The sequence below is a fragment of the Kitasatospora sp. YST-16 genome (genome assembly GCF_026802215.1).
GTDB classification, from domain to species: Bacteria; Actinomycetota; Actinomycetes; order Streptomycetales; family Streptomycetaceae; genus Kitasatospora; species Kitasatospora cineracea.
In genome coordinates this window covers 6,941,582-6,994,552 of sequence record NZ_CP113837.1, presented here as the reverse complement: position 1 = coordinate 6,994,552, position 52,971 = coordinate 6,941,582, and the positions used below count along the sequence as shown (strand labels likewise).

Annotated in this window: 60 protein-coding genes and 2 pseudogenes (2 of these 62 only partly in view); 32 read left to right on the top strand and 30 right to left on the bottom strand. The window is 75.1% G+C overall.

What is annotated here, in order from left to right:
• A protein-coding gene (gene mptB / locus OU787_RS31500) for a polyprenol phosphomannose-dependent alpha 1,6 mannosyltransferase MptB (RefSeq protein ID WP_268661393.1) crosses the window boundary here: on the bottom strand, positions 1-1,130 show its 5' portion. Its footprint begins 505 nt before the window's first position; only the first 1,130 of its 1,635 coding nucleotides appear in the window; the start codon lies at positions 1,128-1,130; its stop codon lies beyond the left edge, outside the window.
• Between the two features lie 333 nt (positions 1,131-1,463).
• Between mptB and OU787_RS31495 the strand changes: the two genes are divergently transcribed.
• The 3 genes from OU787_RS31495 (at position 1,464) to OU787_RS31485 (ending at position 3,702) form a co-directional block, all read left to right on the top strand.
• The gene (locus tag OU787_RS31495; RefSeq protein WP_035956151.1) at positions 1,464-2,375 is read left to right on the top strand and encodes a GNAT family N-acetyltransferase; all 912 of its coding nucleotides are present in this window, start codon (positions 1,464-1,466) and stop codon (positions 2,373-2,375) included.
• Between the two features lie 67 nt (positions 2,376-2,442).
• Entirely contained in the window at positions 2,443-3,309 is an 867-nt protein-coding gene (locus OU787_RS31490) for a lysophospholipid acyltransferase family protein (RefSeq protein WP_268661392.1), read from the top strand.
• 126 nt (positions 3,310-3,435) lie between these two features.
• Positions 3,436-3,702, top strand: a complete 267-nt coding sequence (locus OU787_RS31485; RefSeq protein WP_030461630.1) for a metal-sensitive transcriptional regulator — start codon at positions 3,436-3,438, stop codon at positions 3,700-3,702.
• 228 nt (positions 3,703-3,930) lie between these two features.
• On the opposite strand, the gene OU787_RS31480 is transcribed toward OU787_RS31485, so the two are convergent.
• Positions 3,931-4,197 (bottom strand): metal-sensitive transcriptional regulator, encoded by a 267-nt coding sequence (locus tag OU787_RS31480; protein WP_030461631.1) that lies wholly within the window; start codon positions 4,195-4,197, stop codon positions 3,931-3,933.
• Positions 4,198-4,400: 203 nt separating this feature from the next.
• Entirely contained in the window at positions 4,401-5,771 is a 1,371-nt protein-coding gene (locus OU787_RS31475) for an MBL fold metallo-hydrolase (protein WP_268661391.1), read from the bottom strand.
• A gap of 236 nt (positions 5,772-6,007) precedes the next feature.
• Here OU787_RS31475 and OU787_RS31470 point away from each other — a divergent pair, with 236 nt between their 5' ends.
• The 4 genes and pseudogenes from OU787_RS31470 to OU787_RS31460 all read left to right on the top strand — a co-directional run bounded on the left by OU787_RS31470 (position 6,008) and on the right by OU787_RS31460 (position 8,255).
• Positions 6,008-6,463 (top strand): rhodanese-like domain-containing protein, encoded by a 456-nt coding sequence (locus tag OU787_RS31470; RefSeq protein WP_268661390.1) that lies wholly within the window; start codon positions 6,008-6,010, stop codon positions 6,461-6,463.
• A pseudogene (locus OU787_RS34690) lies at positions 6,460-6,861 on the top strand (TSUP family transporter); the annotation flags it as partial. The gene OU787_RS31470 and the pseudogene OU787_RS34690, both read left to right, overlap by 4 nt.
• Positions 6,862-7,158: 297 nt before the next feature.
• Positions 7,159-7,530, top strand: a pseudogene (locus tag OU787_RS34685) (TSUP family transporter); the annotation flags it as partial.
• Positions 7,531-7,679: 149 nt separating this feature from the next.
• Positions 7,680-8,255, top strand: coding sequence for a rhodanese-like domain-containing protein (locus OU787_RS31460; protein ID WP_268661388.1), 576 nt, complete (start codon positions 7,680-7,682; stop codon positions 8,253-8,255).
• Positions 8,256-8,449: 194 nt separating this feature from the next.
• Here OU787_RS31460 and OU787_RS31455 read toward each other — a convergent pair whose 3' ends face one another.
• Together OU787_RS31455 and OU787_RS31450 are read right to left on the bottom strand one after the other, a co-directional pair.
• Positions 8,450-8,695: a hypothetical protein gene (locus OU787_RS31455; RefSeq protein ID WP_123820881.1), complete on the bottom strand. Its 246-nt coding sequence runs from the start codon at positions 8,693-8,695 to the stop codon at positions 8,450-8,452.
• A 134-nt stretch (positions 8,696-8,829) separates the two neighbouring features.
• Positions 8,830-9,660, bottom strand: coding sequence for a pentapeptide repeat-containing protein (locus OU787_RS31450; protein WP_268661387.1), 831 nt, complete (start codon positions 9,658-9,660; stop codon positions 8,830-8,832).
• Positions 9,661-10,013: 353 nt separating this feature from the next.
• On the opposite strand from OU787_RS31450, the gene OU787_RS31445 reads away from it, so the two are divergent.
• Positions 10,014-11,726, top strand: a complete 1,713-nt coding sequence (locus tag OU787_RS31445; RefSeq protein WP_268661386.1) for a SpoIIE family protein phosphatase — start codon at positions 10,014-10,016, stop codon at positions 11,724-11,726.
• Positions 11,727-12,278: 552 nt separating this feature from the next.
• Here OU787_RS31445 and OU787_RS31440 read toward each other — a convergent pair.
• Together OU787_RS31440 and OU787_RS31435 are read right to left on the bottom strand one after the other, a co-directional pair.
• Positions 12,279-13,010, bottom strand: coding sequence for a nucleotidyltransferase domain-containing protein (locus OU787_RS31440; protein WP_268661385.1), 732 nt, complete (start codon positions 13,008-13,010; stop codon positions 12,279-12,281).
• A gap of 103 nt (positions 13,011-13,113) precedes the next feature.
• Positions 13,114-14,355, bottom strand: coding sequence for a hypothetical protein (locus tag OU787_RS31435; protein WP_268661384.1), 1,242 nt, complete (start codon positions 14,353-14,355; stop codon positions 13,114-13,116).
• Positions 14,356-14,540: 185 nt separating this feature from the next.
• Here OU787_RS31435 and OU787_RS31430 point away from each other — a divergent pair, with 185 nt between their 5' ends.
• The 3 genes from OU787_RS31430 to OU787_RS31420 all read left to right on the top strand — a co-directional run bounded on the left by OU787_RS31430 (position 14,541) and on the right by OU787_RS31420 (position 18,059).
• Positions 14,541-15,836: a glycosyltransferase family 4 protein gene (locus OU787_RS31430; RefSeq protein ID WP_268661383.1), complete on the top strand. Its 1,296-nt coding sequence runs from the start codon at positions 14,541-14,543 to the stop codon at positions 15,834-15,836.
• Positions 15,833-17,071, top strand: coding sequence for a glycosyltransferase (locus OU787_RS31425; RefSeq protein ID WP_268661382.1), 1,239 nt, complete (start codon positions 15,833-15,835; stop codon positions 17,069-17,071). Before OU787_RS31430 ends, OU787_RS31425 begins: the two co-directional genes overlap by 4 nt.
• 64 nt (positions 17,072-17,135) lie before the next feature.
• Positions 17,136-18,059 (top strand): SGNH/GDSL hydrolase family protein, encoded by a 924-nt coding sequence (locus OU787_RS31420; RefSeq protein WP_268661381.1) that lies wholly within the window; start codon positions 17,136-17,138, stop codon positions 18,057-18,059.
• 37 nt (positions 18,060-18,096) lie between these two features.
• Here OU787_RS31420 and OU787_RS31415 read toward each other — a convergent pair whose 3' ends face one another.
• Both OU787_RS31415 and OU787_RS31410 read right to left on the bottom strand, forming a co-directional pair.
• Entirely contained in the window at positions 18,097-18,624 is a 528-nt protein-coding gene (locus OU787_RS31415; protein ID WP_268661380.1) for a GNAT family N-acetyltransferase, read from the bottom strand.
• Positions 18,625-18,633: 9 nt separating this feature from the next.
• Positions 18,634-18,891, bottom strand: coding sequence for a hypothetical protein (locus OU787_RS31410; protein ID WP_268661379.1), 258 nt, complete (start codon positions 18,889-18,891; stop codon positions 18,634-18,636).
• A gap of 59 nt (positions 18,892-18,950) precedes the next feature.
• Between OU787_RS31410 and OU787_RS31405 the strand changes: the two genes are divergently transcribed.
• A complete protein-coding gene (locus tag OU787_RS31405; RefSeq protein WP_268661378.1) occupies positions 18,951-19,118 on the top strand; it encodes a hypothetical protein in 168 nt (55 codons plus the stop codon).
• Positions 19,115-19,252, top strand: coding sequence for an alpha/beta fold hydrolase (locus OU787_RS31400; protein WP_268661377.1), 138 nt, complete (start codon positions 19,115-19,117; stop codon positions 19,250-19,252). The genes OU787_RS31405 and OU787_RS31400 overlap by 4 nt, the downstream gene beginning before the upstream one ends.
• A gap of 51 nt (positions 19,253-19,303) precedes the next feature.
• On the opposite strand, the gene OU787_RS31395 is transcribed toward OU787_RS31400, so the two are convergent.
• The gene (locus OU787_RS31395) at positions 19,304-19,840 is read right to left on the bottom strand and encodes a GNAT family N-acetyltransferase (protein WP_268661376.1); all 537 of its coding nucleotides are present in this window, start codon (positions 19,838-19,840) and stop codon (positions 19,304-19,306) included.
• Between the two features lie 199 nt (positions 19,841-20,039).
• Between OU787_RS31395 and OU787_RS31390 the strand changes: the two genes are divergently transcribed.
• Complete coding sequence (locus OU787_RS31390) at positions 20,040-20,909, top strand: NAD(P)-dependent oxidoreductase (RefSeq protein ID WP_268661375.1); 870 nt, start codon at positions 20,040-20,042, stop codon at positions 20,907-20,909.
• A 53-nt stretch (positions 20,910-20,962) separates the two neighbouring features.
• Here OU787_RS31390 and OU787_RS31385 read toward each other — a convergent pair whose 3' ends face one another.
• Together OU787_RS31385 and OU787_RS31380 are read right to left on the bottom strand one after the other, a co-directional pair.
• Positions 20,963-21,943 (bottom strand): serine hydrolase, encoded by a 981-nt coding sequence (locus OU787_RS31385; protein WP_268661374.1) that lies wholly within the window; start codon positions 21,941-21,943, stop codon positions 20,963-20,965.
• Positions 21,944-21,976: 33 nt separating this feature from the next.
• On the bottom strand, positions 21,977-22,894 hold the full coding sequence (locus OU787_RS31380; protein WP_268661373.1) for an NHL repeat-containing protein: 918 nt from the start codon (positions 22,892-22,894) through the stop codon (positions 21,977-21,979).
• A 485-nt stretch (positions 22,895-23,379) separates the two neighbouring features.
• On the opposite strand from OU787_RS31380, the gene OU787_RS31375 reads away from it, so the two are divergent.
• The 3 genes from OU787_RS31375 (at position 23,380) to OU787_RS31365 (ending at position 25,698) form a co-directional block, all read left to right on the top strand.
• Positions 23,380-24,432, top strand: coding sequence for an SPFH domain-containing protein (locus OU787_RS31375; RefSeq protein ID WP_030461604.1), 1,053 nt, complete (start codon positions 23,380-23,382; stop codon positions 24,430-24,432).
• Entirely contained in the window at positions 24,429-25,328 is a 900-nt protein-coding gene (locus OU787_RS31370) for a hypothetical protein (protein ID WP_268661372.1), read from the top strand. Before OU787_RS31375 ends, OU787_RS31370 begins: the two co-directional genes overlap by 4 nt.
• A gap of 139 nt (positions 25,329-25,467) precedes the next feature.
• Positions 25,468-25,698 carry a DUF6296 family protein gene (locus tag OU787_RS31365; protein WP_030461602.1) on the top strand — a complete coding sequence of 77 codons (231 nt, stop codon included), beginning with the start codon at positions 25,468-25,470 and terminating at the stop codon, positions 25,696-25,698.
• A 110-nt stretch (positions 25,699-25,808) separates the two neighbouring features.
• On the opposite strand, the gene OU787_RS31360 is transcribed toward OU787_RS31365, so the two are convergent.
• Positions 25,809-26,804 carry an aldo/keto reductase gene (locus OU787_RS31360; RefSeq protein ID WP_268661371.1) on the bottom strand — a complete coding sequence of 332 codons (996 nt, stop codon included), beginning with the start codon at positions 26,802-26,804 and terminating at the stop codon, positions 25,809-25,811.
• 186 nt (positions 26,805-26,990) lie between these two features.
• Positions 26,991-27,566, bottom strand: coding sequence for a TerD family protein (locus OU787_RS31355; RefSeq protein WP_030461600.1), 576 nt, complete (start codon positions 27,564-27,566; stop codon positions 26,991-26,993).
• A gap of 268 nt (positions 27,567-27,834) precedes the next feature.
• Here OU787_RS31355 and OU787_RS31350 point away from each other — a divergent pair, with 268 nt between their 5' ends.
• Complete coding sequence (locus OU787_RS31350) at positions 27,835-28,197, top strand: UBP-type zinc finger domain-containing protein (RefSeq protein ID WP_030461599.1); 363 nt, start codon at positions 27,835-27,837, stop codon at positions 28,195-28,197.
• A gap of 117 nt (positions 28,198-28,314) precedes the next feature.
• A complete protein-coding gene (locus OU787_RS31345; protein ID WP_030461598.1) occupies positions 28,315-28,635 on the top strand; it encodes a MazG-like family protein in 321 nt (106 codons plus the stop codon).
• A 63-nt stretch (positions 28,636-28,698) separates the two neighbouring features.
• Here the strand turns inward: OU787_RS31345 and OU787_RS31340 are convergent, their stop codons facing one another.
• Positions 28,699-28,866 carry a DUF6126 family protein gene (locus OU787_RS31340; RefSeq protein WP_157852431.1) on the bottom strand — a complete coding sequence of 56 codons (168 nt, stop codon included), beginning with the start codon at positions 28,864-28,866 and terminating at the stop codon, positions 28,699-28,701.
• 150 nt (positions 28,867-29,016) lie between these two features.
• Here OU787_RS31340 and OU787_RS31335 point away from each other — a divergent pair, with 150 nt between their 5' ends.
• Positions 29,017-29,799 (top strand): SGNH/GDSL hydrolase family protein, encoded by a 783-nt coding sequence (locus OU787_RS31335; RefSeq protein WP_268661370.1) that lies wholly within the window; start codon positions 29,017-29,019, stop codon positions 29,797-29,799.
• Positions 29,800-29,938: 139 nt separating this feature from the next.
• On the opposite strand, the gene OU787_RS31330 is transcribed toward OU787_RS31335, so the two are convergent.
• Positions 29,939-30,349 (bottom strand): organic hydroperoxide resistance protein, encoded by a 411-nt coding sequence (locus tag OU787_RS31330; RefSeq protein WP_268661369.1) that lies wholly within the window; start codon positions 30,347-30,349, stop codon positions 29,939-29,941.
• 203 nt (positions 30,350-30,552) lie between these two features.
• Between OU787_RS31330 and OU787_RS31325 the strand changes: the two genes are divergently transcribed.
• The gene (locus OU787_RS31325) at positions 30,553-31,032 is read left to right on the top strand and encodes a MarR family winged helix-turn-helix transcriptional regulator (protein WP_030461595.1); all 480 of its coding nucleotides are present in this window, start codon (positions 30,553-30,555) and stop codon (positions 31,030-31,032) included.
• Positions 31,033-31,069: 37 nt separating this feature from the next.
• On the opposite strand, the gene OU787_RS31320 is transcribed toward OU787_RS31325, so the two are convergent.
• Complete coding sequence (locus tag OU787_RS31320; protein WP_030461594.1) at positions 31,070-31,339, bottom strand: DUF2630 family protein; 270 nt, start codon at positions 31,337-31,339, stop codon at positions 31,070-31,072.
• 181 nt (positions 31,340-31,520) lie between these two features.
• Here OU787_RS31320 and OU787_RS31315 point away from each other — a divergent pair, with 181 nt between their 5' ends.
• Positions 31,521-31,910, top strand: a complete 390-nt coding sequence (locus OU787_RS31315; protein WP_030461593.1) for an SCO5389 family protein — start codon at positions 31,521-31,523, stop codon at positions 31,908-31,910.
• A 191-nt stretch (positions 31,911-32,101) separates the two neighbouring features.
• Positions 32,102-33,688, top strand: coding sequence for a glycoside hydrolase family 53 protein (locus OU787_RS31310; RefSeq protein ID WP_051817206.1), 1,587 nt, complete (start codon positions 32,102-32,104; stop codon positions 33,686-33,688).
• 195 nt (positions 33,689-33,883) lie between these two features.
• Here the strand turns inward: OU787_RS31310 and OU787_RS31305 are convergent, their stop codons facing one another.
• Positions 33,884-35,335: an MFS transporter gene (locus tag OU787_RS31305; protein ID WP_030461591.1), complete on the bottom strand. Its 1,452-nt coding sequence runs from the start codon at positions 35,333-35,335 to the stop codon at positions 33,884-33,886.
• Positions 35,336-35,776: 441 nt separating this feature from the next.
• On the opposite strand from OU787_RS31305, the gene OU787_RS31300 reads away from it, so the two are divergent.
• The gene (locus tag OU787_RS31300) at positions 35,777-36,355 is read left to right on the top strand and encodes a TetR/AcrR family transcriptional regulator (protein ID WP_030461590.1); all 579 of its coding nucleotides are present in this window, start codon (positions 35,777-35,779) and stop codon (positions 36,353-36,355) included.
• A gap of 11 nt (positions 36,356-36,366) precedes the next feature.
• On the opposite strand, the gene OU787_RS31295 is transcribed toward OU787_RS31300, so the two are convergent.
• Positions 36,367-36,966 carry a TIGR03086 family metal-binding protein gene (locus OU787_RS31295; protein WP_030461589.1) on the bottom strand — a complete coding sequence of 200 codons (600 nt, stop codon included), beginning with the start codon at positions 36,964-36,966 and terminating at the stop codon, positions 36,367-36,369.
• A 53-nt stretch (positions 36,967-37,019) separates the two neighbouring features.
• Positions 37,020-37,586: a DJ-1/PfpI family protein gene (locus OU787_RS31290; protein ID WP_030461588.1), complete on the bottom strand. Its 567-nt coding sequence runs from the start codon at positions 37,584-37,586 to the stop codon at positions 37,020-37,022.
• Positions 37,587-37,839: 253 nt separating this feature from the next.
• Here OU787_RS31290 and OU787_RS31285 point away from each other — a divergent pair, with 253 nt between their 5' ends.
• Positions 37,840-38,640 carry a tyrosine-protein phosphatase gene (locus tag OU787_RS31285; protein WP_030461587.1) on the top strand — a complete coding sequence of 267 codons (801 nt, stop codon included), beginning with the start codon at positions 37,840-37,842 and terminating at the stop codon, positions 38,638-38,640.
• Between the two features lie 7 nt (positions 38,641-38,647).
• Here OU787_RS31285 and OU787_RS31280 read toward each other — a convergent pair whose 3' ends face one another.
• Complete coding sequence (locus OU787_RS31280; protein ID WP_030461586.1) at positions 38,648-39,322, bottom strand: VOC family protein; 675 nt, start codon at positions 39,320-39,322, stop codon at positions 38,648-38,650.
• 33 nt (positions 39,323-39,355) lie between these two features.
• Positions 39,356-40,360 carry a PHP domain-containing protein gene (locus OU787_RS31275; protein ID WP_030461585.1) on the bottom strand — a complete coding sequence of 335 codons (1,005 nt, stop codon included), beginning with the start codon at positions 40,358-40,360 and terminating at the stop codon, positions 39,356-39,358.
• 144 nt (positions 40,361-40,504) lie between these two features.
• Here OU787_RS31275 and OU787_RS31270 point away from each other — a divergent pair, with 144 nt between their 5' ends.
• Together OU787_RS31270 and OU787_RS31265 are read left to right on the top strand one after the other, a co-directional pair.
• Positions 40,505-41,449, top strand: a complete 945-nt coding sequence (locus tag OU787_RS31270; RefSeq protein WP_081967057.1) for an AurF N-oxygenase family protein — start codon at positions 40,505-40,507, stop codon at positions 41,447-41,449.
• Positions 41,450-41,527: 78 nt separating this feature from the next.
• Positions 41,528-43,015 (top strand): MFS transporter, encoded by a 1,488-nt coding sequence (locus tag OU787_RS31265; RefSeq protein WP_051817205.1) that lies wholly within the window; start codon positions 41,528-41,530, stop codon positions 43,013-43,015.
• A 70-nt stretch (positions 43,016-43,085) separates the two neighbouring features.
• Here OU787_RS31265 and OU787_RS31260 read toward each other — a convergent pair whose 3' ends face one another.
• Together OU787_RS31260 and purB are read right to left on the bottom strand one after the other, a co-directional pair.
• A complete protein-coding gene (locus OU787_RS31260; RefSeq protein ID WP_030461582.1) occupies positions 43,086-43,379 on the bottom strand; it encodes a hypothetical protein in 294 nt (97 codons plus the stop codon).
• Positions 43,380-43,599: 220 nt separating this feature from the next.
• Complete coding sequence (purB, locus tag OU787_RS31255) at positions 43,600-45,030, bottom strand: adenylosuccinate lyase (RefSeq protein ID WP_030461581.1); 1,431 nt, start codon at positions 45,028-45,030, stop codon at positions 43,600-43,602.
• A 93-nt stretch (positions 45,031-45,123) separates the two neighbouring features.
• Between purB and OU787_RS31250 the strand changes: the two genes are divergently transcribed.
• Positions 45,124-45,480, top strand: a complete 357-nt coding sequence (locus OU787_RS31250; RefSeq protein WP_030461579.1) for a DUF6204 family protein — start codon at positions 45,124-45,126, stop codon at positions 45,478-45,480.
• A 24-nt stretch (positions 45,481-45,504) separates the two neighbouring features.
• Here OU787_RS31250 and OU787_RS31245 read toward each other — a convergent pair whose 3' ends face one another.
• The 4 genes from OU787_RS31245 to OU787_RS31230 form a co-directional block, all read right to left on the bottom strand.
• Positions 45,505-46,428, bottom strand: a complete 924-nt coding sequence (locus OU787_RS31245) for a DUF2797 domain-containing protein (protein ID WP_268661368.1) — start codon at positions 46,426-46,428, stop codon at positions 45,505-45,507.
• 29 nt (positions 46,429-46,457) lie between these two features.
• Complete coding sequence (locus OU787_RS31240) at positions 46,458-46,934, bottom strand: MarR family winged helix-turn-helix transcriptional regulator (protein WP_268661367.1); 477 nt, start codon at positions 46,932-46,934, stop codon at positions 46,458-46,460.
• Positions 46,935-47,032: 98 nt separating this feature from the next.
• Positions 47,033-47,422, bottom strand: coding sequence for a DUF3037 domain-containing protein (locus OU787_RS31235; protein WP_030461576.1), 390 nt, complete (start codon positions 47,420-47,422; stop codon positions 47,033-47,035).
• On the bottom strand, positions 47,422-48,177 hold the full coding sequence (locus tag OU787_RS31230; RefSeq protein ID WP_030461575.1) for a HipA family kinase: 756 nt from the start codon (positions 48,175-48,177) through the stop codon (positions 47,422-47,424). The genes OU787_RS31235 and OU787_RS31230 overlap by 1 nt, the downstream gene beginning before the upstream one ends.
• 153 nt (positions 48,178-48,330) lie before the next feature.
• Between OU787_RS31230 and OU787_RS31225 the strand changes: the two genes are divergently transcribed.
• The gene (locus OU787_RS31225; RefSeq protein WP_123564325.1) at positions 48,331-49,689 is read left to right on the top strand and encodes an NAD(P)/FAD-dependent oxidoreductase; all 1,359 of its coding nucleotides are present in this window, start codon (positions 48,331-48,333) and stop codon (positions 49,687-49,689) included.
• Positions 49,690-49,748: 59 nt separating this feature from the next.
• Here the strand turns inward: OU787_RS31225 and ykgO are convergent, their stop codons facing one another.
• Complete coding sequence (ykgO, locus tag OU787_RS31220; protein ID WP_030918741.1) at positions 49,749-49,871, bottom strand: type B 50S ribosomal protein L36; 123 nt, start codon at positions 49,869-49,871, stop codon at positions 49,749-49,751.
• A gap of 102 nt (positions 49,872-49,973) precedes the next feature.
• Positions 49,974-51,293 (bottom strand): aminotransferase class I/II-fold pyridoxal phosphate-dependent enzyme, encoded by a 1,320-nt coding sequence (locus tag OU787_RS31215; RefSeq protein WP_268661366.1) that lies wholly within the window; start codon positions 51,291-51,293, stop codon positions 49,974-49,976.
• 34 nt (positions 51,294-51,327) lie between these two features.
• Here OU787_RS31215 and OU787_RS31210 point away from each other — a divergent pair, with 34 nt between their 5' ends.
• From OU787_RS31210 to OU787_RS31200, 3 genes are all read left to right on the top strand, one after another.
• On the top strand, positions 51,328-51,993 hold the full coding sequence (locus OU787_RS31210; RefSeq protein WP_030461571.1) for a pyridoxamine 5'-phosphate oxidase family protein: 666 nt from the start codon (positions 51,328-51,330) through the stop codon (positions 51,991-51,993).
• On the top strand, positions 51,987-52,634 hold the full coding sequence (locus OU787_RS31205; RefSeq protein WP_030461570.1) for an FMN-binding negative transcriptional regulator: 648 nt from the start codon (positions 51,987-51,989) through the stop codon (positions 52,632-52,634). The genes OU787_RS31210 and OU787_RS31205 overlap by 7 nt, the downstream gene beginning before the upstream one ends.
• A 153-nt stretch (positions 52,635-52,787) precedes the next feature.
• Positions 52,788-52,971 carry the start of a sugar porter family MFS transporter gene (locus tag OU787_RS31200; protein WP_327059437.1) on the top strand. Its footprint extends 1,178 nt past the window's final position, so only the first 184 of its 1,362 coding nucleotides appear in the window; the start codon lies at positions 52,788-52,790; its stop codon lies off the right edge, out of view.

Below are 52,971 nucleotides of genomic sequence, written 5' to 3'. Positions count from 1 at the left end.
GCGGCGGCGCAGCGCAGCCGGTGGCCGCGGTCGGGGGCCGCGCCCGGACGGGGCGCAGCGGCCCGACCGGGCCCGGCGCGGAAGACGCGGAAGGCGCGGGTCGGGGTTCCGGCCCACCGGGTCCCGACCGCAGCCGGGTGGGGGCCGCGGCGGAGCGCGGTGGTCGGACGGGGCGGGCCGTCCGGGGGCGGGACGGCGGTGGCGAGCCACCAGGCGGCGGGGAGGGCGAGGGCGGCGGGGGCCTTGGTCAGGGCCGCCAGGGTGATCAGGGCGGCGGCCGGCAGGGGCCGGCGGCGGGTGGCGGCGAGCAGGCCGGCGAGCATCAGGGCGAGCGGGACGGCGTCATTGTGGGCCCCTGCGACCAGGTGCAGCAGGACCAGCGGGTTGAGCGCGCCCAGCCGCAGCGCGGTCGCCGGGTCGGTGCCCAGGGCGCGGGCGAGGGCCGGGAGCAGGGCGGCCAGGGCGGCGACGGCCAGGACGGCGGTCAGCCGCAGCAGCAGGACCCCGGCGTACGGGTGGTCGGCGAGCGGGGCGGCGGCCCGGGCCAGCAGCAGGAAGGCGGGCCCGTAGGGGGCCGGGGTGTGCTGCCAGACCTGGGGTATCTGCTGGGCGATCGGGCCGCCGAGCGCGGCGGGCCCGTCCGCGTAGACGTCGAACCCGCCCGCCAGCATGGCCCCTTGGGCGAGGTAGCTGTAGGCGTCGCGGCTGAACAGCGGCGGCAGGAGCAGCAGCGGGGCGGCCCACCAGGCCAGGGTGGCCGTCAGCCAACGGGTGCGGGCGGCGGAACGGCCGGCCGCGGGAAGGCCGTTGCCGGACGGCGCGCCGGCGGACAGGGCTTCGGCAGGTAGGGCGTTGGCGGGCAGGGCTTCGGCGGGCAGGGCGTTGGCGGGCAGCGCGTCGGCAGGTGGGGCGCCGGCGGAGCGGCCGAGCAGGAGCCAGGCGGCGGTGAGGACGGTCAGGCCCGCGAAGACCAGGACGGTGCCCGCGCCGCCGGAGGCGCGCAGGGTGGGGCCGGTCGCGGCGGCGGGCAGAGCGCCGGAGGTGAGTGCGCCGGCCGCGAGGGCGAGCGAGCCCAGCAGTCCGAGCCACCGGTACCGGCTCGGGTAGGCGTTCGCGCCCGTGTTCGGCATGTCGGGAACGCTGGCAGAGCGCCGTGGCCCCCGGGGGAAGAGTCGGCGTCCGGCGGGTGGCCGCGGGGCGTCCGGCTCATGCTGTCCGCAGGCCGGGGCGGGTGCGGGGGTCAGGGCGCCCCGGAGGGGCCGTACCTGGCATTCAGCATGTGCACATCTGGTCTCCCTCGGCCGTCCACCTCAGTGCCAGGCGGGTCGGGGAGACATACGGGAGCCGCCCGCGGCCGGTACCGCCCGACCGGTGGTCCGGGTGCGAGCGCCCGTGTCGTTGCGTGTCGTCCCGTGCCGTCCGTCGCCACCCTATCGCGCCCCGAGATCCCGGAGAGTCCCGCCATGACCACCGCCCCCGCCCGTCCCGGACAGCTCCCCGCCGCCGCCCCGGCCGCCGCCCGGCTCGCCCCGAGCCGGCTCCCGGAGCCCCAACAGCCCTCGTACCAGCTGGTGTTCGCCCGCACCGCGGAGGACGTGCGGGCCGCCCAGCGGCTGCGCCACCAGGTGTTCGCGGACGAGATGGGCGCGGTGCTCGACTCGCCGCTGCCCGGCCTGGACGCCGACCCGTTCGACGAGTTCTGCGACCACCTGCTGGTGCGCGAGCAGCCCACCGGCGAGGTGGTCGGCACCTACCGGCTGCTGCGGCCCGAACAGGCGCGCCGCGCGGGCCGGTTGTACTCCGACACCGAGTTCGACCTGGCCCGGCTGGGCGGGCTGCGGGACGGCATGGTGGAGGTCGGGCGGTCCTGCATCGCCGCGGCGCACCGCGGCAACGGCGCGGTGATCAACCTGATGTGGGGCGGCATCGCCCGCTACATGACCGCCACCGGCAACGCCTGGCTGGCCGGCTGCTGCTCGATCCCGCTGGCCGACGGCGGCGCGACCGCCGCCGGGGTGTGGGACGCCGTCTCCGCCAAGCACCTGGCCCCGCAGCAGTACCGGGTCGCCCCGCTGCGCCCGTGGTCGGCCGAGGGCGTGGCCCGGGCGGGCCGCACCCCGGTCCCCGCCCTGCTGCGCGGCTACCTGCGGCTGGGCGCCTGGGTGTGCGGCGAGCCCGCGTACGACCCGGACTTCAACGTGGCCGACCTGTACGTGCTGCTGTCGCTGGAGCGCACCGACCCGCGCTACCTGCGGCACTTCCTGGCCGCGGCGGCGGACCTGCCGCTCTCCGCGATCACCGGCGGGGACACCCGTCCCGCCGCCGACCCGGTTGCCGGCGACGGCACTTCGCGCGGAACGGCGACGGCGGCATGAGCGCCTGGCTGCCGACCGCGCCGTGCACGCCCGGCGACTGCGTGACGGTCGCCGGGCCCCGCGCGGGGTGGCGCACCGGGTGCTGCGGCTGGCCGGGTGCCTGGCGGTGCTGGTCGCCGGGGTGCTGGTGGCGCCGCTGGTGCGCGCGCTGGCCTGGCTGCCGGCGGAGCGGCTGGTGCGCTGGTGGTCGCGGCTGCTGCTGGCCTCGCTGGGCGTGCGGGTGCGGCCGATCGCCGCGCCGGGCCGGCAGGCCGGCGGGTCGCTGCTGGTGTCCAACCACGTCTCGTGGCTGGACGTCCTGCTGGTCGCGGCCGTCCGGCCGGGCCGGATGCTGGCCAAGACCGAGGTCGGCCGCTGGCCGGTGCTCGGCCCGCTGACCTCCTGGGGCGGCACCATCTTCATCGACCGGGACCGGCTGCGGGCACTGCCCGGCACGGTCGAGGAGATCGCCGCGGCGCTGCGCCGCGGCGAGCGGGTGGTGGTCTTCCCGGAGGGCAGCACCTGGTGCGGACGCGGCGGCGGCCGGTTCCGCCCGGCGCTGTTCGAGGCGGCGGTGCGGGCCGACGTGCCGGTGCAGCCGCTGACGCTGCGCTACCGCACCGCGGACGGGCGGCCGAGCACCGCACCGGCGTTCGTCGGCGAGGACGGGCTGCTGGCCTCGATGTGGCGGGTGGTGTCGGTGCGCGGCCTGAGCGCGGAGGTCGAGTTCCTGCCGCAGCTGCCGCCCGCGCTGTTCCCCGGCCGCCGACAGCTCGCGGCGGCCGCCCAGCGGGTGGTCGACCGGCGCCGCCTCCCGGACGGCGCCCCGTCCGACGCCCCCGGCTGCGCGGCCTGCGCCCACCCCGTCGAACGTCCGGTCCGCGGCCCGGAGGCGCCCGGGCCACGGACCGGCACGGGGGTCGCGGCGGGCGTGGCGGCGGAGGCCGGGCGGTAACCGGGCAGGTCGGGGGGCGGCTCGGGCGGTTCGTGTGCCCGCGGTGCCCGAACGGTGGCCGGGACGGAACGGCGGGGTGTCTCCCGTATGATCGGGCGAGTTCGGAAAAGGGCGAGGAGGTGCTCGATGCAGGTGGACGAAGAGGCCGTCGGCGCTGTGCTGAACCGGCTGCGCCGGGCACAGGGCCAGCTGAACGGCGTGATTGCGATGATCGAAGCCGGCCGCGACTGCAAGGACGTGGTCACGCAACTCGCCGCCGTCTCGCGCGCGTTGGACCGCGCCGGGTTCAAGATCCTGGCGAGCGGGATGCGGCAGTGCCTGGCCGAGGCCGAGGAGGGCGCCGCGCCGATGAGCGAGGCGGAGCTCGAGAAGATGTTCCTGACCCTGGCCTGACCGGCCTGACCGGTCTGACCGGCTTGCCCAGCCGTCCGCCCGTCTGCCTGCCTGTCCGCCTGTCTGCGCACGCTGCTGTCGTGCCGCTCTGCGGCCTCTCGTGGCAGCGTGCTCCTCCGGGCAGCGCGTTCTCCGCCGTACGCTGCCCCGTCACGCACCGCGCCGGAGCGCGCGGTGCGTCGTCGTTGTCGTTGTCGTCGTTGCCGTCGTCGTCGTACGGTCGTCGGCTCAGGCCAGGGCCAGGAAGAGCTTCTCCAGTTCGGCCTCGCTCATCGGGGCGGTGCCTTCCTCGGCCTCGGCCATGCACTGGCGCATGCCGCTGGCCACGATCTTGAACCCGGCGCGGTCCAGGGCCCGGGACACGGCGGCGAGCTGGGTCACCACGTCCTTGCAGTCGCGGCCGGCCTCGATCATCGCGATCACGCCGGCCAGCTGGCCCTGTGCCCGGCGCAGCCGGTTCAGTACCGCGCCGACGGCCTCGTCGCCCACCTGCATCGGGTCTCCTCCTCGTGCTCGGCGGGCGGCCTCTGCCGCCCGCCCCCGTGTTCCGTGCCGCGTATCAGCCTGTCCTGGTACACCGTGGCACGCGTCGTGACGTTCTGCTCATACCCCCACCCGTATCAACCCGTCCGGCGGACGGCGCATTCCCCCGCCCGCCGGACGTCCCCGCTCCGCTGCTGCCCTGCCGGTCGGCCGGTTCAGGCCGCGGCGGCCCAGGCGCCGTAGCCGCCGAGCAGGTCGGAGGTCTGCGGGTGGCCGTGGTGGCGCAGCAGGCTGGCCGCGATGGAGGAGCGGTGGCCGCCGGCGCAGTGCACCACGACGGCGCGGTCCTGCGGTATCTCGCCGAGGCGGTGCGGGAGTTCGGCCAGCGGGAGGTGGACGGAGCCGGGGATGCTGCCCTCGGCGCGCTCGCCCTCGCCGCGGACGTCGACGACCAGCGGCGGTTCGGCGCCGGCGAGTTCGGTGCGCAGGTCGGCGACGGTGCGGCGGGGGGCCTGGCGCATCTGTTCGGGGACGGTGCGGAAGGCGGTCTCGGGGTCGGCGAGGTACCCGGCGACGCGGTCGAAGCCGATCCGGGCGAGCCGGGTGACGGTCTCCTGCTCGCGGCCTTCGGGGGCGATCACCAGTAGCGGCCAGGCCGGGTCGAGGACGGTGCCGGACTGCTCGGCGAAGCGCCCGTCGGCGGGGACGTTGACGGCTCCGGCGAGGTGTCCGGCGGCGAACTCCAGCGGGTCGCGGGCGTCGACCACGACGACGCCGTCGGCGCGCCGGGCGAGGAAGGCGTCGGCGTCCAGCGGGACGGCGAGGGCGGCGGTGTCGAACAGTTCGCGGTCGCGGCGGTTGAGGTCGGCGTCGTAGCCGAAGTAGCCGGGGGCGGTGGGCTGTCCGGCGGTGACGATGCCCACGAACTCGTCCTCGGTCATCGGCGCGCAGGCGTAGTTGGTGGCACGCTGCTGCCCGATGGTGGACTGCCGCTCGGTGGACAGGTTCTTGCCGCAGGCCGAGCCGGCGCCGTGCGCGGGGAAGACCCGGACCTCGTCGGGCAGCGCCATCAGCTTGTGCTGGACGCTGTCGTAGAGCATCCGGCCGAGCCGGTCGGCGGTGACGCCCGCGGAGGCCAGCAGGTCGGGGCGGCCGACGTCGCCGACGAACAGCGCGTCGCCGGTGAGCACCCCGTACGGGACGGGGTCGGCGGCCCGCTCGCGGACCAGGACGCTGATCGACTCGGGGGTGTGGCCCGGCGTCTCCATGATCTCCAGGACGACCTCGCCGAGGCTGATCCGCTCGCCCTCGGCGAGCTTGCGGATCGGGTACTCGGTCTCGGCGCGCCGCCCGTAGCCGATCCAGGCGCCGGTGCGGGCGGCGAGTTCGAGGTGGCCGGAGAGGAAGTCGGCGTGGAAGTGGGTGTTGATGACGCCCTCGACCGTGAAGCCGCGGGCCTCGGCCTCCGCGAGGTACTCGTCCACGTCCCGGCGCGGGTCGACCACCACGGCGCGGCCGGTGGTCTCGTCCGCGATCAGGTACGAGGCCTGGGAGAGGCAGTCGAGGTAGTACTGGGCGAAGAACACGAGGGTCCTCTTCTCTGCATCGGGCGGGCGCCGGGCACGGCCCGGTCGGTTTCGATACCCCCATGGGTATTATTGCAGGCAGTTCACTGCCAGGAGGGCTGACCGGTTGATACCAGCGGGGGTATATGCTCGAGACCAACGATATACCCCCGCCGGTATCTTCCCGGAGGACGGCCCCGCCGCCCGGAGAGCCGCCGGAACCCTCACGTACCGCCCCGCCACCCCTGGAGGACACCGTGGCCTGGACCCCCAAGCCGCCCGCGCCCGCACAGATCGACCCCGCCGCGGCGCACCGCCTGGCCGCCACCGGCGAGGCGCTGCTGCTCGACGTCCGCGAGCCCGAGGAGCACGCCGAGGTGCACGCGCCCGGCTCGTTCCTCGTCCCGCTCGGCACCCTCGGCACCCTCGGCACCCTCGGCACCCTCGGCGACGGCGGCGACGGCGGCGCTGGTGACGGTGGCGGTGACGGTGGCCTGGGTGCTGTGCGGGCCGCGGCCGGTGGGCGGCTGGTGCTGGCGGTGTGCCGGTCCGGCACCCGCTCGCAGACGGCCACCGAGCTGCTGAACGCGCACGGGGTGCCGACGGTGAACGTGGTCGGCGGGATGCGCGCCTGGCTCCGGGACGGGCTGCCCGCGCACCGGAACGACCTGCCCGCACATCGGGACGAGTGTCACTGCGGCGGCGCGATATGAGCAGCGTCGTCCTGCTGGCGCTGGTCGCCGGCGCGGTGGTCGGCCTGGCGCTGGGCGGACTCGGTGGCGGCGGCAGCATGCTGGCCGTCCCCGCGCTGATCTACCTGATCGGGCTGACGCCCGGCACCGCGACCACCGCCAGCCTGCTGATCGTCGCCGTGACCTCGCTCACCGGCCTGCTCGCCCACGCCCGGGCCGGACGCGTCCGCTGGCGCGAAGGACTGCTGTTCGGCGCAGCCGGACTCCCGCTCGCCGCCCTCGGCGGCGCCCTCTCCCGCCACCTGCCCGGCCCGGCCCTGACCGCCGCGTTCGCCCTGCTGGCCGGCCTGGCCGCCTGGCGGATGCTGGCGGGCGGACGACGGACGGACTCCGCCCCCGGCGCGGACGGCGGCGGAGGTGGCGGCGGCAACGCAGATGGCGGCCCGGAGTCGGTGCAGCTACGGCACCCTGCTCACGGATCGGCAGCGGTCGAGAGGCCCGGATCCGGGCCCGCACGCGTTTCCGTTCCGACGCCCGCTCCTGCTCCTACTCCCGGCGGCGCGGTTGTCGCCACCTCGGCAGTGACGATGACAGTGACGGCGGCGACGGCAACCGCGTCCGTCTCCGCGGAGATGGTCCCTGCAGGGATGAACCCCGAACCGTGCCCCCTCCCGGAGCCTCTCGGCCCGGCGGCCCCGCTCCCGGCCCCTGCCCGGGTTCCGGCTTCGGCGCGGCGCTCTGCGCTGGCGGGGGCGGGGCTGGGGGCGGCGACCGGGGTGCTGGGTGTCGGCGGCGGGTTCCTCGCGGTGCCCGCGCTGGTGTCCTTCCTGGCGTTCCCGATGGCCGAGGCGATCGGGACCAGCCTGCTGGTGATCACCCTCAACTCGCTGGCGGCGCTGCTGCCCCGGCTCGGCGGGGCCGCCGAGATCCCGTGGTCGACGGTCGGCCCGTTCGCGGCCGCCGCGATCCTCGGCGCCTGGGACGGCAAACGGCTCGCCGCCAAACTGTCCGGCCGCACGCTGCAGCGGCTGTTCGCCGGTGCGCTGCTCGCCGTCGCCGCCCTGATGCTGGTGGACGCCGTGCTCTGACCCCCGCCCCGTGCGCGCCCCCTCCGCTCCCCCACCAGCACCCACCGCACGGATGCCTCCCCCGATTTTCCCTTCCCGCTTCCCCCTCCCCTTCCCGCCCCTCGGCCGTCCGTACACGCCGGGTCCCCCCGAAAGGTTCACCCGCTCCGATGACCACCCCCCTGACCGTCGACCAGCTCCAGCCCCGCCTGCACCAGCTGATCGTCATCGACGTCCGTTCGCCCGGCGAGTTCGCCGGCGGCCACATCCCCGGTGCCCACAACGTGCCGCTCGACCAGCTGTCGCAGGCCCTGCCCGCGCTGCGGGCCGCCGCCGAGCGCGGCGAGCTGGCCGTCACCTGCGCGTCCGGCGCCCGTGCGCTGAACGCCTGCGAGCAGTTGGCGGCGGCCGGTGTGCGGGCGCTGCTCGTCGACGGCGGCACCGCCGCCTGGACGGCCAACGGCGGGGCGCTGAACCGGGTGCCGGGCCAGAAGGTCCGCTGGGCGATGGACCGGCAGGTCCGGCTGGTGGCCGGTTCGCTGGTGCTGGCGGGTGTCGTCGTCGACCTCGCCGTCCCGGGCGTGCGCTGGGTGTCGGCCGCGGTCGGCGGCGGCCTGCTGTTCTCGGCCGTCAGCAACACCTGCGCGATGGGCTCGCTGCTGGGCAAGCTCCCGTACAACCGCCCGCGCAACTCCGGTGCCGCGCTCGACGCGACGCTCACCGCGCTGCGCGACGGCGGCAAGTGACACGCGCGAACTGACGCCTCGTCAGTCGAGTTCCCGCCTCGGCGGGTTCGGCCCCCGGCGCCCTCTCCCCTGGCCGGGAGGGTACCGGGGGCCTTCTCACGACCGCGCACGTCCCCACCCACGCCCCGCACATGCCCCGCGCACACCCCGCCATCGCCCCCGCGGGCTCCGACTCGGCGTTGCCGAACGGGTGTTCAGCGCCCGGCGGCCTCGCCCTGGGGGGCGGGTGCGGACGTGGCCGTGGTGGCGGTCGGGGTGCAGGAAGCGGCGGGGGCGGCGGTGTTGTAGTGGCTGGCCAGCCAGAAGCCGACCAGCAGGCCCGCCACGCCGAGTGTCTTGTGGCGGTTGCGCTTCCACCACGAGGGCGTGCCGGCTGCCATGAAACGCAGTTGGGTGAAGTCCGGATGCTCGCTGGGCGGTGCGTCCTTGAACATTCCCATCGCGGATGATCCTCCTCTCGCGTCGGGGAGTTCATGACCATACGCCCGGTTCCGCCCTGACCGCAGGCAATTAATCCCGATTCACGGGTCTGCGCGCGCCCCCGCGCGCCCCCCTTCCGCGCCCCCGCGTGCTCTCACCAGTGCGCGGGGCGGGCCAGCACGGCGCCGAGGAGGGTGGTGGAATCGCCCTTGGCGGCGTTGAGTTGGGCCTGGGTGAGGAACAGCGCCCCGGTCAGGTCGGCGCCCCGCAGGTCGGCGTCGCGCAGGTCCGCGCCGATCAGGTCGGCGTCGCGCAGGTCGGCGCCGGAGAGGTCGGCCGCGATCAGGTAGGCGCCGCGCAGGTTGGCCCCGCGCAGGTCCGCACCGCGCAGGCGGGCCCCGATCAGGTCGGCTCCCCGGTGGTTGCGCTTCTTCCCGGGCAGCGCGTTCCTGGTCAACTCGCTGGCCTTGAGCAGGAGTTCGCTGGTCTCGGCGCGGATCGCGGGCACGTCGGCGGCGAGCAGCGCGGCGGCGTCCCGGCGGGTCAGCTGTTCGATCCCGTCCAGCGCCCGGCGGAGTTCGGCGTGCACCGGCCTGGCCTTCGGCAGCTCCAGTGCTTCGGCCAAGTACCAGAGCAGTTCGTGGAGTTGGCGCATCACCGGGAAGGTCTCGAACATCTGCCGGGCGGTCTCCCGGTCCTCGCGCCAGCTGCGCCCCTCGAAGGTGTGCTGGGAGACCTTCTGCCCGGCGCCGAAGCAGTCGAACACCGTGCAGCCCTGGTAGCCGCGTTCGCGCAGCGCGGGGTGGATCCCGCAGCGGTAGTCGGCCTGGAGGTTGCGGCAGGGCGTGCCCGCACTCTTGTTCGCCGCGAAGTCCGCGGACTTGGCGAAGGGCAGGGCGACGCAGCACAGCCCGAAGCAGGCGGAGCAGTCGGCGAGCAGGTCGAGTCGACGGCCGGTCGGGACGGGGTGCTGCTGGTCGGTCACGGTGCGGGTTCTCCTGCGGCGGGGGCGGGTGGATCGGTCCATTCTCTCCCGGACCGCCCCCGCCCGGTCCCCGGGCCACCTGCTGACCCGCCCACCCGTCCGCCCGCCTATCCGCCCACCGTCCGTCCGTGCCGTCCGGCACCGGTCCGGTCGGCGGCGAGGCAAAGCTTGGCAAAAACCTCGCTCCGACCGGTGTACGCACCGTGTCGGGTTCGGGTCCGGGCGGGTTGGCCGAGTATGGTGCGGTCCCCGGGTGCGGATCATCCGGGCGACGGACACCGAGCTGTGCGGTACGGCGACGCGCCGGGCCCGTCGACGGCTCCACGGGGGACGTGGTGAGGGAGGAGTCACGGGTGCGGCCCGAATCGGCGGGCGACAGCTCGACGGATTCGCTGCTCACGGCTGTCTCCGCGGCCCTGCGGGTGGACCGCGACGCGCTGGCCGACGCCCTGCTCGGCCAGTTGCCCGTCGCGGTCGCGGTGCTCGACGCCGACCTGCGCTGGCGCTACCTGAACCCGCCCTTCCAGCAGGTCACCGGCGTGTCGCCGACGGCCGTGCTGGGGCGGGCCGCCGCGGATCCGGACCCGGCCGTCCCGCACGTCCTGGCCGACGGGCGGCCGCGCTCCGGGACGTTCGCCGGGCGGGCCGCCGACTTCCGCCGGCTGGAGGTCGCCGGCGCGCCGACCGGGGTGCTGGTCGTGCTGCCCGGCGGCGCCGACACCCACCGGGCCGAACTCGAACGCACCCGGGCCCGGTTCGCCCTGCTGGAGGCCGGTTCGGAGCGGATCGGCACCACCCTCGACCCGGACACCACCTGCGCGGAACTCGCCGCGTTCGCCGTCCCCGACTTCGCCGCCCTCGCCCTCGTCGACGTCCTGCCGCTCGACACACCCGACACCGCCGCACACCCCGCCCCCGGCACCGACCGGGAGCGGGACCGGCCGCGGCTGCGCTGGCGGCGGGCCGCCGTGGCCCGCGAGCAGGCCCCGCCCGGCGCCGCGCCGTCGTCCGCCGTCCCACCGTCCGCGCCTGCCGCCGGGACGGTGCGCCACCGCCCCGGCTCGGTGACCGCCCGGGCGCTCGCCGAGGGCCGTCCGGTGGTCGCCAACCTGGTGTCCGCCGACGAGCTGGCGGCGCTGCTCCCGGACGAGGCCGCGCTGTCCGCGGGCCGCGGCGCCGGGGTGGACTGCCTGCTCGCCGTCCCGCTGACCGCCCGCGGCCGTCCGATCGGCGTGCTCACCCTGGCGCGGGCGCACGGCAGTTCGCTCGGGTTCACCGCCGAGGACACCGAGCTGCTCGCCGCGATCGCCGGGCGCGCCGCGCTCACCCTCGACCACGCCCGGCGCTACGCCCGCTCGCAGAACACCGCCCTGGAACTCCAGCGGGCCCTGCTCGCCGAACCCGGCAGCCCGCACCCCAACCTCGAACTCGCCTCCCGCTACCTGCCGTCCGGGATCACCTCGGTGGTCGGCGGCGACTGGTACGAGACGGTGCGGCTGCCGTTCGGCCGGACGCTGCTCGCCATGGGCGACGTGATGGGGCACGGGGTCGAGGCCGCCGTCGACATGAGCAACTACCGCTCCACGCTGCGCTACGTCGCCGCCATGGACCTGCCGCCGCACCGGATCCTGCGCCAGCTGGACGCGCTGATCGCCGAGCAGGAGAACGCCCGCCCCGCGACCTGCGTCCTGGCCCTCGCCGACCCGGCCCGGGCCCGCTGGACCCTCGCCAGTGCCGGGCACCTGCCGCCCGCGCTGCTCACCTCGCACACCACCGAACTGGTCGAGGTCCCGACCGGCCCCCCGCTGGGCACCGGCGTCGGCGGCTACGAGCAGACCGTGACAGAGCTGCGCGCCGACCACGCCCTGCTGCTGTACACCGACGGCCTGGTCGAACGGCGCGGCGAGGACATCGACGTCTCGCTCGCCCGCCTCTCCGCGCTCCGGCTCCCCGCCGACGGCCCGCTCGACTCCCTGCTGGACGGCACTCTCGCCGCACTGGCCCCGGAGGACGCCGAGGACGACATCGCCCTGCTCGCGGCCCGGGTCCGCCACCGGCCGTCCTGACCGGTGATCGACTCCGACCCGAACTGACGATCCGTCAATTACCTTTCCCTCCAAATGCCTTGGACTCAACGCCAGCGGCTCTGAGGGTCGTTCGCCGCCAGGTTCCAGCCCGGGCGGGCTTTCCCCCGGCACACCCGCCAGGGCACTCACCCGCCCCTGACCGGAATCACCGAACGCCTGCTGCTCCGAACGCGTCGGCGATCGGCGCGACGAGCGAGGCGAAGCGCTGGGCACCTGCGTTGCCGATCGGTGCCCACAACCTGGCCCGCCGCTGGTCGGCGCACCGCAACCCCGACCGGAACGGCGCCGAGGAACACCGCAGGCTGGAGGAGGCGACACTGGCCCGCAACGCCGACGCCGACGCCGCAGCCGCGATCCTGGTCCGACACCTCACCTTGACCGCTGCGGCTCTGACCGACGATTCAGGCCGGGCCGCCCGGGCTCAGCCGAGTCACCGGCATCGGACTCAGCCCCCTGGTCCCGCCATGACCCGGCTCATCACTTCGTCGCGCTCCTCGGCGCGGCGCACCGTCGCGCTCGGCGCGCTACTCCTCACCGTTTACCGTCGGCGGCCGGGGGCCAGTCGCGGCGGTAGCCCGCCGAGAGCGGGCCGCCGGCCAGGCCGAGCGCGGCGCCGGCGGCCGCCAGCAGCGCGGCGGGGTCGCCGGTCTCGCCCAGGGTGCGATGGGCCGCCAGGAGGCGGGCGCCGAGGTCGGGGTCGGCGGCGAGCAGGCGGCGCGGGAACCACTTGCCCGTTCCGGTCCAGGCCCGGCGGTGGTCGCTGAGCAGGTCGGCGGCGGTACGGAGGACCTCGGCGCCGACGGCCAGCGCCTCCAGGCGGTCCGGCACGTCGGCCAGGTCGTCCAGCAGGTCGGTCAGCGCGTAGCGCAGGTTCTCGCGCTGCTCGGCCGGGAGCGGGGGTGGTCCGGCCAGCAGTTCGGCCCGGCAGTCCTCGGCGATCCGGGCGGCGTGGCCGTCGCGGTCCAGCAGGACCAGCCCGGTCGCGTACAGCTGCTGGACCACTCCTCGGCGGGAGGCGGCGTCGAAGGCCCGCAGCTCGTCGAGCCCGGCCCGGGTGTGCGCGAACACCTCGGCCACCCGGCCCTCGTGGCGCAGCGTCTCGCGGTGGGTGCTGCGGCCGTCGGGCAGCAGGACGGCCAGGTCGAGGTCGCTGCCCGCTCGGGCCCGCCCCGCCGCCACGGATCCGGCCAGCACCACGGCCGACGCGTCGGGGTGGAGTTCGGCGACGAGCCTCCTGGCCTGGTCGATCAGCGTCTCTCGCATGCGCACAGCCTGTCACACGGCCGGTCCCGCACCTCGCCCGCCCGGGGCGCGAACGGGAGCGCCCACGCCCGCCCACCGATTCGGGAGCCGCCCTGACGAATCGTCAGCCCGCGGCTCCCCCACGCCCGCCACCCGAGGCCCGGGAGCCGCGAGGACCGCGCGGACTGCGCGGACTGCGCGCACCGCGGGCGCGGCGGGCCCGGTCGGCGGCGTAGGCCGCACCGGCGGCGAGGGCGATCAGGAGCGCGGTGGCAAGGTGTCCGCCGGCCAGGTCGAGGCCGAGGAAGAGCACGAACAGGAAGGCCGCGACCGGGAGCAGCAGGGCGAGCAGGGTCTGGCCGAGGACGGCGATGGTCGCGGTGCGGGCGTACGCCTCCTCGCCCTGTGCACCGGCGCCGGTACCGGTGCCGTCGGCGGCCCCGGCGGCGCGTGCCTCCTCGGGCCAGTAGAAGGCGGTGGCGCGCCGGGCGAGGGCGGTGGTGGCGCGGACGTTGGCGCGCCCCATGACGGGGATCCACACCACGGGGAAGGCGAGTCCGACGACCACCAGGAGGCCGGTGCCGACCCAGCCCGCAATCCGGCGGACCGGGCCGCGGTGGTCCTCGCCGATGGCGACCAGGCCGAGCAGGTAGACCATCCGCCGGATCATGTCCAGCCGGGACGGGCGGGTCGGCGGCCCGCCCTCGGGCTCGGCCTCGGCCGCGGCGTCCGCCTCGGCGGTGGCGGCCAGCGCGGCGCGGGCGTCCGGGACGGTGGGGTACACGCCTTGCAGGACGAGGAGTTCGGCGCTGCGCTCGGTGCGGTCGCCGTCCGCTCCGGCGAGGGCTGCGAGTTCGAGGACCATCCGGGCCTGGGCGAGCATCCCGGCGCAGAACGCCACCGGGACGAGGAGGATGAGCGGCCCGCCGACCACGCAGCCCTCGACCAGGGTCAGCCGGATGCCGTGGGTGATCACGGCCGTGCGCCGCTCGGCGACCGATCCGGCTCCGCCCCCGGCCTCCGCACCCTCCGCACCCTCCCCAACCTTCACTCCCGCTTCCGCCCCGGCCCCGGCCCCGGTCTCCGTCCCGACCCCCGCGCCCGCTCCCGTTTCCGCGCCCGCTCCCGTCCCGGACAGTCCGGCCACCGCTTTCGCCGCCGGCCCCGCCTCCTGCTGCACCGCCAGTACGGCCAGGTGCTCGGGCAGCCGCGCGGCGTCGTGCCGGACGGCCCGCCACAGCTCACCGGCCGCCCCACCGCCCCGCCCGTCCCCCACGGGGGCAGCGGCTCCGTCCGCGGCGTTCGAACCGCCGGACGCGGCCGGATCGCCGTCGGGTGGTGCCGCTCCCCCTCCCGTGTGTTCCATTCCGCCAGCCTACTCGGACAAATCACCGCAAACCTCTCACCGACCGGCACTTTGCCCGGCGCAACGGCTCCCGCTCCCCCGCCGACTCCGCGATTCACACACCCGTGCGGAAATGGCGGCAGACGTTCGTCTGCGCGAAAGATCCCTTTGGCTGGCCGCACGCCCGGGTTGGCCACAACGTTGGCATGCGAGTCGCCATCGTCACCGAGTCCTTCCCGCCCGAGGTCAACGGCGTGGCCCACAGCGTGCTGAGGGCTGCCGAGCACCTCGTCCGGCGGGGCCACCAGCCCCTGGTGATCACCCCCGCCCCGGCCCGGGGTGCGCACTGCCCGCCGCAGTCCTTCGGCCCGGACCTGGAGCCGCTGCCGGTGGTGCGCGTCCCGTCCGTCCCGTTGCCCCGCTACCCGCAGGTGCGCATCGCCCTGCCCAGCCGCAAGCTGGCCGCCGCGCTGACGGCCCACCAGCCGGACGTGGTGCACCTGGCCAGCCCGTTCGTCCTCGGCGCGCGGGCCGCCCGGCTCACCGAGCGGCTGGACCTGCCGACCGTGGCGGTGTACCAGACCGACCTGGCCGGGTACGCGCAGGCGTACCGGATGGGCCGGGGCGCCGGTTCGGCGATCGCCTGGGCGCGGATCCGCTCGGTGCACCGCGCCGCCGCGCGGACGCTGGCGCCGTCCACCCCGGCCGCGCAGGACCTGACCGCGCACGGGGTGCGGCAGGTTCGGATCTGGGCGCGCGGCGTCGACTCGGTGCGCTTCCACCCGGAGCACCGCGACGAGGCGCTGCACCGTTCGCTGGCGCCCGGCGGCGAGGTGCTGGTGGGGTACGTCGGACGGCTCGCCCCGGAGAAGCGGGTCGACCTGCTGGCGGAGGCGTCCCGGCTGCCCGGCGTGCGGGTGGTGGTGATCGGGGACGGTCCGAGCGCGCCCGCGCTGAAGGCCGCGATGCCCGGCGCGGTGTTCCTGGGACGCCGCACGGGGGCCGAACTCGCCCGCTGCTTCGCCTCGTTGGACCTGTTCGTGCACACCGGCCCGCTGGAGACCTTCTGCCAGACCATCCAGGAGGCGATGGCCAGCGGCGTACCGGTGGTCGCCCCGGCGGTCGGCGGCCCGCTCGACCTGGTCGGCCACCGGCGCACCGGGCTGCTGGTCGCCCCGCGGGACGCGGGCGCCGTGGCCCGCGCCGTGGCCGACCTCGCCGCCTCCGCCGAACTGCGCGCCCAGTACGGCGCGGCGGGCCGGGCCGAGGTCACCGGCCGCACCTGGGAGGCGGTCGGCGACCAGCTGATCCGGCACTACGAGGAGGTGCTCGCCGAGCACCGCCAACGCACCCGGAACACCGCCACCGTCACCACCCCCGCCTTCCCCACCGTTCCCACCCCTGCTCCCGTTGCTCCCGTTGCTCCCGTTGCTCCCGTTGCTCCCGTTGCTCCCGTCGCCGCCGCCGTCCTCCCGCTCTCGGTCGAGGAGCAGCCCGCGTGAACCGTGAAACGGCCCGCACGGACGGCGGGTTGAGCATCGTCCGGGTGGCGAACTTCGTCACTCCCGTCTCGGGCGGCCTGCGGACCGCGCTGCGGCACCTCGGAGCCGGGTACCTGGCGGCGGGGCACCGGCCCGTGCTGGTGGTGCCGGGGCCGACCCGCACCGACGAGTGGACCGAGCAGGGGCGGGTGATCACGCTGCCGGGGCCGCGCGTACCGGGCACCGGCGGCTACCGGCTGCTCCGCGACCGGAATCAACTTGCCTCGCTGCTGGAGGAGTTGGCCCCGGACCGGCTGGAGGTATCGGACCGCACCACGCTGCGCTGGACGGGCGCCTGGGCGCGAACGCACGGGGTGCGGTCGATGATGGTCTCGCACGAGAGCGCCACCGGGGTGCTCGGCGCATGGGGCGTGCCGCCCGGCACCGCGCGGCAGGTCGCGGACCGGCTCAACTCCCGTACCGCGCAGAGCTATGACACGGTGCTGTGCACGACGGCGTGGGCGGCCGAGGAGTTCGAGCGGATCGGCGCCGGCAACGTCGAACGGGCGCCGCTGGGGGTGGACCTGGAGGTGATGCGGCCGGAGTGCCACGATCCTTCGCTGCGCGCCGAGTTGGCAGATCCGCAGCAGGTGCTGCTGGTGATGTGCTCGCGGCTGTCGGGGGAGAAGAAGCCCGAACGGGCCCTGGAGGCCCTGGCCGAGCTGCGCCGCCGCCACCGCGTCCCGGCCGTGCTCGCGGTCGCGGGCACGGGCCCGCTGCGCGGCCGGCTGGAGCGCCGGGCGGCCGAACTCCGGCTCCCGGTAAGGTTCCTGGGCCACCTGGCGGAGCGTTCCGCAGTGGCGGCCCTGCTGGCCACGGCGGACGCGGTGATCGCGCCGGGCCCGGTGGAGACCTTCGGCCTGGCCGCCCTGGAGACGCTGGCCTGCGGCACCCCCGTCGCGGTCAGCCTCTCCTCCGCGCTCCCCCAGGTGGTCGGCCGGGCCGGCCTCGCGGCTGCCGACACCGGAGCCGGATTCGCCCTCGCCGTACGGGAGTTGTTGGACCGCCCGGAGGCGGAACGGCGGGCCGCCGCCCGCGCCAGGGCGGAGGAGTTCAGCTGGACGGCCGCCACCACGGCCTTCCTCGCCGCCCACCGCGCACCCGCCCTCGCATCCGCACCCACGCCCGCACCCGCCCTCGTTCCTTCCCCGCCCCCTCCCCCGGCCCCGTCCTCCACCCCGGCCACGACCGGGTGAGACCCCAACACCCATCCCTCGCAACGAAGTTCCACCACCTTCCCAGCCCCACCGGAGGGACGTGATGACGGTTCGATTCGCTGCGCTCGGCGACTCCCTCACCGAGGGTGTCGGCGATCCGGTACCAGGGGGGTGGCGGGGCTGGGCGGCCCTGCTCGCGCCCGCCCTCTCACCGGATCCCGTCGAGTTCCGCAACCTGGCCAGCAGCGGCGCGCTCAGCCGCGACCTGCTGGTCTCTCAACTGCCCACCGCGCTCGCGCTGCGCCCCCGGTACGCGGCGGTCATGGTCGGCGGCAACGACACCCTGCGGGCGTCCTTCGACCTGGAGTCGACGGCCCACCGGTTCGCCTCCGTACTCTCCTCGTTGACGGCGGTCGGGGCGCTCCCGCTGACCGCGTGCCTGCCCGATCCGGGGCGGCTGCTCGGGCTGCCCGCGCCGCTGGCCCGGCCACTGGCCCGGCGGATGCGCGGCGTCAACGCGGTGGTGCACGCGCTGTCGGCGCACTACGGGGCGGTGCACCTGCACCTCGCGGACCTGCCCTGGACGGAGCACCGGGAGCTGCTGAGCGTGGACCGGCTGCACCCGAGCGCCGCCGGCCACCAACTGATCGCCCGAGAGTTCCACGCCCTGCTCGCCACCGCCGGCTATCCCGTCGGGGCGGCGCCCGCGCGCTTGGCGGTGGCGCCGCCCGGCCGCGGGGCGGACCTGTGGTGGATGGCCACCCAGGGCACCCGCTGGGTCGCGGCCCGCTCGACCGACCTGCTGCCCGGCCTGCTCGCCCTCGCCGCCCTGGAAGCCCGCCACCTGCTGCGCGGCTCCGCCCGCCGCCTCGACCTGGCGGAGGACCGCGCCACCGCCTCGGTCATCGCCCGCCTGACCGCCCCCGCCGCTGTCCCCGCCACTGCCCCCACCCCGATCCTTCCCCCTGCACCCTCACCGATGCCCGCACCCGACCCCGCACCGGCCGCCACGCCCACCACCGGCTGACCACCCGAACACCCCCGACGGGACGGGACCGGACCGCTCACCCCACCCCTGCCCCATCCCCCGGCTCCCCCAGCTCCCCCAGGTCGCGCCGGTACCAGCTCCCCGGCTTGCCGCCGAGGTCGGCCGGGCCGGCGGGACCGACCTCGGCGAACCCGGCCTTGACCAGCACCCGGCGGGACGCGACGTTCCTGGTGGCGGCTGCCGCCAGCAGGGCGCTCAGCCCGTGCCGCGTCCGCGCCAGCCGGCACAGCTGCTCGACGGCCGCGGTGGCCAGGCCGCGGCCGGTGGCGTGCTCGGCGACCCGGTAGCCGAGTTTCGCGGTGCGGTCCGCGATGTCGATCAGGTTGAACCTGCCGAGCACCGAGCCGTCCGCGGCGACGAGCAGGTAGCAGGCGCAGTCGCCCGCCTCCTGCTCGGCCAGCAGGGCGCGGTACCGGTCGGGGTACTCCGCGAAGAAGGCGTCGCCGCGGTCGAAGACGGTGGCCGCGAAGTAGGCGCGGTTCGCCGTCTCGAAGGCCAGGACCGCGGGGGCGTGGTCGGCGCACAACTGCTCCAGTTCGGGCATCGTCCGACCCTAACGGGGCCGCGCGCCGCAGTCATTCGACTTTCCGCCGACGCCCTGCGGGGCCGCCGGGGCCGGGAACAGCCGTCCGAGGTGGTAGCGCAGGACGGCGGTGGCGTCATCGGCACTGCGCTGGCCGAGCAGGACGCTCAGGCGGAGGCCCGCCGAGAGGGCCAACAGGACCACGGTCTCCTGCCGGGCGTCCAGGCCCGGGGCGGTGGCGCCGGCCTGCTGGGCGGCGGTCGACTGGCCGGCCAGGAAGGCTTCCATCTCGTTCGGGGCGGCGAGGAAGGGCGGCGAGGAACGGCTGCCCGGCGAGGGCCGGGTCGGTGACGGACAGGTACGACCGCGCGATGGAGCTGTGGCCGCAGCCGCGCCGCGAACTCGACGTGGAGACCGGCTTCGGCACCGTGCACGTGCACGTGCACCACTACGGGGCGCGGAACGGCGAGCCGATCGTGCTGCTGCACGGCCGCGCCGGGTGCTCGAACGGGTGACCGCGTGCCTCCCGGGTGTCCGGTCCGAGATCGTGTCGGGCGCCGGGCACGGCCTCAACCTGGAACGTCCCGAGCTGGTGAACGGACGCCTGCTGGAGTTCGTCGCCTCCTGCCGCCAGGACGCGCCCCGCTGACCGGACCGGCCACCGCCCGCGCGGCCGGACGCCGCCGCGGACAGCCGGGCGTCACCACAGATCGCCCTCGCGCCAGTCGCAGACCAGGTCGGCGCCGAGGTCCAACTCCCCTTCGCCGCCCAGGAGGTAGATCCCGCCGTCCTCCTCGGCGGTGCGCTGCCGCCCGTGCGGGCCGAGCGCCCAGGTGGGGCCGGGCCAGGGGCGCCAGCCCCGGGCGAGGTAGAACGGGACGCCGGCCTCGCTGGCACCGAGCGCGCCGATCTCGTGGCCGGCCCGGACGATGCGCTCCGCCTCGTCCATCAACTGACCTCCGATACCGCGCCGTTGGCGGTCCTGCCGGACGACCACGCCCTCCAGGTAGCCGGTCCGCAGGATGCGGTCGCCGTTCATCAGGCGGCGCTGCACCACGGCGGCGTGTCCGACCAACTCCCTGCCCTCCCAGGCGAGTACGTGCATACCGCCGAGGCAGTGCGCCCAGTCCTCCTCAGTCATGTCGCCCACGCCGAACACCTCGAACAGCAGTTCCCGAGCCGCCCGCCGGGTCGCCGGATCGAGGTCCGCCGTGTGCACCGCCACCACCGTCACCATGCCCGCATCCTGACAGACCGACCGGGCCGGACGAACCCCGCAAGGCCGAACGAGCCGAACGAGCCGAACGGGCCGAACGGGCCGAACGGGACCGACCGGCCCGGACCGGTCCGGGCGGTACGCCCCGCCGCGCCGTAGCATCACCCTCGGAGCATCGGGAGTATCCGAAGTACCGTCAGCCAACTGGGAGGCATTGCACATGGACGTCGGTTTCATCGGTCTGGGAGGCATGGGCCGGGCGATGGCCCGTCGGCTGCTGGCGGCCGGGCACACGGTGCGGGTGTGGAACCGCTCGCCGGAGCCGGTGGCCGAGCTGGTCGCGGAGGGGGCCACGGCCGCAGGGACACTGGCCGAGGCGTTCGAGGCGCAGGTGGTGGTGTCCATGCTCGCGGACGACCGGGTGGTCGAAAGCCTGCTGCTGGACGATGAGTTGCTGTCCGGGGCGCGGGCCGTCGCGCACGCCAACATGGCCACCGTCTCGCCCGCGCTGGCCCGCCGGGCCGCCGAACTGCACGCCCGGCACGGCATCGGGTATGTCGCGGCGCCGGTGCTGGGCCGGACGGATGTCGCGGCGGCCGGGAACCTGAACATCCTCGCGGCCGGTCCGTCCGCCGAACTCGACCGGCTGGCACCGCTGTTCGAGGCGATGGGCCGCCGCACCTGGCCGCTCGGCGAGGATCCGGCCGCGGCCAACGTCGCCAAGATCAGCGCCAACTTCCTGCTGGTGTCGGCGATCGAGGCGTTCTCGGAGGCCGCCGCGCTGGCCGAGGCCAACGGGCTGGCCCCAGCGGCGCTGCTCGAGGTGCTCACCGACTCGCTGTTCCCCGGCCCGGTGTACGCCGGTTACGGCGCGATGATCACCCGGCAGACCTTCGAGCCGGCCGGGTTCCGCCTGGCGCTCGGCCTGAAGGACGTGAACCTCGCCCTGGAGGCCGGCGCCGACACCCAAGTCCCGCTCCCGCTGGCCTCGTTGCTGCGCGACTCGCTGCTCCAGGCGATCGCCCACGGCCACGGCGAGCAGGACCTGGCGGCGATCTCCACCACCTCCCGCACCCGCGCCGGAATCTGACGGGCCGTCAATTCCCCTCCCAGCAGAGCCGCACCAAGGCTCCCCCGAGCCCCTCACCGCTCCCGGACAGCGGGAACGGAGCCGTCACCGATCTCCGGCGCGGTGAGGTCGGGGGTACCGGGGGTGCCGGGGGCAACCCTGGTGCGGCCCTCCTCGGCACGGTCGGCGAGGTCGGCGAGATCCCGGTGGATCTGCTGGGAGATGCGCTGGATGGTGCCGATGCCGTAGGACTCGGTGGGGTCGTCGTCGGTGAGGACGGCGATCTGGTAGAGCCGATCGGGGCCGGTGAAGATGCCGAGGCTGTGCACGCGCCAGCCGTGGGTGGCGCGTTGCAGCCAGCCGTTCTTGACGTGCGTCGTGACGTCGGGCGGGGCGCCGAAGGGGGTGCCCCAGCGCTGGTCCGGCTCGACCTCGGCCATCAACTGCAGGCCGTAGGACCGGTGTTCGGGGGTGAGGACGTCGGGGTTGACGGTGTAGACGTCCAGTTGTTTCAGCTCGTCGCCGGCGGTGACCTGGGTGAGCCCGAAGCCGTCCGCCGACAGGACCGTGTCGTGCATGCCCGCGAGGTCGAGGAAGGTCTGCATGCGGGCCGGGCCGACGTACTTCCACAGCCGGACGGCGGCGTCGTTGTCGGACCGGGTGATCATCGGCCGCAGGTTCTCCTCCTCGAACGGGGTCAGCGGCCGGTTCTCGTCCTGGGCGATCCTCAGCACCGCGCCCATGATGGTGGCCTTGACGATGCTCGCCGAGTCGAAGTGCCGTGCGGGATCGAGGAAGCAGGACAGGCCGGTGCCGAGGTCGCGCACGGCGAGGGCCGGCGTAGACTGCCGCCCGCGGACGGCGTCGGCGATGTCGCGGGACAGCCGGTCGGCCAGCTCGGGGTGGGTCGCGGAGGAGCAGTACGCCGGCTGGTCGACGCCCGGGGCGGCGGCCGCCAGTGCGGGAGCCGGGACGAGGCCGACGGCGAGGGCGGTGGCCGCGAGCGCCCCGGCGAACCTCGTGGGGCGCGGGCCGGTGCGGTGGTGAACTGCCATGGTGCGAGGGGCTCCTGAATCTTCCGGGACGGGCTACGACGAGTGCCGGACGGCGACAGCACCGCCATCCCGAGCAGCAGCAGCCGCAAACGGAGGCAGCGGCGGCACGGCCACCGAGTACGGGTGGCCGAGGTGGTCGCCGACCGTGGTCTGCGGCCCGCCGCCGGCCGGCACCCTGACCACCCGGCTGTTGTTGAAGTCGGCGATGTACACGTTGCCCTGCGCGTCCGCGGCCACGCCGGTGGGGAAGTCCAGTCCTTCCCCGACCGTGGTCTGCGGCCCGCCGTCGTGCGGCAGTTCCACCACCCGGTTGTTGTAGGGGTCCGCGACGAACATGTCGCCGGCGCCGTTGAACGCCAGGTTGGTGGGGTCCGCGACCTGCACCGGCACGTCGCTCTGCGGGCCGCCGTCGGCCGGGACCTCGACCACCCGGTTGTTGTAGGGATCGGCGATGTACACGTTGCCCGCCGCGTCCAGCGCCACCCCCGTCGGGTTGCCCAGACCGCTGCCGACGGTCGTCGGGGCGCCGCCGTCGGCGGGGATCCTCAGCACCCGCCGGTTGTCCGTGTCGGCGATGTAGAGGGTCCCCGCGCCGTCGACCGCGACGCCGTAGGGGGAGTTCAGTTCCAGGTCCGGGCGCACGACGGTGCGCCACCCGGTGACGGCGGACACCTTCAGGACGCGGTCGTGGCGGCTGTCGGCGATGTACACGTCGCCCGTGGCGCCGACCGCCACCCCGTTCGGCAGGTCCAAGTCCCGGGCGACGACCGCCTGTTCGCGGCCTCCCGGCCCGTCCGCCCTGACGACCCGGTCGTTGTAGGTGTCCGCGACGTACACCGCGCCGCCCGTGTCGAGTCCCGGCACTCCGCCCCACGTGGCGGCGGCCGAGGCGGCGGGGGCCGTCACGGCCAGCGCGGAGGCCGCCAGGAACCCCGCGGTCGACGCGGCCAACAGCCGCCCCCGCCAAGGGACTTGCCACCGAGCCCGCCCGTCCCGATCCGGGGCGGCGGCGGCGGCAGCGGCAGCGGCAGCGGCAGCGGCAGCGGCAGCGGCGAGGCGGCAGGAGGTGCAGGACGGTTTCACGATCAGCCCTTTCGGGAGGCGGTCGAGCCACGGGGCCGGAGGCCGGGGCGGCGAGGCCCGGCCCGCCCGATCAGCACCATAGGCCGCCGACCGTACCCGGTCGGCGACCCGGGCCGCCGGGTCTCGCAAGGCCGCCCGGACGGGCGAACAACCGGCGGAGAGTGGACGAACCACCACCGACAGACCACCGCCGACGAACCACCGCCCACGGGCCCCGACCGACGGACCACCACCGACGGACCCCGGCCGACGAACTGCGCGCCGGCAACCCCGCACCCCCTTTTCGTCGTATTGACGACAAGCAGCACCACCATTTATCGTCAGTGCGACGAAAAGAAAGGGCACCGATCCCCATGGCCGACATCACCCGCCGCTTCGGCTTCCGCCACCTGCGCTCCACCCCCACCAGCCACATCCGCCACCTGCGCGACGGCCGGCTCGCCCACGAGGGCACCGGACTGGCCTTCTGGTTCCGGCCGCTCACCGCCGCGATCTCCGAAGTCCCGGCCGACGACCGCGAGTTGGCGATGATGTTCCACGCCCGCACCTCGGACTTCCAGGACCTCGCGGTGCAGGCCACCGTGACCTACCGGATCAGCGACCCGGCCACCGCCGCCACCCGCCTCGACTTCGGCATCGACCCGGACACCGGCAGCTGGCGCGCCGAACCGCTCGCCCAGCTCGGCACCCTGCTGACCGAGACCGCCCAGCAGCACGCACTCCAGCTGATCGCCCGGACCCCGCTGGCCGACACCCTGGTCGACGGCGTCACGGCCGTCCGCGAGCGGATCTCGGCGGGCCTGGCCGCCGAACCCCGGCTGTCCGAGATCGGGTTGACGGTGCTCGCGGTGCGCGTCACCGCCGTCCGGCCGGAGGCCGAGATGGAACGGGCGCTGCGCACCCCGGCCCGCGAGCAGGTCCAGCAGGAGGCCGACCGGGCGACGTACGAGCGGCGCGCCGTCGCGGTCGAGCGGGAGCGCACCATCGCCGAGAACGAGCTCGCCAGCCGGATCGAACTGGCCCGCCGCGAGGAGGAGTTGGTCGAGCAGCAGGGCACCAACGCACGCCGCGAGGCCGAGCAGAAGGCCGCCGCGGACGCGATCCGCACGGACGCGGAGGCGGTCCGCCGGACCAGGCTGGCGGTCGCGGAGGCCGAGGCCGCGGGCACGCTGGCGGCCCAACAGGCCGAGGCGGCCCGCATGTTGGGCGAGGCCAAGGCCGCCGCGGAGGCCGCCTGGCTGGCCGCGCACCAGCAGGCCGGCCCCGAGGTGCTGCAGGCCCTCGCGCTGATCCGACTGGCCGAGCACCTGCCGCGGATCGACAGCATCACCCTCACCCCGGACGTCCTGACCGGTCTGCTCACCCGCCTGGCCGCGCCCAACTCCCCCGAGGAGAACGGCCGGTGAGCCTCGCCCCGCGCGTGGTGCTGGTCCACCGGCGCACCGAGTACGAGGAGCTGATCGCCCGGCACGGCACCCGCGGCCAGGCCGAGTTCTTCCTGGCCCGGCGCGGCCGCTCGCCGGCCGAGGCCGAGCAGCGCCACCACCTGGCCCGCAACGCGCTCGCCGAGGTGTCGGCGGCGGTGCCGCTGGACTGGCGGCAGACCCGGGTGGAGCGCTCCGACCTGGACCGGTTCCTGTTCGGCCCGGAGGACGTGGTCGTGGTGGTCGGCCAGGACGGTCTGGTGGCGAACGCCGCCAAGTACCTGTCCGGCCAGCCGGTGATCGGCATCGACGCCGAGCCGGGCCGCAACGCGGGCGTCCTGGTCCGGCACCGCGCCGACCAGGCCGGGGCGCTGCTGCGGGCAGCCGTCCTGCCGGGCGTGGAGCGGCGGCTGGAGCTGCGCACGATGGTGGAGGCGGTCGCGGACGACACCCAGCGGCTGCTCGCCCTGAACGAGGTCTACCTCGGCCAGCCGGGCCACCAGACCGCCCGCTACCGGCTGGCGGCGCCGGGCGGCGACCCCGAGGCCCAGGCGTCCTCGGGCGTCCTGGTCGGCACCGGCACCGGCGCCACCGGCTGGTGCCGCTCGGCCTGGCTGGAGCGCTCCAGCCACCTGGACCTGCCCGGCCCGACCGCGCCCCGGCTGTCCTGGTTCGTCCGCGAGGCCTGGCCCTCCCCGGTGACCGGCACCTCCCGCGTCGAGGGCCTACTGGACGCCGGCCAGCAGCTCACCCTGACCGTCGAATCGGAGCTCCTGGTGGCCTTCGGCGACGGAATCGAAGCCGACGCCCTGCACCTCACCTGGGGCCAGACCGTCCGGATCGGCCCGGCCGCCCAACGCCTCCACCTGCTGACCTGATCACCCCGACGCCACCCCGGCGCCACGCCGACGCCGCCCGGACACCGCCCCGGCACCGCCCCCGCCGCGCCGCCTGCCCGTGACCGCCCGCCCGGCGCCTGCCTACGATGGAACGACGCCAACGGGAAGAAGGCCGGTCATGACTCGACGATTCGCACTCACGTTCCCAGGGGAGACCGGCGGCCACGCCGAGCAGGACGTGGTGGTGGTCGAGGCGACGGGCACCCGCGGCCCGGGCGGCCACCCGGTGTACGCGGACCCGTCCGGCATCGTGCAGGCCGAGATCAGCGACCAGGGCGAGGTCCGGATGCTGGCCACCGGCGGCCACCAGGATCCGCGCACCCCGCTGCAGGCCGAACCCCTGCCCTGAACCGGAGCCCCCGCCCCAGCGGGACCCCCTGCCGGCTCCCCCGAACCGGCTCCCCCGGACCGGATCCCCCGGACAGGCGCAGAGCACCCGCCCGGGTCCCCGGCCTCAGGTCACCAGCGCGAGTGGATCTTCGCCCGCAGCCGCCGGTCGTACAGGTCCCGGACGGCCTGCAGGGTCTGCGGCGACAGCGGCGGCAGCGCCATCGTCTCGGCGTTGCCGAGGGCCTGCTCGGGGGTGCGGGCGCCGGGGATGACGGTGGTGACGCCGGGCTGCTGGACGATCCAGCGCAGCGCGGTCTGCGCCGGGCTGGCCCCGGGCGGGGCGAGCCGGGCGAACTCGTCGGCGGCCTCCACGCCGGTCTCGAAGTCGATGCCGGAGAAGGTCTCGCCCTGGTCGAACGCCGAGCCGTCCCGGTTGTAGGTGCGGTGGTCGTCCGCACTGAACAGGGTGTCCTTGGTGTACTTGCCGGACAGCAGGCCGGAGGCCAGCGGCACCCGGGCGATGATGCCGACGCCGGCCTTCTCGGCGGCGGGCAGCACCTGGTCGAGCGGCTTGAGCCGGAACGGGTTGAGGATGATCTGCACGCTGGCGACGCCGGGCCGGGCGATCGCGGTCAGCGCCTCCTCGCAGGTCTCCACGCTGACGCCGTACGCGGCGGTGCGGCCCTCCTCGACCAGGGTGTCGAGCCCGTCGAACACCTCGTCGCTGGAGTAGACGGAGGTCGGCGGGCAGTGCAGCTGCACCAGGTCGAGCCGCTCGACGCCCAGGTTGCGGCGCGAACGGTCGGTCCACTCGCGGAAGTTGGCGAGGGTGTAGTTCTCCGGCAGCTGCGGCATCCGGCGGCCGAGCTTGGTGGCGACCACCAGGCCGTCACCGTCGCCGCCGCTCTGGCGGCTCTTCAGGAAACGTCCGATCAACTGCTCGCTGCGGCCGTCGCCGTAGACGTCCGCGGTGTCGAAGAACGTCACCCCGGCGTCCGCCGCGGCGTTCAGCACCGCGAGCGCGTCGTCCTCCAGCACCACGCCCCAGTCCGCGCCGAGCTGCCACGTTCCGAGACCGATCACCGAGACCGGACGTCCGGTCCTGCCAAGTACACGCTGTTCCATGCGCCGAGCCTGCCACACCCCGGCACACCGTTCGAACGCCGACACTCCCTCCGCCCCGCACCCGCGCCCCGCCCGTCCCGACGCGAACAGCCCGTCCCGGCGCGAACAGCCCGTCCCGGCGCGAACGGCGCGGGCCGCCCCGCTGCCCGGAGGCGGCGGAACGGCCCGTGCGAGGACGCGGCGCGGTCAGACGTTGACGCCGTAGTCGAGCGCGATGCCGCGCAGGCCGGAGGCGTAACCCTGGCCGATCGCGCGGAACTTCCACTCGCTGCCGTAGCGGTAGAGCTCGCCGAAGACCATCGCGGTCTCGGTCGAGGCGTCCTCGGAGAGGTCGTAGCGGGCGACCTCGCTGCCGTCGGCCTCGTTGAGGACCCGGATGAACGCGTTGCGGACCTGGCCGAAGCTCTGGTGCCGGTTCTCCGCGTCGTAGATGGAGACCGGGAAGACCACCTTGGCGACCTGCGGCGGAACGGCCGTCAGGTCAACCTTGATCTGCTCGTCGTCGCCGCCACCGCCGCCGGTGAGGTTGTCGCCGCTGTGCTCGACCGAGCCCTCGGGGCTGCGCAGGTTGTTGTAGAAGACGAAGTGCTGGTCGCTGAGCACCCGGCCGGCCTCGCTGCACAGCAGCGCGCTGGCGTCCAGGTCGAAGTCGGCGCCCGTGGTGGCCCGGACGTCCCAGCCCAGGCCGACGATGACGTTGGTGAGCCCCGGGGCCTCCTTCGTCAGCGAGACGTTTCCGCCCTTGGCGAGCGAGACTCCCATGTGTGCCCTCCTGTGGTTTCCCCGTACCGGGCCCGGCAGTTCGGCCGGTTCGGCGCGGCGGCCGTCGCCCGGCCCCTCGATCGGGCCCGGGCCCCAGTTGAATCTACAGCACTGTAGATCAGTACGGAATCCGCCTCCGCACCACGATCCCACCCGTCCCCTTCCCCCGGAGGCGCCGCGTCATCCCACCGCGTCATCCCGCCGCGCCGGATCCGCTTCCGCCGCGGGTCCGGCGCCCCGGGCATACCCTGGCCGAGGAGGTGCCACGATGAGCGACGACACGACGATCCCCGGTATCGACCCCAGCGTCCCGCCGAGCGGCGACGGCTGCGTGGAGTGCCTGGCCGGCGAGGGCCAGGGCTGGTGGTTCCACCTGCGCAGGTGCACCGCCTGCGGGCACATCGGCTGCTGCGACTCCTCCCCGTCCCAGCACGCCACCGCGCACGCCCGCTCGGCCGGCCACCCGTTCCTCACCAGCTTCGAGCCCGGCGAGGACTGGTTCTGGAACACCGAGACCGAGCAGTTCTACGAGGGCCCGCCACTGGCCGGCCCGACCGCCCACCCGGTCACCCAGCCCGCCCCCGGCCCGGCCGGCCACGTCCCGATCGACTGGCAGCAGCGCCTGCGCTGACGCCCGGTCAGCCCCTGCCGGTACGGTCGTTGCCGATGCGCCGCGCGGGCGGGCCCGCCAGGCCCGCCCGCGCGGACGGCAGTGGAACGGTACAAGCGGAGCGATCGGCGGGGTGCCATGGACGAGCGGCAGTGGGAGACGGTGCGGCGGCTGGCCGACTGGCTGGCCGAGGGCAGCACCCAACCCCCGGAGATGCAGCGGGTGTTGCAGTGCCTCAAGCTCGGCGAGGAGGCCGGCGAGGTGGCCGAGGCGGTGATCGGCGCGCTCGGCCAGAACCCGCGCAAGGGCTTCTCGCACAGCTGGGACGACGTCGCGGACGAACTGTGCGACGTGGTGATCACCGCCCTGGTCGCCCTGGTCCGGGTCCACCCGGACCCGCCCGCCGCGTTCGACGCCCACCTCGCCAAGGTCGCCCGCCGGGTCCTCCCCGAGCAGTAGCCCCCCGTCGACGCCGGGCCGGAGCCTGAGCCCGGCTCGAATCCGACTGGGCGGGCGGTCGGGTCAGTGGCGGCCGCCGACCGCGAACAGCAGGATCACGAACCCGGCGAACAGGTGGGTGCCGGCGATGTAGATCAGCGCCCGGATCAGCATCTGCTTGCGGCGCGAGCTCTCCTCGCGCACCGCGTCGCTGCTCACAGCCGTCTTCCCGTCCACCGCGCTGCCGCTCACGACCGTCCTCCTGTCCGCCTCGCACCACCGGGCCGTCCACCGCCCGGAACCCTTGCAGGGTACCGGCCCGGGGCCCGTGGCGGAGATCACGGTCCGCCACCGGGCACCTACGGTGGCGTAGGTCACTTCACAAGGTGAAACATCTGCTGCATGGCCGACTACCAGGAGACCCTCGACCTCAGTTCCTACGCGGCCCTCGGTGACAGCTTCACCGAGGGCCTCAACGATCCCGGCCCCGACGGCCAGTACGCCGGCTGGGCCGACCGCCTGGCCGGGATGCTGGCCGCGGGCAGAGCCGAGCACGACTTCCGGTACGCCAACCTCGCCGTCCGCGGCCGCCTGCTGGACCAGATCGTCGCCGAGCAGGTCCCGAAGGTCCGTCAGCTCCAGCCCGACCTGGTGACCCTGTGCGCGGGCGGCAACGACATCCTGCGCCCGGGCAGCGACCCGGACCTGATCGCCGGGCGCTTCGAGGCGGCCGTCCTGGAACTGCGCGAGAACGCCGGGACGGTGCTGATCTGCACCGGCTTCGACACCCGCAACGTCCCGGTGCTGCGCCACCTTCGCGGCAAGATCGCCACCTACAACGCGCACCTGCGGGCGATCGCCGACCGCAACGGCCTCGCGGTGGCCGACCTGTGGTCGCTGCGGTCGGTGCACGACCGGCGGGCCTGGTCCGAGGACCGGCTGCACCTCTCGCCGGAGGGCCACCAGCGGGTGGCACTGCTGGCGGCGCGCTCGCTCGGCCTGCCCGTGGAGGCGGACCCGGAGGCCGCCTGGCCGCCCGCGCCCGTCCTCACCCCGGCCGACCAGCGCCGGGAGAACCTGCAGTGGGCCCGCACCTTCCTGCTGCCGTGGGTGGGCCGCCGCCTGCGCGGCGAGTCCTCCGGCGACCACGTGGAGGCCAAGCGCCCGGAGCTGCTCCCGCTCTGAACCAGGGGCCGGGGGCCGGCCCCCGAACCGGGACCCCGGACCGCCCGCCCGCCCCGGCCGTCCCCGGACAGCGCTGCGGGCCGCTCCACCCCCACGTGGACGCGGCCCGCAGACCCCGGACGAGACCCCTGCCTCTTCCTTATTCGACGACCAGCTCCACCGGAATGTTCCCGGCGGTGGCCTTGGAGTACGGGCAGACCTGGTGGGCCTGCTTGACCAACAGCTCACCGGTCTCGCCGGCCAGCGACTCGGGCAGTTCGACCCGCAGGACGACGGAGAGGCCGAAGCCGCTGTCGTCCTTGCCGATGGTGACCTCGGCGGTCACCGACACCTCCGAGACGTCGACCTTCTGCTGCCGCGAGACCACGCCGAGCGCGCTGGCGAAGCAGGCCGCGTAGCCCGCGGCGAACAGCTGCTCGGGGTTGGTGCCCTCGCCGTCGCCGCCGAGCGCGGGCGGCGGGGAGAGCTTGAGGTCGAGCCGGCCGTCCGAGGTGACGGCGCGACCCTCGCGGCCGTTCGCGGTGGCTGCTGCGGTGTAGAGCGCGGTCATGAGGGTGTTCTCCTTCTCGTCTTCTTCTTCGTCCTGCGTGCTTCTTCGTCCTGCGTGCCCGCCCGTCGGCCCGCCGGTCCGGTTCCCGTCGGCGGTGCGCCTCCGTACGGTTCCGGGCTTCGCGGTCCGCCCTGTCCTGCCGATAACTACAGCACACAATTCAATTGTGCACAACTGAATCGGCCGCTTGCTACCCTGGATCCATGACCTGGCACGGCGAGAACCCCCCCTCCCCCCGCGGCGAGGACGCGGACCTGCTGCTGCTCGACCAGCAGATCTGCTTCTCGCTGAACGCCGCCTCCCGGGCGTTCGGCGGCGTCTACCGCACCGCGCTCAAGGACCTCGGGCTGACCTACCCGCAGTACCTGGTGATGCTGGTGCTCTGGGAGCACGGGTCACTGCCGGTCAAGCAGCTCGGCGAGCGCCTGCGGCTGGACTCCGGCACCCTCTCCCCGCTGCTCAAGCGCCTGGAGGCGGCCGGCCTGGTGGCGCGCGAACGCAGCCCCGAGGACGAGCGCTCGGTGATCGTCACCCCCACCGCGGCCGGGCGCGCCCTGCGCGAGGGCGCCACGGCCGTCCCCCGCCGCATCCTGGCCGCCGCCGGCCTCCCGCTCGACGAGCTGCGCACCCTGCGCGAACTGCTCACCCGGGTCACCGCCAACCTGGACACCGCCCAGGACTGACCCCCGCCCCGGCGGCCGCCCCGCCCCGTCCCCGCCGCTACGACTCGTAGCGCTCCACCTCGTCGATGCTGCGCACGCTCGCCCCGTCCGGGTCCTCGCCCGCCCGGACCCGGGCGCGGCGCTGGCGGAGCAGGTCCCAGCACTGGTCGAGCTGCTCCTCGATGTCCTTGAGTTCGCGGTGCTCGGTGGGCTGGTCGATCCGGCCCTCGGCGAGGGCGGCGCGCAGGTCGCGCTCGGCCTCGACCATCTCGCTGATCCGCTCCAGGATGCGGCGGTCGGTGCCGCCCTCGGTGCGCTGCTCGTCCATCGGGGCCTCCTCGCAGTGGTGTGCCCTCCACTCTAGGAAGGCCCCGGGGCGGCCGCGAGCGGGGCGGCGCGGGGGCGGCGCCCCGAACGGGGGAGCGCAATTGACAGGGCGTCAGACGGACGACAGGATCACTTACTGAAAACGACTTCCACTACCACTAACCCGGAAGGCCCAATCCGCCATGTCGCTGGACGTCTCCCCCTCCCTGCTCGCCCTGGCCGAGCGCGACGAGGTCGCCGACGCCGACTTCCTCGCCACCGTCCGCACCTCGCTGCCCTACGCCTACCGCCTGGTCAACGACCTGACAGCCGAACTCGCGGTCAGCGGCGCCGAGTTCGCCGACAACACGGTGGCCCCGAGCGAGGCCGAGCGGGCCCAGCTGCTGCGCGCGCTGGCCAGCGACTCGATCCGCGGCGCCCTGGAGCGGCACTTCTCGGTGAAGCTGGCCTTCCAGAACTGCCACCGCCTCGCGGCCTTCCACCCGCACGCCGAACACACCGGCGCCTACCGGGAGTTCACCTCGCCCCGGGCCCAGCTGCTGAACCAGTCGCCGGAGCTGCGCGACTGCTGAACCGGTCGGCCGGCGGCCGCGGACCGACCCGCGACCGCCCGCCCGCCCGGCGAGTTGTGAACGTTCACAAGAAAATGGCGCCGACTGCTTGCAGCTTCACCGAACCTTGGGGTTATCTATGGCGAAACACGGCGGGCAACCGCTGTGTACGTTCACACCACCACTCCCCCACTCTCCTGCCAAGGACGACGATGCCCCAGGCATTCACCCCGGCGTTCAAGCGCGCGCTCGTCACCGCCGCGGCGGCGCTCCCGCTCGCCACCTCCGTGGTCGCCGGCCTCCCCACCGCGGCCCGGGCGGCCAGTACCCTCACCAACGCCGGCTTCGAGACCGGCGGCACCGGAACGGCCACCCCCGCCGGCTGGTCCGTCTACTCGGCTGCCGGGCAGAACGGCGCCTCGTACACCGAGGCCGGCGGCCACAGCGGCTCCTACCGGCTCACCCACTACGCGGCCGCCGCGTACAAGGTCGAGACCTACCAGTACCTGTCCGGGCTGGCCGACGGCAGCTACACGCTGACCGCCTGGGTCCGCTCCAGCGGCGGGCAGAACTCGGCCTACCTGGCGCTGCGCAACTGCGGCTCCGCCGAGCAGCGCACCGACCTGCCGCCGACCCCGAACGGCGCCTGGATCCGGCTGGTCACCTCGGTCAAGGTGACCGGCGGCCAGTGCACGATCAGCATCGACTCCGACGCCAACGCCGGGAACTGGATCAACGTCGACGACCTGTCCTTCGCCCCCGGCAGCACCGGCGTGGCGGCCCGCGGCGTGGACGTCTCCACGCTGAAGAAGAGCGAGGACAAGGGCGGCGTCTACCGGCGGGCGGACGGCAGCACCGGTGACGCGCTGGACATCCTGCACTCCAGCGGCGCGAACTACGTGCGCCTGAAGGTCTGGGTGAACCCGGCCGACGGCTACAACGACAAGGCCAAGGTCCTGGCGATGGCCAAGCGTGCCAAGGCGCTCGGCATGGGCCTGCTGATCGACTTCCACTACTCCGACAGCTGGGCCGACCCCGGCAAGCAGACCAAGCCCGCCGCCTGGTCCGGCTACTCGCTGGCGCAGCTGAAGTCGGCGGTCTACAACCACACCTACGACGTGCTGAACGCGCTGAAGGCGCAGGGCACCACCGCCGACATGGTGCAGATCGGCAACGAGATCAACGCGGGCATCCTGTGGAGCGAGGGCTCCACCGCCCACTGGTCCGACCTGGCGGCGCTGCTCGCCCAGGGCGCGAACGCGGCGAAGGCGGTCAGCTCCTCGACCAAGGTGGCGCTGCACCTGGCGAAGGGCGGCGACGACGCCGGGGCCCGGGCGTTCTTCGACAACGCGGTCTCGTACGGGGTGCCGTTCGACCTGATCGGGCTCTCGTACTACGGCTACTGGCACGGCCCGCTGAGCGACCTGCAGACCACCCTGGACGACGTGGCGGCCCGCTACGGCAAGCAGGTGTTCGTCGCGGAGACCGCGTACGCCTTCACGCTGGCGAACGGCGACGCGCTGGAGAACAACATCGCCACCTCCTCCCAGCTGGTGGCCGGCTACCCCGCCACCCAGGCCGGGCAGGCCGCCAACCTGCGGGACGTGATGAACGTGGTGGAGGCGGTGCCGAACGGCCGGGGCCTGGGCGTCTTCTACTGGGAGCCGACCTGGACGGCCGTGGCGGGCAACGGCTGGGACCCGGCCGATCCCACCTCCGGGGACGCGTGGGAGAACCAGGCGCTGTTCGACTACAGCGGGCGGCCGACCAGCGCCATGAGCTGGCTGAAGCACCGGTGAGCCCTACGGGGTGACGCGGCACGGGATGACGCGGCACGGGATGACGCGGCACGGGATGACGCGGCACGGGATGACGCGGCACGGGATGACGCGGCACGGGATGACGCGGCGCGGCCGGGCGGCCGGAGGAGTGACGAGGTGTCACCTCCGGCCGCCCGGCCCGCGGTTCGGGTCCCCTGCGCTACCCGCCCGCGCTCACCCGCCGACCGCCTCGCCCCGCACCGCGGCGAGCTCGGTGCGCTCCGCGGCGGCGGCCTCCACCGGGGCGGCCTGGGCGGCGGCCCGGCGGGCCGGGACGAGCACCGCGGCCAGCGCGGCGGCCAGGCAGAACGCCGCGAGCAGGGCGAAGCCCTGGGTGTAGCCGCTCTCGGCGGGGCGGCCGTCGGCCTGCAGGTGGCCGGTGACCAGGCCGGTCATCAGGGCGGCGCCCATCGAGCCGCCGATGGTGCGGATGTTGGCGTTCATGCCGGTGGCGGCGCCGGTCTGGGCGGCGGGGACGGCCTGCACGATGAGGTTGCTCATCGAGGCGAAGGCGAGTCCGATGCCGAGGCCGAAGACGCCCGCGGCGAGCGCGACGTCGGCGGGGCTGCCGTGCCGGGCGGCGAGCAGCGCGCAGGCGGCCGAGCCGAGCAGCGCGCCGGTGACCAGCTGGGCCTTGGCGGGGAAGCGGCCGGCCAGCCGGCCGCCGAGCACGCCGGCCACGAACATCGCGGCGACCATCGGCAGCATGAGCAGTCCGGCGCCGGTGACGCTGGAGCCGAAGCCGTAGCCGGCGCTGGCCGGCATCTGCACGAAGCCGGGGAGGAAGGCCCACACGGCGTACATGCCGCCGCCGAACAGCAGGGCCGCGGTGTTGGTGGTCCACACGGCGGGCAGCCGCATCACCCGCAGGTCGATCAGCGGGTTGCGGGAGCGGGACTCGTTGACCGTCCAGGCGGCGAACAGCAGGACGGCGAGGGCGAGCAGGCCGAGCACCTTGGCCGAGCCCCAGCCCCACTGGGAGGCCTGGCTGACCGGCAGCAGCAGGGCGACCAGCCAGCCGGAGAGCAGCACGGAGGAGAACCAGTCGACGCTGCCCTCGCTGCGGTGCGGCGACTCGGGGACGTAGCGGTGGGCGAGCGCGATGGTGCCGACCAGCACGATGACGGGCAGCCAGAACAGCCAGCGGTAGTCGAGGGCGCCGACGATCGGCCCGGCCAGGACCATGCCGAGGCCGCTGCCGACGGCGATCACCGCGGACATGTTGCTGATGCCGCCGGAGACCCGTCCGGGCGGGAACTCGTCGCGGATGATGCCGAAGGAGAGCGGGAACAGCGCGCCGGCGATGCCCTGGATCACCCGGGCGACGATCAGCACGGTGATGTTGGGCGCGAGGGCGGCGACCAGGCAGCCGACCAGCAGCGCGACCAGGGCGGCGACCAGGGTGCGCTTCTTGCCGACCAGGTCGCCGACCCGGCCGAGGATCGGGGTGAAGACGGAGGCGGAGAGCAGGTAGGCCGTCATGATCCAGGTGACGGTGGACTGCGTGGTGTGCATCTCCTCCTGGACGATCGGGAGGGCGGGCGTGATCAGCGACTGGAGCAGGGCGTACACGCCGGCGCCGACGGCGAGCACGCCGAAGGTCAGGCGGGGGGATTGGCGGTTCATCGAACCCTCTCGGGACTCGGGGCGGGCACGCGGGGAGCGGGGTGCGTGCCACGGCAGAAGAGCAGGCAGCGGTCGAACGCGGCTCGAACGGCGCGTCGGCGCCGCCGGGCCGGGCGGCCGGGCGTGGACGGGGCGGGCAGGGGGACGGGCGTGGTGCGCGTGCGGTGGCCGGACGGTCGCCCTGCGTCGTGGCGCGGGCGGCGGGTACGGCGAAGCGGCCGGTCCGCCGGTGTGCGGCGGGTCGAAGTTCGGGCCCCGGTGCTAAAGTCGAGGCATGCCTCCAGATTAGCGGAGGCATGCCTCCGGTTCAATCCGGTTCCGCGATTCCCCCCGAACAACCCCCGGGCGCCACCCGAACACCACCCGAACGACCCCCGTTCGTCCGGCCGCCCGCACCCCCACCGCCCCGCCCGTCCGGATGCGCCGAGAACGAGGTCCCCCGTGCCGGATCAGATCGTGGTGAGCGAGTTCCTCGCCGCCCAGCGCCCGCGCCGCGCGGACGCCGCCCGCAACTTCGACGCGCTGCTCGCCGCCGCCCGCGAGGCCTTCGCCGAACACGGCGCCGAGGCCTCCCTGGAGGACATCGCCCGGCGGGCCGGCGTCGGCATCGGCACCCTCTACCGCAACTTCCCCACCCGCCGGCACCTGTTCGAGGCGGTGTACGCCGCCGAGGTCGACGACCTCGTCCGGGTCGCCGAGCAGGTCTCCGACCTGCCGCCGTGGGAGGCGCTGACCACCTGGCTGCGCCGCTTCGTCGACTACGCGACCACCAAGCGCGCGATCCGCGAGGCCATGGCGGGCGAGGAGTCGGACATCTTCCTGGCCTGCCTGCAGTCCATGTACTCCGGCGGCACCCCGCTGCTGGAGCGCGCCCAGCGGGCCGGGGAGGCCCGCACCGACATGAGCATCGAGGACCTGCTGCGGATGGTCTCCGGCATCACCTCGGTGGCCTTCCCGGAGGAGGGCCAGCGCGACCGGGTCCTCGCCATCGCGCTGGACGGGGTGCGCACCCGCCGCTGACCCGGCCCGGCTCAGCCCAGCGGGCGCGCCGGGTCGCGGCCGACCAGGCCCAGCAGCCGGGTCGCGGCGTCCGCGCCGGCCGGTACCGGCACCGGGTCGGCGAACAGCCCGGAGGCGGCCAACGAGTCCGCCTGCGGGGCGAGTTCGGCCAGTGCGAACTCGGCGGCGGCCGGGTCGATCCGGTCGTCGGCGCCGATCCCCCGGGCCAGGTCCCAGCCGTGCACGATCGCGTCCACCGTCATCTCCCGGGCGTACCCGGCGGCCCGCCGCGCGCCGTACGAGAGCTGCACGGTGCGCTTCAGCGCGCCCGGCTCGGCGAACGCGGCCCGGGCCGCCCCGGCGGCGGCCGTCCAGGCGGCGAGCGGGTCGTCGCCGAGCACGTCGCCGTCGTGGCGGTCGCCGATCTCGGCGACGGTGGCCCCGGCCAGCAGGTCGGGCACCCACAGCTGTTCGGCCGTCAGGTGGCCGACCAGCTGCCGCACCGTCCAGTCGGTGCACGGGGTGGGCCCCCGCCAGCCGTCGGCGGGGACGGCGCGGACCAGTGCGCCGAAGTGGTCCAGGGCCCGGCCGTGCAGTGCGAGCAGGTCCGGTCCGTCGAGGTGAGCTGCCATGGGGTCCACGCTTGCCCGCCCCGGGCGGGCGGGCAAGCCGACACCCCGGGCGGCTACTCGACCGGGGCCTTCTCGCGCAGCAGCTCGACGAACGCCCGCATCCAGGTCGGGTGGTCCGGCCAGGCCCGGGCGGAGACCACGGTGCCGTCGACCACCGCGCCGCCGTCCACGAAGTCCGCGCCGCCCGCCGCCACGTCCGGCTCCAGCGCCGGGTACGCGGCGGTGCGGCGCCCGGCCAGCGCGCCGGTCCGCAGCGGGATCAGCGGGCCGTGGCAGATCTGCGCCAGCGGCTTGTCCGCCTCGAAGAACGCGGCGACGATCCGCTGCACCTCCGGGTCGTTGCGCAGGTACTCGGGCGCCCGGCCGCCGGGCAGCACCAGCGCCGCGTACTGCGCCGGGTCGACGTCCGCGAACGCCAGGTCCGCGGGCCAGGTGTAGCCGGGCTTCTCGGTGTACGTGTCGTAGCCCGGGACGAAGTCGTGCACCACGAACTGCAGGGTCTTCCTGGTCGGCGCGGCGATGTCGACCTGGTAGCCCTCCTCCAGCAGCCGCTGGTAGGGGTAGAACACCTCCAGCGACTCCGCCGCGTCACCGGTGATGATCAGGATCCTCGCTGCCATCCGGGGGTTCCGTCCCTTCCTCGCGCCTGCCGCCGTCCGGCCCCGGCGGGGCCGGGCGCTGCCCACACCCTGCCCGCTGACGGCGCGTCAATCAACGGGGCGCGCGCGGCACGGCGCGCCGGTCGTGCGCTCCCCCGGGCGCCGCAGCCGTCCGCCCGGGCGGGGGTACTCCGGGGGCGACCCGCCCGGGGCGCGCCTAGCGTGCTGGCAAGGTCCGCCCGTTTCCCCCGGGACCGTCGGCAGGGAGGCCGTCATGCAGCACTCGCACCTCGTGGACTCCGCCACCGTCGCCAACCTGCGCGACCTCGGCGGCATCGATCTGCCCGGCGGCGCCCGGGTCCGGCCCGGACTGGCGCTGCGCTCGGGCCAGTTGGACCGGCTCGACCCGGCCGCCGACCCGATGTTCGACGCGCTGGGCGTGCGCACCGTCATCGACCTGCGCACCGCCGCCGAACGCGCCGCCTTCCCCGACCGCGTCCCCGGCGGCGCGCACCTGCTGGTCGCGGACGTGCTCGCCGACGGGGCGGGCAGCGGCGCGGCGGCGGCCCTGGCGGCGGCGCTGGCCGACCCGTCCGGCGCGAACCGGATGCTCGGCGGCGGCCGGGCGGCGGACGCGCTGCGCGAGGACTACCGGGCGTTCGTCACCTCGGCCTCCGCCCGGCAGGCGTACAAGCAGCTGATCACCGCGCTGGCCCACCGGGGCGGCGGCCCGGTGCTGTTCCACTGCACCGCGGGCAAGGACCGCACCGGTTGGGGCGCCACCCTGGTCCTGCTGCTGCTCGGCGCGGACGAGGAGACCGTCCGCACCGAGTACCTGTCCGTCGACCCGGCGGTGCGGGCGCACTACGCCCCGCTGGTGGAGCGCTTCCTCGCGGCGGGCGGCGACCCGGAGGTCGCGGACGCCGTGTTCTCCGTCCGGGCCGAGTACCTGGCGGCCGCGCTGGACGCCCTGGCCGAGTACTGGGGCGACGCCGAGAGCTACGCCCGGGCCGGCCTCGGCCTGAAGGACGACACCCTGGCCGGGCTGCGCGAGCGCCTGGTCGAGGCCGCCTGAGCGTCCGTCAGCCGGCCGCGCCCGCGGCCCCGACGCACGCCTCGTTGCCCTCCGGGTCGGCCAGCACCCAGTGGTTCGGCGCGTGCTCGTCGGTCACCAGGCGGCCGCCGGCCGCGATCGCGGCGGCGATCCGGGCCTCGGCGAGGTCGTGCGGCACCCAGACGTCCACGTGCACCCGGTTGCGCTGCGGGCGGGGCCCGTCCATCTGCTGGAAGTAGAACGGCGCGCCGCGGCGGGCCGGGTCGAGCAGGTCCTCCGGGCTGCCGGAGCGGTCCCGGTAGCCGAGCAGCGCCCGCCAGAACGCGACCACGGCGGGCAGCTCCAGCGCGTCGACCGTGACCTGGACGGTCTGCACGGCCGCCGGCTCGGCGACCGCGCCGAGCTCCCGGGCGACGCCGGACACCAGGCGGGCCAGCTCGACGTGGCGTTCCGTCAGGCCGTAGTACTCCTCGCCCGCCTCGATCAGCCGGACCGTCACGCCCTCCGGCCGCAGGTCGACGTCCGCCTCGCCGACGCCCGCGAGGGCCGCCCCGATCGCGCCGACCAGCTGCGCGCCGGCCCCGAACGACCCGGTCCGGAAGAACGCGCACGCCCCCTCCCCCAGCACCCGCCAGTCCCCGGTCCCGCCCGCCGCGTGGAACGCCGCCGGCCTGATCCTCACCGCACCCTGAACGTCAGTCATCCGGGCAGGGTACCGATCGGCGCTGACACCCCCTCAGCGCGCCCCCGCCCAGGCCAGCAGGTGGTCCACCGACCACGCCGTGATCACCCGCTCCGCGTCCAGGCCGAGTTCCGCGGCCCGTTCGCAGCCGTCGATCTGCCGGTCCAGCTGGCCGGGCGCGTGCGCGTCAGTGTCGACGGCGAACAGGCAGCCCAGGTCGGCGGCGAGGGCGAGCAGGTCGTCGGGCGGGTCCTGGCGGTCGGGGCGGCAGTTGATCTCGACCGCGGTGTCGTGCTCGCGGCAGGCGGTGAAGACGGCCTCGGCGTCGAACGCGGACGGCGGGCGGGGCTCGTCGCCGAGCCGCCGGCCGGTGCAGTGGCCCAGGACGTCGACCAGCGGGTTGCGGACGGCGGCGAGCAGGCGGTGGGTCATCGCGTCGGGTTCCATCCGCAGCTCGGAGTGGACCGAGGCGACCACCACGTCGAGGCGGCCGAGCAGGTCCTCGTCCTGGTCGAGCCCGCCGTCGGGGAGGACGTCGCACTCGATGCCGGTGAGCAGCCGGAACGGGGCGAGCCGGCCGTTGAGCTCCTCGACCAGGTCGAGCTGTTCGCGCAGGCGCTCCGCGCTGAGACCGTGGGCGACGGTGAGGCGGGGCGAGTGGTCGGTGAGGACGGCCCAGTGGTGGCCGAGGGAGCGGGCGGTGCGGGCCATCCGTTCGACCGGGACGGTGCCGTCGGACCAGTCGGAGTGCAGGTGGCAGTCGCCCTGGAGCTTCTCGCGCAGCCGGAGCGCGGCGGCGGAGGGGGCCGGTCCGGCGGCGGCGCGGGCCTCGGTCTCCAGCAGGTACTGGGGGGTGCGGCCGGCGGTGGCGTCGGCGATCACCCGGGCGGTGACGGGGCCGACGCCGGGGAGGCGTTCGGCCTGGGCGGCGGAGACCGGTCCGGGGGGCAGCGCGGCGGCGGCCTCGGCGGCGGCGCGGAACGCCTTGGTCCGGTGGGGGGAGGCCAGTTCGCGCTCCAGCAGGAAGGCGATGCGCTCCAGGGCGGTGACCGGGTCCATGCGGCCAGTCTGCGCGGGGCCGGACGGGGTCGCACGCGGACGGGTCCGTCGCCGCTGATCTGCCCCGACCCCTTGTTGACACTCTGTCTCATTGGTTTACTCGTCCCGGAGCCCCCGCCGCACCCCACCCTCCGGAGCCCGCCCGTGTCCGACACCGCCGTCCCGCCGCAGAGCCCCGCCGCCCCCCTGACCCTCGCCCGGCAGCGCAACGCCGACCGCGAGCTCAACGCCGCCCGCCTGCTGCGGGCCTCCGCCAAGCACTCCCACGACCCGCTCACCGAGATCGACTGGTCCGCCCCCGTCGACCCGGACCACTACGCGCTGCCCGCCCACCGCGTCGCGCTCTACGGCACCCCGCTGTGGGAGCGGCTGGACGAGCGGCAGCGGGCGCAGCTGAGCGTGCACCAGTTCGCCTCCACCACGGCCGCCGGGATCTGGTTCGAACTGGTGCTGATGGAGGGCCTGATCCGGCACGTCTACGCGGGCGACCTGACCACCGGGCACGCGCAGTACGCGCTGACCGAGGTCGCCGACGAGTGCCGGCACTCCACCATGTTCGCCCGCTACATCACCGCCACCGGCTACCCGTCGGCCCGGCCGACCCGGCGCGCGGACCGCCTCGGCAAGCTGCACTTCCTGCTCAACGACACCACCATGACCTTCGCCGGGGCGATCTTCGTCGAGGAGTTCACCGACGCGATGCAGCGCGAGATGATCCGCGACGAGTCGCTGCAGCCGCTGGCCCGCTCGGTGGCCCGGATCCACGTGGTCGAGGAGGCCCGGCACATCGGCTACGCCAAGCCGGAGCTGGAGCGGCGCTGGGCGGCGATGACCCCGGCCCGGCGGGCGGTGTTCCGGCGGGCGCTGGCGCTGCTGGCCCGGCAGTCGGTGGCCGAGATCGTGCACCCGCGGGTGTACGCGCTGGCCGGGCTCGACCCGGCCGAGGCCCGCCGGGCCGCCGCGGCCAACCCGCACTGGCGACAGGCCCGGATCGACTGGGCCCGCAAGGCGATGGAGTTCTTCACCGACCTGGGCGTCGTCACCCCGGCCACCGCCCGCCCCTGGCAGCGCGGCGCGCTGCTGCCCTGACCGGGCCGACTGCCCCGGCCGGCCGCCGACTGCGCGCCGCTCCCCCGGCGGCCGCCCCTCCTGCCGGAGACTCGGAGCGTGGACGACAACGGGATCCGCCTCGGCACCGGCCGCGGCCGGTGGGTGGTGGCGGCGACGGCGCTGGGCTCCGGCATGGCGATGCTGGACGGCACGGTGGTGAACGTGGCGCTGCCGCGGATCGGCGAGGACCTGGGCGCGGGCCTGTCGGCGCTGCAGTGGACGGTCAACGCGTACATGCTGACGCTGGCGGCGCTGATCCTGCTCGGCGGGTCGCTGGGCGACCGGTACGGGCGGCGGCGGGTGTTCCTGCTGGGGGTGTGCTGGTTCGCGCTCGCCTCGGCCGGGTGCGCGGCCGCGCCGAACGTCGAACTGCTGGTGCTGGCACGGGCGTTGCAGGGTGTGGGGGGCGCGCTGCTGACGCCCGGTTCGCTGGCGATGCTGCAGGCGGTGTTCGCCGAGGAGGACCGGGCGGGCGCGGTGGGGGCCTGGTCGGGCCTGGGCGGGGTGGCGGCGGCGGTCGGCCCGTTCCTGGGCGGCTGGCTGGTGGACGGCCCCGGCTGGCGGTGGATCTTCCTGCTGAACCTGCCGCTGGCCGCGGTGGTGGTCGCGGTGACGGCCCGGCACGTGCCGGAGAGCCGGGACGCGGACGCCTCGGGGCGCTTCGACGTGCTGGGCGCACTGCTCGCGGCGCTGGCGCTGGCCGGGATCACCTACGCGCTGACCGAGGCCGGTGCGGGGCTGACCCCGGGCGCGCTGGCGGCGGGGCTGGCGGGCCTGGCGCTGGCGGGGGCGTTCGTGCTGGTCGAGCACCGCTCGGCGAACCCGATGCTGCCGCTGTCGCTGTTCCGCTCCCGGCTGTTCACCTCGGTCAACCTGGTCACGCTGTGCGTGTACGGGGCGTTCAGCGCGGTGTTCCTGCTGCTGACGGTGCAGTTGCAGATCGTCGCCGGGTTCACGCCGCTGCTGTCGGGGGTCGCCCTGGTGCCGATCACCGTGCTGATGCTGCTGTTCTCCGGCCGGGCCGGACGGCTGGGCCGGGCAGTGGGGCCGCGGCTGCCGCTGACGGTGGGGCCGCTGGTGGTGGCCGTCGGGGTGCTGCTGATGCTGCGGATCGGGCCGGACGCGAACTACTGGCTGGACGTGCTGCCCGCGGTCACCGTGCAGGGCGCGGGGATGACGCTGCTGGTCGCCCCGCTGACCGCGACCGTGCTGGCGGCCGTGGACGTCCGCCGGGCCGGCATCGCCTCGGGCGTCAACAACGCGGCCGCCCGCGCGGCCGGCCTGTTCGCGGTCGCCGCGATCCCCCCGCTGGCCGGCCTGACCGGCGACGCCTACCGCGTCCCCGCCGAGGTGGACTCCGCCTTCCGCACCGCGATGCTGATCTGCGCCGCCCTGCTGGCCGCCGGCGCCGCGCTGGCCCTCGCCACCGTCCGCTCCGACGCGCTGGCCCCGCCGCACCCGGTCGCCGAACCCGACTGCGACTGGTACTGCGCCCCGACCACGCCCCCGATCCACCCGGACGATCCCGGACGCAGGGCGGGTTAGGCCCTGTCCGGCCGATCTTGCCGGGCGCCCACCGCCGCGCGCTGATCCGGCAAGATCGACCGGACCGGGCCTAGTCGGCGGGCGGGCCGTCCGGGTCGGGGTGGCCGGCGCGGGCGAGCAGGCGGGTGGCGGCGCGGTCGGCCGGTGGGGCGCCGAGCAGGGCGAGGGCGCCGAGGGGGAGGAAGAAGGCCAGGAAGAGCAGCAGCGGGAGGAGGCCGGCGGCGGTGCCGGCCAGGAGTCTGGCCAGGGCGCCGGAGAGCAGCAGGTCGGCCGCCCCGCACAGGCCGACGTAGGCGACGCTGATCCCGGCCCTGGGGGCGGCGGCGCCGGTGGGGGCGCCGGCCGACTGTTTGGTGGCTCGCATGGCTGGCTCTCCGGTTGTGCTGGGCACCATCGCCGTCGGCGTCCTCACCGTCCCCGCGGGGACGGACACTTCCGGTGTACCCCGCCCGGCCGCCGCCCGACCCCGACTTCGGGCCGATTCCCTCCCCCGGGCGGCGCGGCGGCCCCCGCCTCCCGCGGAAACCGGGCGCGGCCCGCCCCGGAGGTGTTCCGGGACGGGCCGCGCAAAGGCTGACGGAGCGTCAGAGGATGTCGCCGGGGGCGTACTTGGCGGCCTCCGGGCGGTCCGCGGCGACCTGCTCGATCCGGCGGACGAGCTCGCCGACCTGGGCGGCGGCGGCGCCGGTGAAGGAGAGGCGGTCGGCCAGCAGGGCGTCGAGGGCGGCGCGGTCCAGCGGGATGCGCTCGTCGGCGGCCAGCGCGGGCACCAGGGTGTTCTCGCGGGCGCCCTCGCGCATGGCGAGCGCGGCGGCCACCGCGTGCTCCTTGATGACCTCGTGCGCGGTCTCCCGGCCGACACCGGCCCGCACCGCGCCCATCAGGACCTTGGTGGTGGCCAGGAACGGCAGGTAGCGGTCCAGTTCGGCCTCGATGACGGCGGGGAACGCGCCGAACTCGTCGAGGACGGTCAGGAAGGTCTCCAGCAGGCCGTCGAAGGCGAAGAAGGCGTCCGGCAGGGCGACCCGGCGCACCACGGAGCAGGAGACGTCGCCCTCGTTCCACTGGTCGCCGCCGAGCTCGGCGGTCATCGAGGCGTAGCCGCGCAGGATGACGGCCAGGCCGTTGACGCGCTCGCAGGAGCGGGTGTTCATCTTGTGCGGCATCGCCGAGGAGCCGACCTGGCCGGCCTTGAAGCCCTCGGTGACCAGCTCGTGGCCGGCCATCAGGCGGATGGTCTTGGCCAGGCTGGACGGGCCGGCGGCGAGCTGGACGAGCGCGGAGACCACGTCGTAGTCGAGCGAGCGCGGGTAGACCTGGCCGACCGAGGTGAACACGTTCTCGAAGCCGAGGTGCCCGGCGACCCGGCGCTCCAGCTCGGCGAGCTTCTCGGCGTCGCCGCCCAGCAGGTCCAGCATGTCCTGGGCGGTGCCGACCGGGCCCTTGATGCCGCGCAGCGGGTAGCGGGCGATCAGCTCTTCCAGGCGGACGTAGGCGACCAGCACCTCGTCGGCGGCGGTGGCGAAGCGCTTGCCGAGGGTGGTGGCCTGGGCGGCGACGTTGTGCGAGCGGCCGGCCATGACGAGTTCGCCGTACTGGGCGGCGAGGCGGCCCAGGCGGACCAGGACGGCCACCGTGCGGTCGCGGACGTGCTCCAGCGACTGGCGGATCTGCAGCTGCTCGACGTTCTCGGTGAGGTCGCGCGAGGTCATGCCCTTGTGGATCTGCTCGTGCCCGGCGAGCTCGGAGAACTCCTCGATCCGGGCCTTCACGTCGTGCCGGGTGACCTTCTCGCGCTCGGCGATGGACGCCAGGTCGACCTGGTCGATCACCCGCTCGTAGTCGGCGATCGCGGTGGGCGGCACCTCGATGCCGAGGTCCTGCTGCGCCTTGAGGACGGCCAGCCACAGGTGGCGCTCCAGGACCACCTTGTGCTCGGGGGACCACAGCTGGGCCAGGGTCGCCGAGGCGTACCGGGAGGCCAGGACATTGGGGATCTTGGGCTTCGCGCTCACGTTTCGCAAGCCTAACAGTCCAGCTCGGGCGAGGACGAAGCGCGTCCGGAAACCGGGATGAGCGCGGCGGGCCCGGCGGGTTAGGGTCCGGGCATGACCAAGCGCACCTTCCGGATCATGGTCCGCGGCTCCTTCGACGCCCTGACGGACGAGCAGCGGGCCGAGTTGCAGGCCGCGGCCGCCGAACACGACGTACTGCGGGCGGAGTTCACCGAGGAGGGGCACCTGACGTACGACCTGTCGGCGCGCCCGTTCTTCACCTTCCGCTTCCTGGAGTACGGGGAGGCGGAGGAGGACGTGGTGGCGGCGTCGGTGCGGGCCGAGACGGCGGCGGAGCTGTGGCTGACGGACCGCGGGTACGGCTACAAGAACCTGAAGTCGCAGGCGCAGGACATGGCGCTGGCGGCGGTCGGGGCGCGGCAGAAGCAGGAGGCCCGGAAGAAGGGCTGACCTGCGGGGCGGCGGGCGTCCGGCTCAGAACAGGGCGTCCTGTTCGGCGGCCGGGCGGGCCCTGGGGAGCAGGGCCAGGCCGTCGCAGCCGTCGGCGTCGGGTGCGGCGTGCAGCGTCCAGCCGGTGAGCAGGCGGGTGTCGAGCAGCAGCGGGGGGCCGTCGGGCCGGTCGAGGAAGAGGTGGCCGCCGATCGGGCGGCGCAGCCGGCCGGCCAGCCGGGCGCCGTCGGTGAGGGCCTTGACCTGCTGGTAGTAATCGGGGGCGCCGTCGCCGAGGCCGTAGAGCTCGACCTGGTCGACCACGGGGTGGTCGGCGAGCAGTTCCAGCCGTTCGGGCCCGCGGCCGGGCTCGGAGAGCAGCCGGTGGACGCGGGTGCGGGCGGCGGTGAGCGCGTCGTGCCGCTGGGCGGGGGCGGGCAGGCTCCACCAGGCCGGGTACTTGGCGGCGGCGGGGATCCGCTCGCGGGCCAGTTTGGCGTGCGCGACGGCGAGTTCGGCCCGGCGGACGGCCGGGAGCGGGCCGCGGGCGACGAACGTCCAGGTGAGGGCGGCCTGTTCGAGCAGGCGGACGGTGCCGCGCTCCTCGGCGGTGAGGCCGACCTTGAGCAGGCCGGGGGCGAACCAGGCGAGGTAGAGGCGGTAGTCGCGGCCGTCGTCGAGGATGCGGTCCCGGGCGAGCTGGAGGCCGCGGTCGGCGTTCTGGCAGCTCGGGCACTGGCTGGTGGTGCCCTCGGGGGCGACCTCGGCGCGGTGCGGGCAGGGCCGGTGGCCGCGCTCGGTGTGCGCGCCGGTGCAGCGGCGGGGGCCGGCGATCCGCCAGGCGACGGCCAGGCCGTCGGTGAGCGGCCGGTCGTGGCGCTCGCGGCCGTCGGTGGCGGTGAGGCGGGGCGCGCCGTCCCGCCAGTGCAGCCCGGTGGCGGTCCATCCGTTGCCCTGGTCCTGGTGCATCCGGTGAGCGTACGGCACGCCACCGACAGTCACTGCGGGGGCGGGGGCGGGGTGCAGGGGCGCAGCAGCAGCGGCAGGACCTGGTCGCAGAGGCCGGCCAGGGCGGTGCGCTGCTCGGGGTCGAGGCTGTCGAAGGCGGCGCGGGCGCGGGTCATGTCGTCGCGGATCCGGCCGAGCACCTCGCGGCCCTGGTCGGTGATGGTGACGATCTTGACCCGGCGGTCGGCGGCGGCGGCCTCGCGGCGGGCGTAGCCGAGCGCTTCGAGGCGGTCGACGATGCCGGTGACGTTGGAGGCGTCGCAGCCGAGGCGGCCGGCCAGGGCGCGCATCGGGACGGGTTCGAGGACCGCCTTGAGCGCCTTGGCCTGCGAGGAGTTGAGGCCGTGGCGGGCCGCGGCGACGGCGTAGTCCTGGAAGTAGGCGGTGCCGACGGCCGCGATCTGTTCCATCAGCTCGGTGGTGGAGGGTGCGGTGCCGGCGGTGCCGGTGCCTGTGGTGCTGCCCATGGCGGTCAGGGTACGCCCATTCGTTTCAGTGACTCCAGTATTGAGTCTGGCAAGTAGTTTGCGGATCCCGTGGACGGCCGGTGGACGCCGCGCCGCCCTCAGAGCACCAGACGGTCGAACAGGTGGTGCAGTTCCGCGGCCGGGTCGGCGGTCAGCCCGGTGTGCACGGGGCCGGGCTGGACGACGGCGCTGCGCGGGGCGGTCAGCCAGCGGAAGCGCTGCCCGGCGGTGTCCCGGGCGGCCGGCCCGGCGGCCTCGCCGCCCGCGCAGACCGCCTCGATGCCGCGCAGCGCCCGCCGCACCCCGGCGACGTCGGCCAGCGCGTCCAGGGCGAGCAGCCGGCCCTGGTCGAGGTGGGTGCGGGCGCCCAGGTACTCGGCGCCCCGGCAGTACAGCAGCACCCCGATGTTGACGCACTCGCCGCGCTCGACCCGGGGCACCGCCCGGATCAGCGCGTACTCGTAGTCGTGGGCGGGCCGGTCCTCCATCAGGACGCCACCTCCGGGAGCCAGTCGCGGGGCCCGGCGAGGCGGGCGGTGAGTTGTTCGGTGTACGCGGCGCGGACGTCCTCGGGGCCGGCGAAGCCGGGTTCGTCGGCCAGCCAGACGTCGGGGACGGCGGCGACCGCGGCGGGCAGCGCCCGCTCGGCGAGCGCGGCGAGTTCGGCGTCGACGGCCGGCAGGTGGGCGGCGGCGTGCCGCAGCGCGTGGTCGGAGGCGTCGTAGGGCTTGCGGCGCCACTTCTCGGCGCCCGGCCAGCTGTGGTGGAAGATCAGGCTGGCGCCGTGGTCGATCAGCCGCAGGCCGCCGGCCGCGACCAGCAGGTTGGGGTTGCGCCAGGAGCGGTCGACGTTGCCGATCAGGGCGTCGAACCAGAGCACCCGGGCGGCGAAGTCGTCCTCGACCTCGAAGCAGAGCGGGTCGAAGTTCAGTGCCCCGGAGACGTACGCCATGCCGAGGTTGGTGCCGCCGCTGGCCCGCATCTGGTCCTGGATCTGCACCTCGGGCTCGCTGCGGGCGAGCACCGGGTCCAGGTCGACCAGGGCGAGTTCGGGCACCGGCAGGCCGAGCCGGCGGCCGAGCTCGCCGGCCAGCACCTCGGCCACCAGCGCCTTGCGGCCCTGGGCCGCGCCGACCCACTTCAGGACGTACAGGCGGCGGTCGTCGGCCTCGATGAGGCCGGGCATCGAACCGCCTTCGCGCAGCGGCGTCGCGTAGCGGACGGCCGTCACCTCGGAGAGCATCCGGACAGCCTAGCGGCCCCGGCGGGGGCATGGCCGCGCGCCCGCCGGGCAGGCGTCCGGCAGCCGTTGGAGATGCACCCGCCGTTACCCCGTGCGAGTGTGGCCAACAGTCGTCCTTGCCACTCACGGACCTGCACACAGTAGGGGATGAAGATGGAACGACCTCGGATCCTGATCGTCGGCGGCGGCTTCGCCGGACTCGAGTGCGCGCGCCGCCTGGAGCGCAAGCTCGCCCCCTCCGAGGCGGAGATCTCCCTGGTCACGCCGTTCTCGTACCAGCTCTACCTGCCGCTGCTGCCGCACGTCGCGGCCGGGGTGCTGACCCCGCAGTCGGTGGCGATCTCGCTGCGGCGCTCGCTGCGGCGCACCCACATCGTGCCGGGCGGGGCGATCGGCATCGATCCGCGGTCGAAGGTCGCCGTGGTCCGCAAGATCACCGACGAGGTGGTGGCGGTCAAGTACGACTACCTGGTGCTCGCGCCGGGCAGCGTCACCCGGACCTTCGACATCCCCGGCCTGCCGGACTACGCGCGCGGCATGAAGACGCTCGCCGAGGCCACCTACATCCGCGACCACGTGATCGCCCAACTCGACCTGGCGTCCGCGTCGATGGACGAGAACGAGCGGGCCTCCCGGCTGCAGTTCGTGGTGGTCGGCGGCGGGTACGCGGGCACCGAGACGGCGGCCTGCCTGCAGCGGCTGACCACGGCGGCGATCAGGCGCTACCCGCGGCTGGACCCGCACCTGATCAAGTGGCACCTGATCGACATCGCCCCGAAGCTGATGCCCGAACTCGGCGACAAGCTGGGCGTCACCGCCATGGAGATCCTGCGCCGGCGCGGCGTGGACGTGTCGCTGGGCGTGTCGATCGCCGAAGTCGGCCCGGAGACGGTCAAGTTCACCGACGGGCGCACCCTGCCCTGCCGGACCCTGATCTGGACGGCCGGCGTGGCCGCCTCCCCGCTGGTCGGCACGCTGGACGCGGAGACGGTGCGCGGGCGGCTCGCGGTGACCGCAGAGATGCGGGTCCCGCAGTTCGAGGGCGTGTTCGCGCTCGGCGACGCGGCGGCGGTGCCGGACCTGGCCAAGGGCGACGGGGCGGTGTGCCCGCCCACCGCGCAGCACTCGGCCCGGCAGGGCAAGCGGGTCGCCGAGAACCTGGTCGCGGCGCTGCGCAACCAGCCGCTGCAGCCGTACTTCCACAAGGACCTCGGGCTGGTCGTCGACCTCGGCGGCAAGGACGCGGTGTCCAAGCCCTTGGGCGTCGAACTGCACGGCGCGCCCGCCCAGGCGGTGGCCCGCGGTTACCACGTGATGGCGATGCGCACCAACACCGCGAAGTACCGCACGGCGGCGAACTGGCTGCTGAACGCCACCGCGGGCGACGACTTCGTCCGCACCGGCTTCCTGGCCCGCCAGCCCGCCCGGCTGCGGGACTTCGAGTACACCGACGCGTACCTGTCGCGCGACGAGGTGCGCGAGCACGCGCAGGCGCTGCTGGCCAAGGGCTGAGGCCCGCCGGCGCGCGAAGGCCCCGCCCGGGGACGTCCGGGCGGGGCCTCGCTCCGCGCTCAGCCCTGGCGGGCCTTGAAGCGCGGGTCCTTCCGGTTGATCACGAAGGTGCGCCCGCGCCGGCGGACCACCTGCGCGCCGGGCTTGGCCTTCAGGGAGCGGAGCGAGTTTCGGACGCGCATGGCGGGATCCTTCCCGGTCGTCTGGTCACTGCGTCCTGCTGCAACCGGGACGGGCCGCCCGCTATTCCTCGCGGACATGACAGTGACCGGGGCGGAGGCGGGTCAGGTGAGGCGGGAGTCGGTGGTGGGGGTGGTGGAGAGGGCGGCGGCGAGGTCGGCGGCGAGGGTGGTGGCCTCGGTGGGGGTGAGGGTGGAGACGGTGATCCGCAGGCCGGGCGGGGAGGCGAGGCGGAAGCGGGAGCCGGGGGCGGTGACCCAGCCGCGTTGGAGGAGGGCGGCGGTGGTGGCGGTCTCGTCGGGGACGGGGACCCAGACGTTGAGGCCGCTGACGCCGTGGGCGCGGATGCCGTGGGCGGCGAGGGCGGTGAGCAGGGCCTCGCGGCGGGCCCGGTAGACGGGGGCGGGGTCGGGCGGGTCGCGGCGCAGGGCGAGGACGGCGCGTTGCAGCAGGTGGCTGACCCAGCCGGCGTCCAGGCGCTGGCGGCCCAGGACGCGGGCGACGGTGTCGGCGTCGCCGATGCTGACGGCGACCCGCAGGTCGGGGGCGAGCGCCTTGGAGGCGGAGCGGACCAGCGTCCAGTGCGTGACGGTGCCGGCGGCCAGCGAGTGGAAGGGCTGGTCGATCAGGTCGTGGCCGTGGTCGTCCTCGATCAGGACGGTGGTGGGGCGCTCGGCCAGGACGGCGCGCAGTTCGGCGGCGCGGGCGGGGGTGAGGGCGGCGCCGGTGGGGTTCTGGGCGCGGCTGGTGACGATCAGGGCGCGGGCGCCGTGGTCGAGGGCGGCGGCGACCGGGCCGGGCAGCGGGCCCTGGTCGTCGACCGGGACGGGGGCGGTGCGCAGGCCGAGGGCGGGCAGCAGGTCGAGCAGGCTGCCCCAGCCCGGGTCCTCGACGGCGACGGTGTCGCCGGGGCGCAGGTGGGCCGAGAGCACCCGGGCGATGGTGTCCAACGCGCCTGAGCAGACGGCGAGTTCGCCGTCGGGGACGCCGTCGGCGCGGAACTCGGCGCGGCACCGGGCGAGCAGTTCGGGCTCGGCGACCGGGTCTCCGTACAGGACGGTGGGCCCGGCGGCCGCGGCGGCCAGGGCGGGGCCGAGCGGGGGCAGCAGGGCCGGGTCGGGGTTGCCGTCCGACAGGTCGCGGGCGCCGGGCGGGACGGGCAGCCGGGCCTGGTCGCGGGGGGTGGTGGCGGGACGGGGGCGGATCCGGCTGCCGCGCCGACCGGCGGTCTCGATGACGCCGCGTTCGCGCAGCAGGCGGTAGGCGGCGGCGACGGTGTTGGGGTTCACGCCGAGCTCGCCGGCCAGCTCGCGCAGCGGGGGCAGCGCGCCGCCCGGGGCCAACTGACCTGCGGAGACGGCGCGTTCGACGTCGGCGGCAATCTCGTTGGCCCGCCGCCCGGTGATCCGATACTCTCCTAGCACAAAGAAGATTATGCACTAGTACAGAGGAGTTGTCATGCCGGACAGCCCCGGCGGGTCGTACACCCGCGACGACCTCACCACCCCGACCCGTTCCAAGGAGCGCGCCGCCTGGGACGAGGAGGCGGTGCACGCGGTCCTGGACGCCGGGTACCTGTGCCACCTCGGCTTCGTCCGGGACGGCGCGCCGGTGGTGCTGCCCACCCTGTACGCCCGGGTCGGCCGCCGGCTGTACCTGCACGGCTCCACCGGCAGCCGGCCGCTGCACGGGGCGCGGGACGAGCGGGGGCTGCCGGTGTGCGTGACGGTGACGCACCTGGACGGGCTGGTGCTGGCCAAGTCCGCCTTCCACCACTCCGTCAACTACCGCTCGGTGGTGGCGCACGGCACCGCCCACCAGGTCACCGACCCCGCGGAGCTGCGGCTGGCGCTGGACGCGATCGTCGACCAGGTGGTGCCGGGCCGCTCCGCCGAGTGCCGGCCGGGCAACGCCAAGGAGCTGGCGGCCACCGCGGTGATCCGGCTGGAGCTGGACCAGGTGTCGGCCAAGACCCGCACCGGCGGCGTCAACGACGAGCCGGAGGACCTCGGCCTGCCGTACTGGGCGGGCGTGCTGCCGGTCGCCCCGGCCTACGGCGCGCCGCTGCCCTCCCCGCACACCGACGTCGAACCGCCGCGCAACGTCCGGGAGTTGGCGTGCTGATCCGGGGCTGGGACCGCGGCACCGAGCCGGAGTGGCGCCAGTGGCTGGCGGCCGGGCGGGACTTCGGGACGCTGGCCGCCAACGGGCCCGAGGGCCCCGTCCTGGTGCCCACGCACTTCCTGCTGGACGCCGACGCGGGCGAGGTGCTGCTGCACCTGGCCGCCCCCAACCCGCTGTTCGCGGCGGTGCGCGCCGATCCGCGCGTGACGCTGGCCGTCACCGACGACTACGCCTTCGCCCCCGGCCGCTGGCGCGGCGCGCCGTACACGCCGACCAGCTACTACGCGTCCGTGCAGTTCTCCTGCACCGCCGAACCGGTCGACGACCCGGCGGGCAAGGCGGCGATCCTCAACCGGCAGCTGGCGCACTTCCAGCCCGAGTGCCCCGCCGACCGGGTCGAGCCGGGGAACGCGTACTGGGCGCAGCTGACCGGCGTGCGCGGGCTGCGGCTGACGGTGCGCAAGGTGCGGGCCAAGTTCAAGTACGACGACAAGAAGCCGGTCGAGCTGCAGGGCGAGGTCGCCGAGCGGCTGGCCGAACGGCACGCGGCCACCGGGAACCCGCAGGACGCCGGGGCGCGGGCCCAGTTGCTGCGGCGGATGGCGGCGCGGACGGACCGCCCCGGCCGATCGTCCGACTGACGGTTCATCGGTTCTGGCGTGTCGGACGCGCGCGGCGGGGTAGCCGCTGATCGAATTACCTCCGGATATTTCCGCCCGCAACCGGACGGATCGTCACGTAGGGAGAGACCGCTGGCTACCCAATCCGCCGCCGGGGACGAGCACCTCGGCCATGTGGTGTTCATCTCCGCCGCCGCCGCGATGGGCGGGTTCCTGTTCGGCTACGACAGTGCGGTGATCAACGGCGCGGTCACCGGCATCCAGAAGCACTTCGGGGTGGGCAACGGCGAGACCGCGTTCGTGGTCGCCATCGCCCTGCTCGGCTCGGCGGCCGGCGCGGTGGTGGCCGGCTGGCTCG

Bases quoted from the DNA above. Each gene is read 5' to 3' on its own strand.
- OU787_RS31230 (WP_030461575.1), bottom strand. From the start codon at position 48,177: ATGCTCTCCGAGGTGACGGCCGTCCGCTACGCGACGCCGCTGCGCGAA.
- OU787_RS31375 (WP_030461604.1), top strand. From the start codon at position 23,380: ATGGCCGACATCACCCGCCGCTTCGGCTTCCGCCACCTGCGCTCCACC.
- OU787_RS31410 (WP_268661379.1), bottom strand. From the start codon at position 18,891: ATGGAAGCCTTCCTGGCCGGCCAGTCGACCGCCGCCCAGCAGGCCGGC.
- OU787_RS31435 (WP_268661384.1), bottom strand. From the start codon at position 14,355: ATGGAACACACGGGAGGGGGAGCGGCACCACCCGACGGCGATCCGGCC.
- OU787_RS31250 (WP_030461579.1), top strand. From the start codon at position 45,124: ATGACCAAGCGCACCTTCCGGATCATGGTCCGCGGCTCCTTCGACGCC.
- OU787_RS31415 (WP_268661380.1), bottom strand. From the start codon at position 18,624: ATGCCCGAACTGGAGCAGTTGTGCGCCGACCACGCCCCCGCGGTCCTG.
- OU787_RS31440 (WP_268661385.1), bottom strand. From the start codon at position 13,010: ATGCGAGAGACGCTGATCGACCAGGCCAGGAGGCTCGTCGCCGAACTC.
- OU787_RS31365 (WP_030461602.1), top strand. From the start codon at position 25,468: ATGACTCGACGATTCGCACTCACGTTCCCAGGGGAGACCGGCGGCCAC.
- OU787_RS31325 (WP_030461595.1), top strand. From the start codon at position 30,553: ATGACCTGGCACGGCGAGAACCCCCCCTCCCCCCGCGGCGAGGACGCG.
- OU787_RS31345 (WP_030461598.1), top strand. From the start codon at position 28,315: ATGGACGAGCGGCAGTGGGAGACGGTGCGGCGGCTGGCCGACTGGCTG.
- OU787_RS31295 (WP_030461589.1), bottom strand. From the start codon at position 36,966: ATGGCAGCTCACCTCGACGGACCGGACCTGCTCGCACTGCACGGCCGG.
- OU787_RS31335 (WP_268661370.1), top strand. From the start codon at position 29,017: ATGGCCGACTACCAGGAGACCCTCGACCTCAGTTCCTACGCGGCCCTC.
- OU787_RS31315 (WP_030461593.1), top strand. From the start codon at position 31,521: ATGTCGCTGGACGTCTCCCCCTCCCTGCTCGCCCTGGCCGAGCGCGAC.
- OU787_RS31285 (WP_030461587.1), top strand. From the start codon at position 37,840: ATGCAGCACTCGCACCTCGTGGACTCCGCCACCGTCGCCAACCTGCGC.
- OU787_RS31355 (WP_030461600.1), bottom strand. From the start codon at position 27,566: ATGGGAGTCTCGCTCGCCAAGGGCGGAAACGTCTCGCTGACGAAGGAG.
- OU787_RS31390 (WP_268661375.1), top strand. From the start codon at position 20,040: ATGGACGTCGGTTTCATCGGTCTGGGAGGCATGGGCCGGGCGATGGCC.
- OU787_RS31480 (WP_030461631.1), bottom strand. From the start codon at position 4,197: ATGCAGGTGGGCGACGAGGCCGTCGGCGCGGTACTGAACCGGCTGCGC.
- OU787_RS31455 (WP_123820881.1), bottom strand. From the start codon at position 8,695: ATGGGAATGTTCAAGGACGCACCGCCCAGCGAGCATCCGGACTTCACC.
- OU787_RS31420 (WP_268661381.1), top strand. From the start codon at position 17,136: ATGACGGTTCGATTCGCTGCGCTCGGCGACTCCCTCACCGAGGGTGTC.
- OU787_RS31225 (WP_123564325.1), top strand. From the start codon at position 48,331: ATGGAACGACCTCGGATCCTGATCGTCGGCGGCGGCTTCGCCGGACTC.
- OU787_RS31275 (WP_030461585.1), bottom strand. From the start codon at position 40,360: ATGGACCCGGTCACCGCCCTGGAGCGCATCGCCTTCCTGCTGGAGCGC.
- OU787_RS31460 (WP_268661388.1), top strand. From the start codon at position 7,680: ATGACCACCCCCCTGACCGTCGACCAGCTCCAGCCCCGCCTGCACCAG.
- OU787_RS31395 (WP_268661376.1), bottom strand. From the start codon at position 19,840: ATGGTGACGGTGGTGGCGGTGCACACGGCGGACCTCGATCCGGCGACC.
- ykgO (WP_030918741.1), bottom strand. From the start codon at position 49,871: ATGCGCGTCCGAAACTCGCTCCGCTCCCTGAAGGCCAAGCCCGGCGCG.
- OU787_RS31260 (WP_030461582.1), bottom strand. From the start codon at position 43,379: ATGCGAGCCACCAAACAGTCGGCCGGCGCCCCCACCGGCGCCGCCGCC.
- OU787_RS31350 (WP_030461599.1), top strand. From the start codon at position 27,835: ATGAGCGACGACACGACGATCCCCGGTATCGACCCCAGCGTCCCGCCG.
- OU787_RS31495 (WP_035956151.1), top strand. From the start codon at position 1,464: ATGACCACCGCCCCCGCCCGTCCCGGACAGCTCCCCGCCGCCGCCCCG.
- OU787_RS31320 (WP_030461594.1), bottom strand. From the start codon at position 31,339: ATGGACGAGCAGCGCACCGAGGGCGGCACCGACCGCCGCATCCTGGAG.
- OU787_RS31305 (WP_030461591.1), bottom strand. From the start codon at position 35,335: ATGAACCGCCAATCCCCCCGCCTGACCTTCGGCGTGCTCGCCGTCGGC.
- OU787_RS31235 (WP_030461576.1), bottom strand. From the start codon at position 47,422: ATGGAGGACCGGCCCGCCCACGACTACGAGTACGCGCTGATCCGGGCG.
- OU787_RS31245 (WP_268661368.1), bottom strand. From the start codon at position 46,428: ATGCACCAGGACCAGGGCAACGGATGGACCGCCACCGGGCTGCACTGG.
- OU787_RS31310 (WP_051817206.1), top strand. From the start codon at position 32,102: ATGCCCCAGGCATTCACCCCGGCGTTCAAGCGCGCGCTCGTCACCGCC.
- OU787_RS31290 (WP_030461588.1), bottom strand. From the start codon at position 37,586: ATGGCAGCGAGGATCCTGATCATCACCGGTGACGCGGCGGAGTCGCTG.
- OU787_RS31430 (WP_268661383.1), top strand. From the start codon at position 14,541: ATGCGAGTCGCCATCGTCACCGAGTCCTTCCCGCCCGAGGTCAACGGC.
- OU787_RS31485 (WP_030461630.1), top strand. From the start codon at position 3,436: ATGCAGGTGGACGAAGAGGCCGTCGGCGCTGTGCTGAACCGGCTGCGC.
- OU787_RS31360 (WP_268661371.1), bottom strand. From the start codon at position 26,804: ATGGAACAGCGTGTACTTGGCAGGACCGGACGTCCGGTCTCGGTGATC.
- OU787_RS31385 (WP_268661374.1), bottom strand. From the start codon at position 21,943: ATGGCAGTTCACCACCGCACCGGCCCGCGCCCCACGAGGTTCGCCGGG.
- OU787_RS31240 (WP_268661367.1), bottom strand. From the start codon at position 46,934: ATGGGCAGCACCACAGGCACCGGCACCGCCGGCACCGCACCCTCCACC.
- OU787_RS31210 (WP_030461571.1), top strand. From the start codon at position 51,328: ATGCCGGACAGCCCCGGCGGGTCGTACACCCGCGACGACCTCACCACC.
- OU787_RS31280 (WP_030461586.1), bottom strand. From the start codon at position 39,322: ATGACTGACGTTCAGGGTGCGGTGAGGATCAGGCCGGCGGCGTTCCAC.
- OU787_RS31330 (WP_268661369.1), bottom strand. From the start codon at position 30,349: ATGACCGCGCTCTACACCGCAGCAGCCACCGCGAACGGCCGCGAGGGT.